General features: G+C 34.4%; 44 protein-coding genes and 1 tRNA gene (2 of these 45 running past the window's edge). 22 read left to right on the forward strand and 23 right to left on the reverse strand.

The annotated features are described in order from the left end of the window. Positions 1-803: the beginning of a DNA gyrase subunit A gene (gene gyrA / locus H8R22_RS13810; RefSeq protein WP_187010983.1), read on the reverse strand. Its footprint begins 1,840 nt before the window's first position; only the first 803 of its 2,643 coding nucleotides appear in the window; the start codon lies at positions 801-803; its stop codon lies off the left edge, out of view. Between the two features lie 254 nt (positions 804-1,057). Between gyrA and H8R22_RS13815 the strand changes: the two genes are divergently transcribed. Both H8R22_RS13815 and rimK read left to right on the forward strand, forming a co-directional pair. After that, positions 1,058-3,607 (forward strand): ATP-dependent Clp protease ATP-binding subunit, encoded by a 2,550-nt coding sequence (locus H8R22_RS13815; RefSeq protein WP_187010984.1) that lies wholly within the window; start codon positions 1,058-1,060, stop codon positions 3,605-3,607. Between the two features lie 138 nt (positions 3,608-3,745). Beyond that, positions 3,746-5,119, forward strand: coding sequence for a 30S ribosomal protein S6--L-glutamate ligase (gene rimK / locus H8R22_RS13820; protein ID WP_187010985.1), 1,374 nt, complete (start codon positions 3,746-3,748; stop codon positions 5,117-5,119). 266 nt (positions 5,120-5,385) lie between these two features. On the opposite strand, the gene H8R22_RS13825 is transcribed toward rimK, so the two are convergent. The 3 genes from H8R22_RS13825 to hutH are packed head-to-tail and all read right to left on the reverse strand — an operon-like array spanning position 5,386 to position 8,966. Beyond that, positions 5,386-6,726 carry an inorganic phosphate transporter gene (locus tag H8R22_RS13825; protein ID WP_187010986.1) on the reverse strand — a complete coding sequence of 447 codons (1,341 nt, stop codon included), beginning with the start codon at positions 6,724-6,726 and terminating at the stop codon, positions 5,386-5,388. A 32-nt stretch (positions 6,727-6,758) separates the two neighbouring features. Beyond that, entirely contained in the window at positions 6,759-7,403 is a 645-nt protein-coding gene (locus H8R22_RS13830; protein WP_187010987.1) for a DUF47 domain-containing protein, read from the reverse strand. 48 nt (positions 7,404-7,451) lie between these two features. Then, a complete protein-coding gene (gene hutH / locus H8R22_RS13835; RefSeq protein ID WP_187010988.1) occupies positions 7,452-8,966 on the reverse strand; it encodes a histidine ammonia-lyase in 1,515 nt (504 codons plus the stop codon). 622 nt (positions 8,967-9,588) lie between these two features. Here hutH and thrA point away from each other — a divergent pair. The 10 genes from thrA to H8R22_RS13885 all read left to right on the forward strand — a co-directional run bounded on the left by thrA (position 9,589) and on the right by H8R22_RS13885 (position 24,356). Continuing rightward, the gene (thrA, locus tag H8R22_RS13840) at positions 9,589-12,036 is read left to right on the forward strand and encodes a bifunctional aspartate kinase/homoserine dehydrogenase I (protein ID WP_187010989.1); all 2,448 of its coding nucleotides are present in this window, start codon (positions 9,589-9,591) and stop codon (positions 12,034-12,036) included. A gap of 99 nt (positions 12,037-12,135) precedes the next feature. Next, the gene (locus H8R22_RS13845) at positions 12,136-13,056 is read left to right on the forward strand and encodes a homoserine kinase (RefSeq protein WP_187010990.1); all 921 of its coding nucleotides are present in this window, start codon (positions 12,136-12,138) and stop codon (positions 13,054-13,056) included. A gap of 69 nt (positions 13,057-13,125) precedes the next feature. Next, positions 13,126-14,415 carry a threonine synthase gene (thrC, locus tag H8R22_RS13850; protein WP_187010991.1) on the forward strand — a complete coding sequence of 430 codons (1,290 nt, stop codon included), beginning with the start codon at positions 13,126-13,128 and terminating at the stop codon, positions 14,413-14,415. A 454-nt stretch (positions 14,416-14,869) separates the two neighbouring features. Then, a complete protein-coding gene (locus H8R22_RS13855; RefSeq protein ID WP_187010992.1) occupies positions 14,870-16,411 on the forward strand; it encodes a P-loop ATPase, Sll1717 family in 1,542 nt (513 codons plus the stop codon). A 186-nt stretch (positions 16,412-16,597) separates the two neighbouring features. After that, positions 16,598-19,021: a hypothetical protein gene (locus H8R22_RS13860; protein WP_187010993.1), complete on the forward strand. Its 2,424-nt coding sequence runs from the start codon at positions 16,598-16,600 to the stop codon at positions 19,019-19,021. Between the two features lie 160 nt (positions 19,022-19,181). Then, on the forward strand, positions 19,182-20,273 hold the full coding sequence (locus H8R22_RS13865; RefSeq protein WP_187010994.1) for a ligand-binding sensor domain-containing protein: 1,092 nt from the start codon (positions 19,182-19,184) through the stop codon (positions 20,271-20,273). Between the two features lie 151 nt (positions 20,274-20,424). Beyond that, positions 20,425-21,027: a hypothetical protein gene (locus H8R22_RS13870; protein WP_187010995.1), complete on the forward strand. Its 603-nt coding sequence runs from the start codon at positions 20,425-20,427 to the stop codon at positions 21,025-21,027. A gap of 437 nt (positions 21,028-21,464) precedes the next feature. Next, positions 21,465-22,385, forward strand: a complete 921-nt coding sequence (locus H8R22_RS13875) for a mechanosensitive ion channel family protein (protein WP_317171767.1) — start codon at positions 21,465-21,467, stop codon at positions 22,383-22,385. A 32-nt stretch (positions 22,386-22,417) separates the two neighbouring features. After that, positions 22,418-23,902 (forward strand): FAD-dependent oxidoreductase, encoded by a 1,485-nt coding sequence (locus tag H8R22_RS13880; RefSeq protein ID WP_187010996.1) that lies wholly within the window; start codon positions 22,418-22,420, stop codon positions 23,900-23,902. Positions 23,903-23,999: 97 nt separating this feature from the next. Continuing rightward, positions 24,000-24,356: a cupin domain-containing protein gene (locus H8R22_RS13885; protein WP_187010997.1), complete on the forward strand. Its 357-nt coding sequence runs from the start codon at positions 24,000-24,002 to the stop codon at positions 24,354-24,356. A 92-nt stretch (positions 24,357-24,448) separates the two neighbouring features. Here H8R22_RS13885 and H8R22_RS13890 read toward each other — a convergent pair whose 3' ends face one another. Next, positions 24,449-25,756, reverse strand: a complete 1,308-nt coding sequence (locus H8R22_RS13890; RefSeq protein WP_187010998.1) for a M28 family peptidase — start codon at positions 25,754-25,756, stop codon at positions 24,449-24,451. Positions 25,757-25,966: 210 nt separating this feature from the next. After that, on the reverse strand, positions 25,967-27,250 hold the full coding sequence (rocD, locus tag H8R22_RS13895; RefSeq protein ID WP_187010999.1) for an ornithine--oxo-acid transaminase: 1,284 nt from the start codon (positions 27,248-27,250) through the stop codon (positions 25,967-25,969). 224 nt (positions 27,251-27,474) lie between these two features. On the opposite strand from rocD, the gene H8R22_RS13900 reads away from it, so the two are divergent. From H8R22_RS13900 to H8R22_RS13915, 4 genes are all read left to right on the forward strand, one after another. Beyond that, positions 27,475-27,930, forward strand: a complete 456-nt coding sequence (locus H8R22_RS13900) for an Lrp/AsnC family transcriptional regulator (RefSeq protein WP_187011000.1) — start codon at positions 27,475-27,477, stop codon at positions 27,928-27,930. A gap of 21 nt (positions 27,931-27,951) precedes the next feature. Next, positions 27,952-30,153, forward strand: coding sequence for a penicillin acylase family protein (locus H8R22_RS13905; protein ID WP_187011001.1), 2,202 nt, complete (start codon positions 27,952-27,954; stop codon positions 30,151-30,153). Between the two features lie 116 nt (positions 30,154-30,269). Then, positions 30,270-31,043 (forward strand): dienelactone hydrolase family protein, encoded by a 774-nt coding sequence (locus tag H8R22_RS13910; protein ID WP_187011002.1) that lies wholly within the window; start codon positions 30,270-30,272, stop codon positions 31,041-31,043. 31 nt (positions 31,044-31,074) lie between these two features. Further along, positions 31,075-32,091 (forward strand): M28 family metallopeptidase, encoded by a 1,017-nt coding sequence (locus tag H8R22_RS13915; protein ID WP_187011003.1) that lies wholly within the window; start codon positions 31,075-31,077, stop codon positions 32,089-32,091. Between the two features lie 101 nt (positions 32,092-32,192). On the opposite strand, the gene H8R22_RS13920 is transcribed toward H8R22_RS13915, so the two are convergent. The 5 genes from H8R22_RS13920 to H8R22_RS13940 form a co-directional block, all read right to left on the reverse strand. Further along, entirely contained in the window at positions 32,193-32,522 is a 330-nt protein-coding gene (locus H8R22_RS13920) for a YegP family protein (protein ID WP_187011004.1), read from the reverse strand. Between the two features lie 184 nt (positions 32,523-32,706). Beyond that, positions 32,707-32,782: transfer RNA gene (locus tag H8R22_RS13925), tRNA-His, on the reverse strand. Positions 32,783-32,856: 74 nt separating this feature from the next. Further along, the gene (gene bshB1 / locus H8R22_RS13930; RefSeq protein WP_187011005.1) at positions 32,857-33,573 is read right to left on the reverse strand and encodes a bacillithiol biosynthesis deacetylase BshB1; all 717 of its coding nucleotides are present in this window, start codon (positions 33,571-33,573) and stop codon (positions 32,857-32,859) included. A 117-nt stretch (positions 33,574-33,690) separates the two neighbouring features. Beyond that, the gene (locus H8R22_RS13935) at positions 33,691-34,749 is read right to left on the reverse strand and encodes an isochorismate synthase (RefSeq protein ID WP_187011006.1); all 1,059 of its coding nucleotides are present in this window, start codon (positions 34,747-34,749) and stop codon (positions 33,691-33,693) included. A gap of 5 nt (positions 34,750-34,754) precedes the next feature. Then, entirely contained in the window at positions 34,755-35,186 is a 432-nt protein-coding gene (locus H8R22_RS13940) for a PaaI family thioesterase (RefSeq protein WP_187011007.1), read from the reverse strand. 201 nt (positions 35,187-35,387) lie between these two features. On the opposite strand from H8R22_RS13940, the gene H8R22_RS13945 reads away from it, so the two are divergent. Then, positions 35,388-36,902 carry a hypothetical protein gene (locus tag H8R22_RS13945; protein WP_187011008.1) on the forward strand — a complete coding sequence of 505 codons (1,515 nt, stop codon included), beginning with the start codon at positions 35,388-35,390 and terminating at the stop codon, positions 36,900-36,902. A gap of 216 nt (positions 36,903-37,118) precedes the next feature. Beyond that, the gene (gene purL / locus H8R22_RS13950) at positions 37,119-40,808 is read left to right on the forward strand and encodes a phosphoribosylformylglycinamidine synthase (RefSeq protein WP_187011009.1); all 3,690 of its coding nucleotides are present in this window, start codon (positions 37,119-37,121) and stop codon (positions 40,806-40,808) included. A 91-nt stretch (positions 40,809-40,899) separates the two neighbouring features. Here purL and H8R22_RS13955 read toward each other — a convergent pair whose 3' ends face one another. The 3 genes from H8R22_RS13955 to aroC all read right to left on the reverse strand — a co-directional run bounded on the left by H8R22_RS13955 (position 40,900) and on the right by aroC (position 44,105). Next, entirely contained in the window at positions 40,900-41,391 is a 492-nt protein-coding gene (locus tag H8R22_RS13955; protein WP_222616931.1) for a DUF4920 domain-containing protein, read from the reverse strand. A gap of 278 nt (positions 41,392-41,669) precedes the next feature. Continuing rightward, the gene (locus H8R22_RS13960) at positions 41,670-42,944 is read right to left on the reverse strand and encodes a dicarboxylate/amino acid:cation symporter (protein ID WP_187011010.1); all 1,275 of its coding nucleotides are present in this window, start codon (positions 42,942-42,944) and stop codon (positions 41,670-41,672) included. Between the two features lie 102 nt (positions 42,945-43,046). After that, on the reverse strand, positions 43,047-44,105 hold the full coding sequence (gene aroC / locus H8R22_RS13965; RefSeq protein ID WP_187011011.1) for a chorismate synthase: 1,059 nt from the start codon (positions 44,103-44,105) through the stop codon (positions 43,047-43,049). 183 nt (positions 44,106-44,288) lie between these two features. Here aroC and H8R22_RS13970 point away from each other — a divergent pair, with 183 nt between their 5' ends. Next, positions 44,289-45,113 (forward strand): UDP-2,3-diacylglucosamine diphosphatase, encoded by an 825-nt coding sequence (locus H8R22_RS13970; RefSeq protein WP_187011012.1) that lies wholly within the window; start codon positions 44,289-44,291, stop codon positions 45,111-45,113. 121 nt (positions 45,114-45,234) lie between these two features. Continuing rightward, complete coding sequence (locus H8R22_RS13975; RefSeq protein ID WP_187011013.1) at positions 45,235-45,738, forward strand: hypothetical protein; 504 nt, start codon at positions 45,235-45,237, stop codon at positions 45,736-45,738. Positions 45,739-45,784: 46 nt separating this feature from the next. On the opposite strand, the gene H8R22_RS13980 is transcribed toward H8R22_RS13975, so the two are convergent. The 8 genes from H8R22_RS13980 to H8R22_RS14015 form a co-directional block, all read right to left on the reverse strand. Further along, the gene (locus H8R22_RS13980; protein ID WP_187011014.1) at positions 45,785-46,213 is read right to left on the reverse strand and encodes a protease complex subunit PrcB family protein; all 429 of its coding nucleotides are present in this window, start codon (positions 46,211-46,213) and stop codon (positions 45,785-45,787) included. Between the two features lie 31 nt (positions 46,214-46,244). Continuing rightward, on the reverse strand, positions 46,245-47,378 hold the full coding sequence (bshA, locus tag H8R22_RS13985) for an N-acetyl-alpha-D-glucosaminyl L-malate synthase BshA (protein WP_187011015.1): 1,134 nt from the start codon (positions 47,376-47,378) through the stop codon (positions 46,245-46,247). A 144-nt stretch (positions 47,379-47,522) separates the two neighbouring features. Beyond that, on the reverse strand, positions 47,523-48,005 hold the full coding sequence (locus tag H8R22_RS13990) for an ABC transporter ATPase (protein WP_187011016.1): 483 nt from the start codon (positions 48,003-48,005) through the stop codon (positions 47,523-47,525). Positions 48,006-48,095: 90 nt separating this feature from the next. Then, on the reverse strand, positions 48,096-48,887 hold the full coding sequence (locus tag H8R22_RS13995) for a (Fe-S)-binding protein (RefSeq protein WP_187011017.1): 792 nt from the start codon (positions 48,885-48,887) through the stop codon (positions 48,096-48,098). A 67-nt stretch (positions 48,888-48,954) separates the two neighbouring features. After that, on the reverse strand, positions 48,955-50,292 hold the full coding sequence (locus H8R22_RS14000) for a (Fe-S)-binding protein (protein ID WP_187011018.1): 1,338 nt from the start codon (positions 50,290-50,292) through the stop codon (positions 48,955-48,957). A 5-nt stretch (positions 50,293-50,297) separates the two neighbouring features. Beyond that, positions 50,298-51,263 (reverse strand): MlaD family protein, encoded by a 966-nt coding sequence (locus H8R22_RS14005; RefSeq protein ID WP_187011019.1) that lies wholly within the window; start codon positions 51,261-51,263, stop codon positions 50,298-50,300. Positions 51,264-51,313: 50 nt separating this feature from the next. Then, on the reverse strand, positions 51,314-52,432 hold the full coding sequence (locus H8R22_RS14010; protein WP_187011152.1) for an N-acetylmuramoyl-L-alanine amidase family protein: 1,119 nt from the start codon (positions 52,430-52,432) through the stop codon (positions 51,314-51,316). Between the two features lie 111 nt (positions 52,433-52,543). Then, positions 52,544-53,611: an N-acetylmuramoyl-L-alanine amidase family protein gene (locus tag H8R22_RS14015; RefSeq protein WP_187011020.1), complete on the reverse strand. Its 1,068-nt coding sequence runs from the start codon at positions 53,609-53,611 to the stop codon at positions 52,544-52,546. 79 nt (positions 53,612-53,690) lie between these two features. Here H8R22_RS14015 and H8R22_RS14020 point away from each other — a divergent pair, with 79 nt between their 5' ends. Then, positions 53,691-56,438, forward strand: a complete 2,748-nt coding sequence (locus H8R22_RS14020; protein WP_187011021.1) for a putative LPS assembly protein LptD — start codon at positions 53,691-53,693, stop codon at positions 56,436-56,438. Between the two features lie 57 nt (positions 56,439-56,495). After that, positions 56,496-56,876: a RidA family protein gene (locus H8R22_RS14025; RefSeq protein WP_187011022.1), complete on the forward strand. Its 381-nt coding sequence runs from the start codon at positions 56,496-56,498 to the stop codon at positions 56,874-56,876. 76 nt (positions 56,877-56,952) lie between these two features. Here the strand turns inward: H8R22_RS14025 and H8R22_RS14030 are convergent, their stop codons facing one another. Next, positions 56,953-57,671, reverse strand: partial view of an N-acetylglucosamine kinase gene (locus H8R22_RS14030; protein WP_187011023.1) — the 3' portion only. The gene runs 133 nt beyond the window's last position; 719 of the gene's 852 nt are visible here — the last part of the coding sequence; its start codon lies beyond the right edge, outside the window; it ends in the stop codon at positions 56,953-56,955.

Consider the following 57,671-nt stretch of genomic DNA (forward strand, 5'->3'; position numbering starts at 1 on the left):
GCTTTGTTAACTTGGTAAGGAATCTCACTAACGATGATGCTTTCTCTTCCTTCAACCTCTTCAAAACCTACTTTGGCACGCATTACTACTCTACCTCTACCCGTCTTGAAAGCTTCACGAACACCCTCGTAACCATATATAACTCCTCCCGTAGGGAAATCCGGTGCTTTAATATGTGTAATTAGCTCATCGATCTCAATATCATTGTTATCCATATACGCTAACGTACCATTAACAACCTCAGTTAAATTGTGAGGTGGCATATTAGTAGCCATACCTACTGCAATTCCTGTAGCTCCGTTGATAAGCAATGTTGGAACTCTAGTTGGCATTACCTTTGGCTCATACAGCGTATCGTCAAAGTTCAACTGAAAATCAACCGTTTCTTTTTCAATATCTGCCATAATTTCTTCCGAAATCTTACGCATTCTTGCTTCCGTATAACGCATTGCTGCTGGACTATCTCCATCAACAGATCCAAAGTTACCTTGTCCATCCACTAATAAATAACGCATGCTCCACTCTTGAGCCATACGAACCATTGCGTCATAAACAGAGATATCACCGTGTGGGTGGTACTTTCCTAAAACTTCACCGACAATTCTCGCCGATTTTTTATGGGCTTTATTTGAAAAAACTCCTAAATCATACATTCCGTAAAGAACTCTTCGATGCACTGGTTTCAAACCATCTCTAACATCTGGAAGCGCTCTTGATACAATTACTGACATCGAATAATCAATGTAAGCTGATTTCATTTCATCTTCTATGTTAATAGGAATTAACTTTTCTCCTTCAGACATAAGTTGTTATATTAAAAAATTATATTAGTTTCAAAACGTGCCAATATACGCTTTTTTGAAATTTCTTTAGATATTTAGTACCACTAATTTCAATGATTTATTAACAAAGAAATAACGGCTTTGTTTACTAAAAATCTCTTTTTATAACGTACTTTAATCTTTTTTTTATTCACTTAGCTGACAGCCCGACTTAAGGAACGGTTTTTGTTTTTAAGTAAGTAATTCACTAAATTTACGAATACTAAATATATATTATGGATGATAATTTTTCACCAAGAGTAAAAGACGTTATAACCTACAGTAAAGAAGAAGCTTTACGACTAGGTCATGATTTTATAGGAACAGAACACTTGATGTTAGGCATACTTAGAGATGGAAATGGTAAAGCGATTCAGATTTTAAACAACCTTGCTGTTGACTTAGAACATTTACGTAGAAAAGTAGAAATACTAAGCCCTGCAATACCCGGAATCGACACTAACCTAGAGAAAAAAAACCTGCACTTAACCCGACAAGCAGAAAGAGCTTTAAAAACTACTTTTCTGGAAGCCAAGGTTTTTCAAAGCTCTTCTGTTAGTACTGCTCACCTATTATTGTGCATTTTAAGAAACGAGAACGACCCTACAACCAAGCTACTTAATAAACTTAAAATAGATTATGACTTAGCTAAAGAACAATATTTAAATATGACACCAAGCGAAGAAGAATTCTTGGAAAATTTACCAAGAGCAACAGACTCCTATAATGACGACCTCGGACAAGATGACAGTCTAAAAGAAGGTTCCTTTAATAATCCTGCTAGCAAAACTAATAAAAAATCTAAAACACCAGTTCTAGATAATTTTGGACGTGATCTTACTGAAATGGCTGAAGAAGGAAAACTCGATCCTGTAGTAGGGCGCGAAAAAGAAATTGAGCGTGTATGTCAGATTTTGAGTAGACGCAAGAAAAACAATCCGCTACTAATCGGTGAGCCGGGAGTGGGAAAATCAGCTATAGCCGAAGGTTTAGCACTACGAATTATTCAAAAGAAAGTATCACGCATTTTATTTAATAAGCGTGTAGTTACTCTTGATTTAGCTAGCTTAGTTGCAGGCACGAAGTACAGAGGACAGTTTGAGGAACGCATGAAAGCAGTGATGAACGAACTAGAGAAAAATGATGACATCATCCTTTTCATTGACGAAATCCACACTATTGTTGGTGCTGGAGGAGCAACAGGTTCATTAGATGCCTCTAATATGTTTAAACCTGCTTTAGCAAGAGGAGAGATACAATGTATAGGAGCTACAACATTAGATGAATACAGACAATATATTGAGAAAGATGGAGCTCTAGAAAGACGTTTCCAAAAAATTATTGTTGAACCGACTTCAGTAGAGGAAACAATAACTATATTGAATAACATCAAAAACAAATACGAGGATCACCACAATGTTATTTATTCACAAGAAGCTATTGAAGCTTGTGTTAAGCTGACTGATCGTTATATGTCTGAACGTTTTTTACCGGACAAAGCAATTGATGCTTTAGACGAAGCTGGTTCTCGTGTTCATATTACAAACATTGAGGTTCCTAAAAAAATTCTAGATCTAGAACGTCAATTAGAGGAAATTCGTGAGCTTAAAAATGTTGTTGTTAAAAAACAAAAATATGAAGAGGCTGCAAAACTTCGTGATGATGAAAAACGTATTGAAAAAGACCTAGCTATTGCACAAGAGCAATGGGAGGAAGATGCTAAAAACAATCGTATTGAAGTTACTGAAGATAATGTAGCTGATGTTGTATCGATGATGACTGGAATTCCAGTTAATAGAGTCGCGCAAACAGAAAGCAATAAATTAGCACACTTACCGGAGCTTATTGAAAGTAAAGTTATAGGTCAAAAGGAAGCGGTTCTAAAGATTGCTAGATCTATACAACGTAACCGAGCAGGACTGAAAGATCCTAACAGACCAATTGGTTCCTTTATTTTCTTAGGTCAAACAGGAGTTGGAAAAACCCAGCTCGCAAAAGTCTTAGCAAAAGAATTATTTGACTCTGAAGATGCGTTGGTTCGTATTGACATGAGTGAATACATGGAGAAATTTGCAATCTCAAGATTAGTTGGTGCGCCTCCAGGATATGTAGGTTATGAAGAAGGTGGACAATTAACTGAAAAAGTACGTAGAAAACCGTATTGTGTGGTTCTTCTAGATGAAATAGAAAAAGCACATCCTGATGTTTTCAACATGCTTTTACAGGTACTGGATGATGGTTTCTTGACTGATAGTTTAGGACGAAAAATCGATTTTAAAAATACGATCATCATCATGACTTCTAATGTAGGAGCGAGACAATTAAAAGATTTTGGTCAAGGAGTTGGTTTTGGTACTGCTGCTAAAGTGGCTCAAGCTGATGATAATTCGAAAAGCGTAATCGAAAATGCTTTAAAGAAAACATTTGCACCAGAATTCTTAAATAGAATTGATGATGTAATCGTATTCAATTCTTTAGAAAAACATGATATCGATTTAATAATCGAAATTGAGTTAGAGAAATTATACAAGCGTGTATCAGAATTAGGATACCAGCTTAAACTTTCAGACAAAGCAAAAGCGTACATCGCTGATAAAGGTTTCGATAAGCAATTTGGCGCAAGACCGCTAAAAAGAGCCATTCAGAAATATGTTGAAGATGCATTAGCAGAAGAAATAATTACTTCTAAAATAAGTATGGGAGACGAAATATTTATGGACATTGAAGAGGGTGCGCAAGAACTTACAGTAAAAGTTCAAAAAGCGGACCAAGCGACAAATCAGTAAATTATAAGCATCTAATACTAAATATAAACCCGTTACGTTTTTATAACATAACGGGTTTATTCTTTTTAGAAACTAAAGATTTTCTAAAAACAAATCTCTACATTTGAACTTTATAATCACATTAAAAATAATTACAATATGTCTCAAGACAAAGTCATCTTAGGTAGTGAAGAATGGTGTTCGTTTCCCGAATTAGGAATCCCTACAATCAAAGCCCGTGTAGATTCTGGAGCCAAAACATCCGCTTTACATGCCATCAATATCGCTCCATTTATTAAAAATGATAGTAATTGGGTGAAATTTGACATAAACCCGATACAAAACAATTTAAAGACAATCATTCATTGTGAAGCGCCTCTTGTTGATAAACGTATTGTAAAAAGTTCTAGTGGCTTTAGAGAACAACGATATGTTATTCAAACTAGTTTAAAAATTGGAGACTCCAATTGGCCAATTGAGATGACTTTGACCAATCGTGACTCCATGGGTTTCAGGATGCTACTGGGAAGAGAAGCAATGAGCGGTCGTGTTTTAGTAGATCCTGAGAAACAATACTTACTAGGACAACCAACGTCAGAAAGTTTAAAAGAACTGTATCAAAACTCTGAAAAAGCACCTACAGGACTACGTATTGGAGTTCTTGCTAGTAATCCCGAACTATATAGTAATAAACGCATCATGGAAGCCGGAGAAATGCGTGGTCATGAAATGCACTTTTTGAACATCAAAGAATGCTACATGAGACTGGATGCAGAAACTCCCGAGATACATTACAGAGGCGGAATAATACTAAATCAATTTGACGCTATCATTCCAAGAATTCGTCCAAGTATTACTTTTTACGGCTGTGCTCTTACGCGTCAGTTTGAGGCTTTAAAAGTTTACTGCTTGAACTCTGCAGCAGCAATAACACAATCTAGAGATAAATTATATTCACTACAATTGCTTTTACATAGTGGCGTAGGAATACCTACAACAGGCTTTGCAAATTCACCTTTAGACACCAATGACTTGATCAAAATGGTTGGTGGACCACCATTAATTGTAAAATTATTAGAAGGAACGCAAGGTAAAGGTGTAGTTTTAGCGGAAACAAAAAAAGCGGCTGAAAGTGTTATTAACGCGTTCAAAAGTTTAAATGCTAACATATTAGTACAAGAGTTCATTAAAGAAGCTAACGGTAAAGATTTACGCCTGTTTGTTATTGATGGCAAAGTCGTTGCCACTATACAGCGTGAAGCGATGCCCGGTGAGTTTAGAGCTAATATCCATTTAGGTGGTACTGCATCTATAATCAAACCTACTGCTGAGGAAAAACGAATTGCTATCAAAGCAGCAAAAGCGATGGATTTAAGAGTTGCTGGTGTCGACATCATTCGTTCCTCAAAAGGACCTTTACTTTTAGAAGTAAACTCTTCTCCGGGATTAGAAGGAATTGAAGGAGCGACAAACAAAGATATAGCAGGCGAAATGATTAAAGCCATTGAGAAAAATTTCAGGTCAAAAGTTTAAAAAGTAGTTACAAAACAAAATCAATTACCATTTACAAAATTCAGTATTATGAGCACTGTAAATGGTATAATTTTAAATAGATTAAACTTGGACCCTATTTGCTTAACTATTCATTTTGACTTTGATTGTTCCTTATAAACTTAAAGCAACTAAAAATTAGTTCTCACAATAGCTAAAAGAACAATAAAAATATTTTAAGAAATAGCTCTTAATAGCAAAAGCCACTCTAGTTTGAGTGGCTTTTTATATTTTTTACATGTAGAAACTTAAATAAAGAAACTTAAAATGTAGTAAATCAATGCTGCTAGTAAAGCCGAGATAGGAATAGTAAGCACCCAAGCCCACAACAAGCTAACCGTAACTCCCCATCGTACTGCAGATACTCTTTTTGTCAAACCAACTCCAATGATAGAACCAGTTATAGTGTGTGTTGTACTCACAGGGATTTTTAAATGCTCCGTAAAATACAAAGTCAAAGCTCCAGCTGTTTCAGCCGCAACACCTTCAAATGAAGTTACCTTTGTTATTTTAGAACCCATTGTTTTTACAATTTTCCAACCACCACTTAGAGTTCCCGCTGCAATGGCAGAATAACATGCTAAAGGAATCCAACCTGGCATTCTAAATGCACCACTTTCGGATGGTAAAACAACATCTAACCAAGCGTCCATCTGGATACCTGGATTAGCGTTAATATAAACAGCAACTGCTGCTGCTATTATACCCATTACTTTTTGAGAATCATTACCCCCATGACCTAAACTAAAAGCAGCTGAAGACAATAACTGCATTTTCTTCAAAGCTCCATCAGCCTGTTGCAAGTTCAAGCTGCTAAATATCAAACAGAATAAACTAACTGTCAGAATAATAAAAGCAACAAGAAACCATTTGATATTGTGCGGTTCAAATGCTACACTCCAAAAAACCGAGTTACCAAAGCGTGGTGCCTTACCTCCTTTAATAATTTCCTCATAAGGAATCATTTGCACGTAAACGAACCAAACTGTAGCGATCATTAAACCAATTGTAAACAATTTAGGGTAAATACTTTTACGTGAAGCATTTAGCAACCATATAGAAATAAGGTAGGAAGCCAAAGCTCCCATTAATGGTGCTAAAACAATAAAGGCAATAATTATAAGAACTCCTGATGGCATACCTCCATCTTTACTTGCTTTATACCAACTTACGATATCGTACCAGTAATGCGTTGCTCCATCAGCACCTATATAACCTGAAAAACCGTGTGCTGCAATTGAATGTGCAATAGCTGCACCAGCAAAACCACCAATTAGAGTGTGTGACGAACTGGAAGGAATACCTAACCACCACGTTAATAAATTCCAGCAAATAGCTGCAATTACACCCGCCAAAATAACAACAAGTGTTATCTCCATCGTATTTGCTGTTTTGGCTACTGTATCAGCAACACCAAAACCAAATACCCAATAGGCTAAAAAATTAAAAAAAGCAGCCCATAGCACCGCTTGAAAAGGCGTTAACACTTTTGTAGCAACAACTGTAGCAATAGCATTTGCAGCATCATGAAAGCCATTAATGTAATCAAAAATTAAGGCTAATACTATAATAATTATAAGTAGCGTCATAAACTAGAACTTCAGAATGAAATAAATTAAATTTAAGAATGTTTTACAGAAATCGATTCAAGAATACTAGCAACACTTTTACATTTGTCTGTAGCTGATTCTAAAACAGATAAAACTTCTTTATATTTAATAATATTTTTAGCATCTGTTTCATTTTCAAAAATTTCAAAAACTGCCTTATTGTATACGTTATCTGATTTATTTTCTAGCTTATTAATTCTAGCACATGATTCCTTGATAACTTTCATGTTCTTTAAATTGCTCAATTCCTTCACAGCCAATTCTATATTTTGACAAGCTTCAAGGTTAATTTCAGTCAATTTACGAATTGATTTTGTGATTTTATCAACCTGATACAAACGCATGATACTAGATGCACCGTGTAAACGATCTGCAACGTTATCAATTGAAGTGATTAAAGAGTGTATGTCCTCTCTGTCAAATGGAGTGATAAAATTTCTACTCAATTCAAGATTGGTCTGACGTGTAATGTCCTCACCTCTTTGTTCAAGAGTATCTATCTTAGAAAACAACACTTCTCTTTCCTTTAATGGAAGATTCACAGCTTCATGTAAATTTGAAGCTAATTCAATTAAATTACTTGATGCCTCTTCGAAAAGTGGAAAAAATTTCTTGTCCTTAGGAACTAAAAACTGGAATAAACTATTTAATGACATTTTATCTATTTTAAGGTTACAAAATTACTTCAATAATGATTAATAATGTTAAGCCATTGTTAACAAATCCTCCTCGATGATAAAACTATTCAAAAACGTGATTGATTTCGCTATATCATAATGTAACACTCTATCTTCCTGTACGAAAGGGACTATGTCTCGATACGCTTTTATGAACATTTCTATAAAAGCACTCGATTCAAGAGGTCTTCTGTATTGGATAGCTTGAGACGCAGTCATCAATTCAATGGCAAGAATACGTTCTAAATTATCTACGACACGCAAAGCTTTTGTAGCCGCATTCGCTCCCATACTAACGTGATCCTCTTGACCGTTACTCGAAACGATACTATCAATGCTAGCAGGATTTGCCAACTGTTTGTTTTGGCTCGCAATACTAGCTGCGGTGTATTGCGGAATCATTAATCCCGAATTCAGTCCGGGATTATCTACTAAAAAAGCAGGTAGATTACGCGAACCCGAAATCAATTGGTAGGTCCGTCTTTCTGAAATACTTCCTAATTCTGCCAAGGCAATCGCCATAAAATCTAACGCTAGCGCTAATGGTTGACCGTGAAAATTACCTCCTGAAATAATTTCGTCACTATCGATAAAAATATTAGGGTTATCCGTAACAGAATTAATTTCGGTCTTAAAAACTTTTTGTCCATACTCTAAAGCGTCTTTGGATGCACCATGAACTTGAGGAACACACCTAAAAGAATAGGGATCTTGTACATGAATCTTTTCTTGTTTAATGATTTGGCTTCCCTCCAAAAATGATTTTACACGCTTAGCAGTTATAATTTGGCCTTTATGAGGTCGTATAAAATGTATTGATTCGCTAAATGGTTCTATCCTGCCATCAAAAGCCTCTAATGAAACACTAGCAATTAAATCAGCAAAATAGGATAACTTATTTGCTTTTATGGTTATATAAGTACCATAAGCGCTCATAAATTGTGTGCCATTTAAGAGCGCTAATCCCTCTTTAGATTTCAACACTATGGGTTGCCATCCAAATTGCTGCATGACCACTTCAGTACTAACTTTCTTTCCTTCAAAATAAACTTCTCCCTCCCCTAATAAAGGTAATGATAAATGTGCCAATGGTGCCAAATCTCCAGAAGCCCCAAGTGAACCTTGAGTGTATATTACAGGTAAGACGTCATTATTGTATAAATCAATTAATCTTTCTACGGTTTGCAATTGAATTCCGGAATGTCCATAACTTAGAGATTGAATTTTGAGCAGTAACATTAATTTCACAATTTCTAGTGGTACTTCTTCACCAGTTCCGCAAGAATGTGATTTCACGAGATTCTCTTGTAGTTTAGACAAATTATCATTTGAAATCTTAACATTGCATAAAGAACCAAATCCTGTGTTGATTCCGTAAATAGGCTCTAGATGGGAAGCCATTTTAGTATCCAAATAATCACGACATTTTTGAATATTTACTTTAGCTTCCTCTGAAAGCGCTAAAGTTTTACCTTTATCAATAATTTCTTGAAGTATAGCTATCGAAAGTATTTCTGTACTTATATAATGTGTATTATCCATCTTATTTTCATTTTTGTATGCCAAATTTGATTAAATCAATATTAATAAACAACATATATCATCAATAATTGAGAAATAGACCTTCTGCTTAAACTCTAATTAGGTCAAAATAAAACCCAAACCTATTACATGACTAACGCCTATTACTAAGAAATAGCTATTCTGATACTATTAAAGTGGGCATTTAGCGATAATTGCAAAGAAAACCGACACCTAATTCCTTAAATAAAAGAGCAATCAGGTTAAATCACAAAAATTAATTCAGTTTTAAATAACAATAGTCCCTTTAAAACAGCTTTAAAATATCAAATCCTAAACCACATAACAATTAACTACTAAATATTAAAGTATTCGCAAAACGGTCAAATGGTTTTTTGAATTTTATAAAAAGCCGTATTTTTGTTGACAACAATGATAAACAATAGCGCAACATATCAATCTTCGATTACAACTCAACTTTGGGTTGGCACTGCTATGACGTTTACATTCTCTACTACAACTACAACCCCGTAGGGGTATACACTTTTACATATAACCGTATTATATCGTTATTTCTTTCGAGAGATAAAATTCTTGGGTGAATAATAAACATTCGCTTTTTTTCAAAATCAAAATGCACAACATGAAAGTATTAAAATTTGGTGGAACATCTGTAGCCAATGCCACAAATATAAAATTAGTCTTAGACATCGTTCAAAATCAAGCAAAGCAAAATCAATTAGTCGTAGTCGTTTCTGCACTAAGCAAAGTGACCGATTTATTGCAAACCGCTGCTGCGAAGGCGGCTTCTGGTGATGAAACGTATAAAACTATTGTGATCGAAATCGAAAAAAAGCATTTAGACACCATTAAAGAATTTATTCCCGTTAGCGAGCAAAGTGGCTTATTGAGTCATATTAAAAGAATCATAAACCACCTTGAAACACTCTTAGACGGCTGTTTCCTTCTTGGCGAACTCTCTCCTAGAACAGCAGATACAATTTTGAGTTTTGGCGAACTACTATCTTCTTATATTATTGCCGAAGCTTTGAAACAAAAAGTATCTAACACCGGTTATAAAGACAGTAGAGAATTAATCAAGACCAACAGCAACTTTGGTAAAGCTGCCGTAAATTTTGACGTGACAAATAATCTAATTGCTGAGTATTATAAATCGATTGCAAACCAAGTAACAATTATGCCTGGTTTTATTGCATCGTCACAAGAAGGGATTACAACTACATTAGGTCGTGGTGGATCTGATTATACTGCTGCCATTTTAGCGGGCGCATTAGACGTAGCTGAATTAGAAATTTGGACAGATGTAAACGGAATGTTCACTGCCAATCCACGTATTGTAAAACAAGCACAACCTATTGCTGCGATTTCGTATCATGAAGCAATGGAGTTGTCGCACTTTGGTGCCAAAGTTTTGTACCCACCAACAATTCAACCCGTTCTACAAAAAAACATTCCAATTCTGATTAAAAACACTTTTGAACCAGAAGCCGAAGGTACTTTTATTTCGAATAAAGCTGTTGCAAATGGAAATCCGGTAAAAGGAATCAGTCACATCGACAACATCTCTTTGATTACACTAGAAGGGCCAGGAATGATTGGGGTTTTAGGATCTTCAAAACGATTATTCGAAACACTATCTCAAGCCAATGTCAATGTTATTTTTATAACTCAAGCTTCATCAGAACATTCTATTTGTATCGGAATCTTGAATTCAGATGCTAATACGGCCGAAGAAGCAGTTAACAAAGCATTCGAAATTGAAATTTCCCAAAATAAAGTAGCTCCTTGCATCGTCGAAAGAGACCTTTGCATCATAGCTTTAGTGGGCGAAAACATGAAAAACCACCAAGGATTAAGTGGAAAAATGTTTAGCACTTTGGGTAAAAATAATGTCAATATTCGCGCTATTGCTCAAGGAGCTTCTGAAAGAAATATCTCGGCAGTAATTAATGAAAAAGATGTAAAAAAAGCATTAAATACGCTACACGAACGCTTTTTTGAAGACAACACAAAACAACTCAACTTGTTTGTAATGGGGGTTGGAAACGTAGGTGAAAAATTTATCGAACAAATAAAACAACAAAAGGAATTTCTACAGGAAAACCTCAAAATAAACCTTAGAGTCATTGCGGTAGCCAATTCTAGAAAAATGCTTTTTGACGAAGAAGGTATTGATTTAAAATCATGGCAAGCTAGCCTAGATCAAGGACAAAAATCCGATCAACAAGGCTTTATCCAGCAAGTAAAATATTTGAATTTACGAAACAGTATTTTTGTAGACATTACTGCAAATGAAAGCGTGTCGCAAACCTACGCCACATATCTTCGCGAGAGCGTAGCTGTAGTAACTTGCAACAAAATCGCTTGTTCATCGGCTTTTGATAATTACAAAAATTTAAAGAGTTTATCACGCAGATACAATGCCCCTTTCTTATTCGAAACAAACGTGGGAGCGGGATTACCTATCATAGATACCGTAAAAAACTTAGTAGCTTCGGGCGACAAAGTGAATAAAATTCAAGCTGTTTTATCGGGAAGCTTGAACTTTATTTTCAATAATTTTGATTCAAACAACACTTTCCATGATGTAGTAAAAGAAGCTGGTGTACAAGGGTTTACAGAACCGGATCCGAAAATTGACTTGAGCGGAATAGATGTTGCTCGAAAAATTCTGATTTTAATTCGCGAAAGCGGCTACCAAATGGAAATCGAAGACATTGCAAACGAATCCTTCTTGCCTGCCGAATGTATGGCCACTACAAACAACGACGACTTTTTTAAATCGCTAACACAATACGCAAGCCATTTTGAAGGAATTTTGGCGGAAGCCTATGCCAAAGACAGTCGCTTGAAATTTGTAGCACAATTTGAGGATGGAAAAGCAAGCGTAGGTTTGCAATTCATCCCAAAAGACCATCCCTTTTACAACTTAGAAGGTAAAGACAATATTGTCTTATTTTATACGGATCGCTACATAGACCAACCTCTTTTAATCAAAGGTGCTGGTGCCGGAGCAGCAGTTACCGCATCAGGGATTTTTGCCGATGTAATTAGAATAGGAAACATTTAATTTAGTAACAAAGTCGAATGTCATAAAATCCGAAAGATTTCAACGAAATTTTAAGACAATATATTCGACTTTATGACTTTAGACTTTAAGACTCACAACATGAACGAAATAAAAATATTCTGCCCTGCTACTATTGCTAACCTATCTTGTGGATTTGATGTCCTAGGATTGTGTTTGGACAATGTGGGTGACGAAATGATTATTAAGAAATCAGATCAAAAAGGAATTCGCATCACTAAAATAATTGGCGCCGATTTACCGCTCGAAACGGAAAAAAATGTCGCGGGTGTTGCTGCTTTGGCAATGCTAGCAGCACTGAATTCAAATGCGGGATTTGAAATCGAAATCTACAAAAAAATCAAAGCCGGGAGCGGTATTGGTAGTAGCGCCGCTAGTTCGGCAGGAGCGGTTTTTGGAATCAACGAATTGCTAGGTCGTCCTTTTGAAGTCAAAGATTTGGTACAATTTGCCATGCAAGGCGAAAAACTAGCTTGCGGAAACGCCCATGCTGATAATGTGGCTCCTGCCCTTTTGGGTGGTTTTACGCTGGTACGCAGTTATGCACCGCTAGATATTATCAAAATCGAAAGTCCGTCAGAGTTGTATGCAACTGTGGTGCATCCTCAAATTGAGTTAAAAACATCGGATGCTCGCTCGGTATTAAAGCAAACGGTTTCCTTAAAAAGCGCCATTATGCAATGGGGAAATGTAGGTGGCTTAATCGCTGGTTTGTACACAAAGGATTACGACTTAATTGGTCGCTCTTTGCATGACGAAATCGTAGAACCTTTGCGCAGCGTATTAATTCCAGGATTTGATTTAATCAAACAAACGGCTTTAGAAAACGGCGCTTTAGGTTCAGGGATCTCTGGTTCAGGACCTTCAGTTTTTGCTTTAAGCAAAGGCGAAGCAACCGCTACTAAAATTGCCAAAGCCATGAGCGAAGTGTACGATAAAATGCAGATGCCATACGAAATTCATGTTTCAAAAGTAAGTCCTGATGGTGTCAAAATACTTTAATACAACTTCTCCCAAGGGAAATAATAAAAATATAATGAGATTGCTTCGTGCCTCGCAATGACTATAACAATGAAATACTACAGTTTAAACCATAACGCCCCAAATGTTTCTTTTCAAGAAGCCGTAATTCAAGGATTAGCTAGCGATAAAGGATTGTATTTTCCAGAATCGATCACGCCCTTGCCGCAAGCCTTTTTTGATGGAATAGAAGATTTATCCAATGAAGAAATTGCCTTTCAAGCCATCCGTCAGTTTGTAGGTGATGAAATTCCAGAACCCAAACTAAAAGAAATTATTGCTGATACCCTATGTTTTGATTTTCCGGTGGTCGAAGTCGAAAGCGGAATCTATTCTCTTGAATTATTCCATGGACCTACTATGGCGTTCAAGGATGTGGGAGCGCGCTTTATGTCGCGTTGCTTGGGGTATTTTAACAAAGACAAAAAAGACAGTAAAAATACCGTTCTTGTAGCGACCTCTGGAGATACAGGTGGCGCCGTTGCTAGCGGTTTCCTTGGTGTCAATGGTGTGGAAGTCATTATCTTGTACCCATCGGGCAAAGTGAGCGACATTCAGGAGCGACAATTAACTACGCTCGGGCAAAACATCAAAGCGCTAGAAGTAGATGGCATGTTTGATGATTGCCAAGACATGGTCAAAAAAGCATTTTTAGATGAGAACTTGAAACACCATAATTTGACATCGGCTAATTCTATCAATATAGCACGCTGGTTGCCGCAAATGTTTTACTTTTTCTTTGCCTACAAAACCTTAAAAAAGCAAAACAAACCCCTAGTTTTCTCTTGCCCCTCTGGGAATTTCGGAAATATTTGCGCAGGAATTATCGCCAAAAAAATGGGCTTGCCTGTGGAGCATTTCGTTGCTTCTACCAATGTGAATGACACCGTGCCTCGCTTTTTAGAAAACGGAATCTACGACCCAAAACCATCCAAAGCCACAATATCAAACGCGATGGATGTGGGGAATCCAAGTAATTTTATTCGTATTCAGGAAATGTACAACAATGATTTGGAGCAATTCAATACAGACTTTTCGTCGTTTACTTTTACTGATGATGAAACGATTGCAGCCATGAAATCCATTTATGCCGCTAACGGGTATATTGCCGAACCGCATGGCGCTGTGGGCTATCTAGGATTGAAAAAAGAATTAGCAAACCATCCCAACGCAATTGGTATTTTCTTAGAAACTGCTCACCCAATCAAGTTTTTAGACACGGTGGAACCGACATTAAATGTAAAATTACCGATCCCCACACAAATTGAAAGCGTGTTAGGAAAAGAAAAGATACGCACCAAAATCAAGACCTATGAAGACTTTAAAGCGTTTTTAGGCTAAGACGTACAGCTTATGAAATACAGAAACCGATTGGAAATACTTTTCAGTCGGTTTTTTTTATGTTTTGGGCATGCCCCTACCTCCACTCCGTTGCAGTAGCGTCGCGCTGTGCATTGCAATCTCCCAATAAAAATTGGGAGGATTTCCACTGCCATCCCTCATGCGAGAAAAATAGTTAATTGACTAATTCGTAGATTTACTTTCCTGTTTTAAAAAATACTGCCAAACTCTCCTATGTAAGAAAAAATGCTATATTTGTAAGAGGTGGTTGAAGTATGAATTAAGAAACAACTTTAAATCATAATAAGTCTCAAACTATAAATAGTAGTTTTTTGTGATGATTTAATGTAGTTAGCAGTAAATTTCGCGTAAAGTGGACAAAATCTAAAACTGCAATAATTTTGTCCAAAAAAATATAATTAATTACAATTTAACTAAATTTAAAAAAAAAATCATGTCTTTTTTTAAAAAATTATCTTCTCCTGAAACGCCAGCAAATGGTACAACAAAAAATTTTTTTATTGGTACACCAGAAGCAGAAGGTGAATTAACTGGGAACTCTAAAATGAAATTAGGAGAAATTTTCGGGGATTACTTAAATGTATTTCCAGAACTAGAAACGGAGAAATTTATAGTAACTGGTCGTAAAGGTGCAGGGAAATCTGCGATCGCAGAATATATAAATTTTACTGCCGGAAATGATGCTAATGTTTTTTGTGATTTTATAAAAACAAGAGATTTTGATTCGCAAAAAATTGTGCAAATTGGAAAAGAAAATGGCTTAATAATTGAAGAAAAGCTTTTGTTCGAATGGCTTATACTAACGAAATTAACTAAGTTGATTGTTTCAGATCAATCAAAAATAAAAAGTCAAGAATCAAAAGATTTACGACAATTTTTAGAGAGGAATAGTGGATTAATTGATATAAGAAACTATGAAATATCTGAAATTATAAAAAATAAAGAATTACAAGTAAATATTGAATATTTTAAGAGAGCGTTTACTTCACTTTTTAAGAGAAGTACAAATATAAAAGAACATAAAGCTCCTTTTTATAAAATATTGCCCCATTTAAATGAAGTTGTAATTAAATTACTTAAAGAGAATGTCTCTGAAAACGAATATGTCTTAATTTTTGATGATTTAGATATTGGTTTTAAGGAAAATAACGAACATAGTATTGAAACTGTAACAAATATTTTACGAGTTGCAAAAGACTATAATATTGATTTCTTTGGGAAAAATGATTTAAAAGCTAAAGTCATAATCTTATTGCGTGACGATATTAAAAGAATCATTGTCAAATATAATGCTGATACAGCAAAATTGTTTTCGTCTTATGAAATTCCTCTAACTTGGTATGAGCATGAAAAATTCAAAACAAATGAAAACGCAGTTGGGCTAAAACAACTAATTAATAAAAGAATTGAGATTAATTTTGAAAAAGAAAATGTAGAATATTCAAAGAATGATCCTTGGTCAACTTTAATTAAAACTGATTATCAATACAATGGAAGTAGTTTTAAGTATGTAATAGAATATACTTTTTTTAAACCACGAGATTTAATTTTATTTTTTAAAGCACTTCCTCAACATGCATTTAAAATTCCATTAAGTTTTAATGATATCCAAAAATTATTATATTCATACATTGAAGAGCAAATGCACGAAGTAAGAAATGAATTATCTTCAACTTTTACCCCAGAGGACATAACCAAGATTTTTATTGCACTTAAAAATTTAAAATACCGACAACCTTTAGAAATGAATGATTTACTAGAGGAATTCATAGAAATTGACTTAGAATATGATCCCATGATGACACTTTTACATCTGTTTAATTACTCCTTAATTGGTAACATTGAAAATATTGAAAACGGACAAACTATGATTTACTTTAAGCATAGAGAAAAAAGAGAAGAGCCTTTAAAAATAAATTTTGAAAGTAATTTCATTTATCATAAAATTCTCGAAGTATACCTTAAGAAAATGTAAATATCTCGTTGTCATACCTAAATAAAAATAAACCATCAATAGTAATTTAGCAAAAGTGCAGTTTTAGTAGACTTACCGTTTCGTAAAAAACACTATTTCCACTTAAAATAGGCGTCAACAATAACAAAGCCACGTAAAATCACTAGCAATTAAATCCTTGCATTAAAACTGTAGATAAACCATAAAATGAAGTATAAAAAAATAAGAGAAGAAGAGCTTAAAAATAAAGTTGGTGCTGACTGGTTTAAGCAATTTGACACAACCGAAATTCTTGGTAATATTGATTTTACCGTTTTTCCAAAGCAAGATAGTTTATTCGGCAGAGCACCTCTTTTATGGGCAGAAGCGAAAACAGGGAATTTCGATATTGCAACTATGTTTGTTCAATTAGTTCTCACAATTGGGAAAGCAAGAACTTTCGATAAGACTTTACCTCCAGCTTTTTTAGGAGCTTTTGACTTCAAAAAAATTGCCTTTCTTGATTATATAAATATTCAAGATATTTTTTATCTCAATGATTTTAATTGGAACGTTACTCCAAGTAATCACGAAACAAAAGAGTTTAAGTTAATTAAAGAACGCGTAGAAGGAATATTAAAAACTAAAACGTATGTTTTTGATTATGAAAAAGATGAAAAAATACTCAATACTTTTATCAAAAATAATGTAGCTAAAGCTACAACAAAAAGTAAAATTAAAATTGACAAAAACAATTTCATCCCTATTTATTTACGTTGGATAGAAATTGTTAAACCTATCATTGATGTTAATTGGGATGATTTAAAAAAAGCAAATATTTTTGATAATGATTTTTATTTGGCGGACATTTTTGTTGACGACAAAGACACCCAAAATATTGATGATGATTTCACCATAAGAGATAATTTATTTGTTGTTTTTCAAAATCAAGGCTATAAAATAGCCAAAGAAAACATTAGCCAAATGTTTGACGCAACTATAAACATCAGAAATAAAGATGCTTATTTGCAATTCTGGAAACTCTACAAGAGACCGCCCATTAAAGAGTTTCAAGATTATATTATTGAACGTAGAGATTTACTTGCTCCACAAGATATTAGAGAGCGAAAAGGAGCTTTTTTCACTCCTAGAATTTGGGTAGAACTATCGCAAAAATACTTAGGGGATTATTTGGGCGAAAACTGGCAGGATGATTATTATATATGGGATTGTGCTGCGGGAACTGGTAATCTTTTAGCAGGTTTATCTAATAGATATAATATTTACGCAAGTACATTAGATCAAGCAGATATAAATGTCATGCACGAGCGTATTGACCACGGGGCTAATTTATTAAAAAATCACGTTTTTCAATTTGATTTTTTAAATGATGATTTCTCCAAATTGCCACAAAGTTTGCAAGAGATTATTAATGATAAAAAAAAACGACAGAAACTGATTATTTATATCAATCCGCCATATGCGGAAGCTCCTAGTAGAAATTTTAATAAAGACGCCAAAACAGGAGTTGAACAATCATATGTAAACAAAAAATACTCAACATTACTTGGACAAGGAAATAGAGAGTTATTTGCACAATTTTTAATTAGGATTAACAAAGAATTAAGTGGTTGTATTGTAGGCGAATTTTCAAAGTTGAAAATTCTACAAGGAAGACATTTTTCTGATTTTAGAATAAATTATAAAGCAAAATTAGTAAAAATGTTTGTCGTTCCAGCAGAAACATTTGATAATGTAAAAGGCAAATTCCCTATTGGATTTATGATTTGGGATTCTTCCATAGATGTTTCATTTGATAGCATATGCACAGATGTTTATAGTAAGAGAGGTGATTTTTTATTCCAAAAGGAAATTATTGCATATGAAAATTCAGAATTTATCAATGAATGGATAAAACCATTTAGAGCGCATACAAATGATGAAAATTTATTAGGTAAGTTCCCTTTTATGGGTAACGATTTCCAACAGCAAAATATAATTCAAATAAATCATATTGATATGATTTACAATAAAGCTGCCGGTCAATTTTTAATAAATGCGGAAAATTTAATTAAAGCTTCTGTCTATTTTGCAGTAAGAAAGAGTATCCCGGCTACCTGGCTTAATGATAGAGATCAGTTTTTAAAGCCCAATAGTTTATGGGAAACTGATTTTGAGTTTCAAAATGATTGTTTGACTTACACACTTTTTAGTAATAACATTAAAAGCGAGTACGGTACTAACCATTGGATACCATTTACAGAGCAAGAAGTAAATGCCCAGAATAGATTTGAAAGTAATTTTATGACCGACTTTATTAACGGTAAAATAAAAGCCGAAAACGAAACTAATCTATTTGGTACAAAAGAAAATCAAATCAAAAAAAGAGAGTTTACAGAAGAAGCTAAAGAAGTTTTTGAGGCAGGTAGAGAATTATGGAAATACTATCACAGCCAACCAAACGTAAATGTAAACGCAAGTATGTATGACATCAGAGAGTATTTTCAAGGCAGAAACGAAAAAGGTAGAATGAATTCAAAAAGCGACGATGTAAAATACACGGAATTAATTAGTGAGTTGCGGCTTATGCTTAACTTTTTAGCTGACAAAATAAAACCGAAAATATATGAATACGAATTTTTAAAAGAGTAATTACTAGTTTTAGTCATTTTGAATTAGCTGGAATTTAGTGCAATTGCCGTTTCGCAAGACCTTTTCGTTAATCCGAAAATTGAGTGATTGCTAACTTTTTATGATCTCAAAGTGGCAAACCATTGTGCATCATTTTTGACGAAACGTAAAAAAAACAACTATGATTAAATATAAGAAAATCAAAGCGAACTATTTAATACTTATTTTATCATTTTTATTTAATTCGTGTGCTGGACAAATTGCAGAATCAATACAAGTTAAAATTACAAAAATTCATAAAGATAGTATTACACTTAAGGCAGAATCACAGCCAGAGTATAGAAATAGCGTAAATGATAAAGATTACCAAGGAAATCAAATAAGTGGAGTTGTAAGAACTGTTTTTCAAGACAGCAAAGGAAATTTTTGGTTTGGCACTCAATCTGGTCTTGCTCGTTATGATAAGAATGGACTTGTTTATTTTGTACTAAAAGATTACCGCAGACAAAAAGTAACAGTTCATGTCATAATTGAAGATAAAATTGGAAATATCTGGATAGGTTATGATCGTGGAATTGCAAAATTTGACGGTAACTATTTTACAATGTATTACGAAAAAGATGAAAAGAAAATAGGCGGCCTTTGGAGTATGACCATGGATAAAAAGGGAATGCTTTGGATTGGAACCACTCAAGGTGTTTATACATTTGATGGCGAAAAATTCTCGCCGTTTGAAATTCCTGAAGGTAAGATAAATCCCGATGTAGGAGTTAGTACAACCAAAATGGTTCATTCAATTATTGAAGACAGTAAAGGTCAGATGTGGTTTGCAACTAACGGAGGAGTACATATTTATGATGGAACTACTTTAAAAAACATTTCTGAAAAAGATGGGCTTCAATCTAATTTTGTAGGTCAAATAATTGAAAGTAAAGATGGGAATGTTTGGATTTCGACCTCCAAAGGGCTTTTTAAATATGATGGAAATACTGTTATAAATGTTACTGACAATTTATTAAACCAAAATGAAGGAATTGGTTCCATTTTAGAAGATAAAAAGGGTACACTTTGGTTTAATGCAAACAAACGTGATATCTATAGGTACAGTAATAAAGTATTCACAAAAATTGAAAGTAAAGAAGGTGAATTTAAGCCTTTCCCATTTACTATATATCAAGATAAACAAGAACGTATTTGGTTTGTTGGTCTTAAAGGTGCTTATCGATTAGAGAATAATGTGTTTATAAATGTAAACAGAAATGGACCTTGGTAAAATTTAAAACGAACGCACAACAGCCGTTTCTCACAATTACGAATTTTCTGATGAATTGACGTTTACGTTTCGCAAGAAATTTTATCTTTAACGGAAAGCTGAACATCATAAAATCAAATCTTTACAATAGTAAAACATCTAAACAAAAGATATGAAAAACACAATACTACTATTCTTGATTTTAATTTCGATTACTTCTTTTTCTCAAAAGTCTGCAGATTATATAAAATTTGTAGAGCAAATTAAAAAAGAAGCAAAAATTGACAGCAATGATAAAACAGTTTATAAGTTGCTGGATGATTTTTACGATCAGGCGTTACAATCTGACAAAGGAGAACTAAATCCAGACATTTCACAAAGAATTGAAAAGCTTTATGCTGATACTAAGGCAAAAAACATGCACCTATTGACCTTGTTTTTGACGTATCAAAACCATATCAGTGAAACGGCAGCAGCTGGCAAACAAGCAGATTCTAATTTTCAAATTAATTTAATAACAGATCTAGAAAGTGAACTGAAAACTGCATTTGGCAATGTGCCTTTGATTGTTATAATTTATAAAGCAGAAGCTTTACAAGCTAATAATCAAAGTAAAGAATCTGCAGAATTGATATCAGAAAATCTTGTGAAGTATCCTAGTTCTATTCCGCTAAAAGTTTACAACTACGAAAACACAAAAGATGTAAAAATAAAGCAGGATTTAATTAAGAATCATTCCACTCATTGGATGGTGCAACAATTTGAAATAAAATAAAATTGCCTACAACTACTACTTTTTCATTGCGTTAAAAAAAAAACGACACGAAAAACACCTCCTCTTTATGAAACAGTCGCAATCTAGGTGAAAGTTTCGGGTGAGGGATAGCAGCAAGCTACCGAAGTAGCGCGTATAGCCCGACAGCAGTGTAGCAAGGGGCTGTATCGCTACAAACAAAAGTTAGCCCCTTGCTGTACTACTGGCACCCCACAAAAAGACACATACTTTTGAAGCACATATTTTAGATTTGGCTTCCTCTAATCGCATGTAGAAGCTGTGTGCATTCCATTTCTTTATTCGTTAACTTGGTATTACATTTGCCTAACGCAAGTCTGTTTTACTAGACCATTGCACTGCCGAATTATTTTACCGGTGCTGCACTTTGTAAACACGGCAATGATTTACTATATTAGTCGTACATAAAAATAATAGACGTGGAACAAAAATTAAATATCGAGATGAATATAAATAAAATAACAGACTTAATTACCGACAAAGTGTATGGTTGGGGAGAAGCGATAATCAAACTTTTACCTAATATTGTTATGGCTGCTGTTGTAATGGCATTAGGTTTATATATTGCCAAATACATTCGTAGTCTAAGCGTAAAGTTAACCAGTAAAATTTCTAAGAACCACACACTTAACAATTTATTTAGTACTATAATTTACTTTTCCTTCATTGGTATTGTTCTCTTTACAGTACTAAGCATATTAAATCTAGACAAAGCTGTTACCTCTATATTAGCGGGTGCGGGAATTTTAGGACTGGCACTAGCATTCGCTTTTCAAGATATTGCAGCTAACTTTATGTCGGGTATTTTTATCTCGTTTAGAAAACCGTTGAAAGTGGGTGATATCGTCCAGATTAAAGATTATATGGGAAAAGTTAGAGAGATTAACCTGAGAGATACTTTAATAGAAACCTTTCAAGGAAAAACGGTTATTATTCCAAACAAAGAGGTTTTTCAAAATCCCATTGAAAATTATACCATCTTACGTAAAAGACGTTTTGATTTGAGTGTGGGTGTATCCTACGGTGATGACTTAGAGAAAGTACGACAAATTACGATAGATGCCGTGAGTGGTATCGAAGAACTATCAAAGGAAGATCCACTTAACGTTTTCTTTGTTGAATTTGGTGACAGTTCAGTAAATTTATCGGTTAGAATGTGGATTGGTTCAACAGAGCAGTCTATCTACAATAAAGTGGGTAGCGAAGCTATTATCAGAATTAAAAAAGCGTATGACGCTAATGATATCATGATTCCGTTTCCAATTAGAACACTTGATTTTGGAATTAAAGGAGGAACTACTTTAAATGAAATGCCAATAAACATTGCTACCAAAGAATAATTACTTGCGATCTATAAGCGATTGTGTACAACATGCCTACACTATTAAATGAGAAAAAATTGAAAGAGGATACTATTGCACCACTGATATGGGTAAGTTGTGAAGCGTGTCAAGGCCTGGGTACAAAAAGACGAAAACCTTCTAAAAAAGAGCAAAGCCGTTATCAATTTGAATTAGAGCAATACAACCAAACCAATAGCATTGAATGCGCTCCCAGTAAACCTACTGGAAGTCTTGCTACCTGCACAACATGTTTGGGTACGGGTTTACTACTTTCAGAAAAACACTTAATACCCGATACTAAGAAATGCCCTCATGTAGCGATTATTGGCGGAGGAATTGGAGGTGCTGCCTTGGCTGTTGCTTGTTTGCATCGAGGAATTCCGTACACACTTTATGAACGCGATCTTAATTTTGAAGCACGCTCACAAGGCTATGGTCTCACTCTTCAACAAGCTAGCACAGCGATCAAAGGACTTGGGATTACACATTTAGATAAAGGGATAGTTTCTACTAAACATATTGTACACGCTACTGATGGATCCATTTTAGGAGAATGGGGTATGCGAAAATGGATGCCCTCTGCTGTTGCAAAAAAATCTAAGAAAACGAATATTCATATTGCCAGACAGTCTTTGCGCTCCGCAATTTTAGATGAATTGGGTAGTCTCAATAGGGTTCAATGGGGCCATCAACTTACCAGTTTTAGAAAAATGGATAGTGGAAAAATGGAATTAACTTTTGAAGTCGATGGTAATATAAAAATTGTAACTACTGACATAATTGTTGGAGCTGATGGAATTCGCAGCACGGTTAGAAACATACTTCTTGGAGGTAAGAGTTACCCCTTACGTTTTTTAGATTGTATTGTAATTCTTGGCATTTGCCCATTGCAGTCCTTGACTCATTTACATAGTCCTTTGTTAGACTCAGCGACTGTTTTTCAAACTGCTAATGGTACAGAACGCATATATGTAATGCCTTTTGATAAAGAATCCGTAATGTGGCAGCTTAGTTTCCCAATGACTGAGGAAGAAGCTAAAAAATTAAGTTCATTAGGTCCTCAATTTCTAAAAGAAGAAGCCATCCGTAGAACTAATTGGCACACTCCTATTCCGCAAATTATAGCAAATACGGCAGTAGAGCAAATTTCTGGTTATCCTGCTTATGATCGTGAAATTTTATCACAACAATCTATGGCAGCGGCTGGACAAGTGACGCTCATAGGAGATGCAGCGCACCCCATGAGTCCCTTTAAAGGTCAAGGTGCTAATCAAGCATTACTGGATGCGTTAGCACTAGCACGTACAATTACACAAGGATGTAAATCGCATATAAACTGGAAAGAAATAGGCATTCGAGAAAGTGTTTTGACTACTTTTGAAAAAGAAATGTTGAGACGCACTGCCGTTAAAGTAAAAGATTCTGCCACTGCTGCTCAAATACTACATTCTGACAACGTACTACAAGAAGGTAATTCGCCAAGAGGAAAATCATTAAATAGAAAAGAGAAGTAGTACTAAGATTAGTTTTGTATTGCAATAATTAAGTTAGAACCTACTCTTTTTGACTACTTAAAAACAAAATAGTATTAAATTAAAATAGCCTAGCCCAATGAATGTAAAAGAAATTTTAGAAACAGTAACAACCTATTTTTCACCAAAAATAATTGGAGAAGTAAACGATCAATATATTAAAGTAGCTAAAATAAAAGGACAAGATTTACCTTGGCACAATCACGAGAATGAAGATGAATTGTTCTATATCGTGTCCGGTAGCTTACTAATGGAAGTAGAACATCAAGAGCCACTTACCATGAATGAAGGAGATTTTTATGTGGTAAAAAAAGGAATTAATCATCGGGTTTCAGCAGAAGAAGAATGCTCTATAATGCTCATAGAATCCAAAACAACAGAACATACTGGAAAAGTAAAATCAGCCATTACCAAGACGATTGAAGATCAAAAGTAGTAGCCTCTTGATTTTCAATATAGAGAAAGAACTAAAAGTTAAAAAAGGCTTCATTTTTAATCTAAAATGAAGCCTTTTTTTGGTGCATTACTTTATTTGCGAAGCTGAGCAGTATCTACTCTTGAAGGAGTGTCTTTACCACTTATAATGCTTGAAGAACTAATGGCAATAGCTTTTATAATTTCGGTCATATTGACCATATCTAGCGTTTCTATTTCGTCACTAGCTTTGTGATAATTAGGCTCATTGTCCATCTTTGATGTAGAGATAGTATGTGCTGGAACCCCTAACCTTGCTAAGGTAGCATTGTCAGAACGGTAAAATAATTGCTGCTCTGGATATGGATCTGGGTAAAATTTGAAAGCAGAACCTTCAAGATTTTTTTGTAAAATGGCACCCATAGATGATTTTTCAAAACCAGTGATGTACGCGGAGTTATTTCCCCACTTAGAATCGGTTCCAATCATTTCTAAATTAAACATAGCCACAACCTCATCAGGGTTTAATTGTTTAGAAAAGTGCTGAGAACCATACCCACCTATTTCTTCTGCTACAAAGGCTGTAAAAATTATAGAGCGCTCATTGTTATTCAATTTTTTGAAGTAATCAGCTAGTACTATCACAGCGGTAGTTCCTGCAGCATCATCATTAGCACCATTATAAATTGAATCAGTGCTATTGCTCTTTTCTAACTCTTTAGGCGTCACCATTCCTAAATGGTCATAGTGGCCTGAAAATATAACGTACTCATTTGGCTTCGACTTTCCTTTTAAAACGCCCACAACATTATTCAATGCTTTTTTTACCACGGTATTATTCCCTTCAACGGTAAAAGTAGTTGCATCAGTAACTCCAAAAACAAAAACTATCGTGTTTTTTCCAGGATTAGCAGCCATTTGATTCATGTGCAGTAGGTTGGGAATAGCACTTTTGAAAGAGGCATCCACTAAGACAAGCAAGTTTTTATCAGAACGATAATATTCATAAAACTTTGGTCCAAATTTATCTCCAGCATTTATTTTCTTTACTTCCATATCAGTACCGTTAGTAAATGAAAACTCAGGTTGATAGGAGAAAGAAACAACATCGCTAGCATTGATTACTTTACCGTCTATAGTAGCAGTAGCTGTTTTTCGTTGCGACTCAGTCATGAAAAATGCTTGCTTGTAATCTTTTGCACCATTGAAAGTTTGCAGACCAATTTTTTTGAACTCCAATTCAATAAAAGACGAAGCCTTATCGATTCCTGGAGTAAAAGCTCTTCTACCTTCCATATTGTCTGCTGCAAGTATCTTCTCGACTTCAGTTACCTTTTTAACATTGATAATTTTATCAATAGATTGCGCTTGTATCGCAAAATTACTACAGAGCGCGAGTACACTCCAAACAATTTTTTTCATAGAATATAGGTTTTGATAATGTTAAAAAACAATTATTAGAGTACAAAAACTGAATTGTGTTACGCCAAAATTGAATTAATTTTTAAGCAAGTATAAGATAAATAATTAATTACTAATAAAAATTAGCTTTCAATTATGAATTTTAAAGACATAAAAAATCCCAAAATCATAAAACTGATTTTGGGATTATAAAAATGTGTTGTCCATTTACTATTTAAAGTCATTCAAAGCCTTTTCAATTATAGCTAAACACTCCTTAATTTGATCTTCTGTTATTACTAAAGGCGGTGCAAATCGAATTTTATTTCCATGAGTAGGTTTAGCTAGTAGTCCATAATCTCTAAACTTCAAACAAATTTGCCACGCTAGGTCTGACTCTTCATCACAATCTATCACAATCGCGTTCAATAGCCCCTTACCTCTTACTAATTTAATCAAGGAATTTTTAGCAGCAATAGCCTTTAAACCATCACGCAATATAATCCCTAAACGCTCGGCATTTACAGATAAATTCTCTTCTTTTATAACTTCTAGCGCTGCAATAGCAACAGCAGCAGCAACAGGATTTCCACCAAAAGTTGAACCATGTTGTCCAGGCTTGATCACGTTCATTATTGCATTATTGGCTAAAACTGCAGATACTGGGTACACACCGCCAGAAATAGCTTTTCCTAATATTAGGATATCAGGCTTTACCTCGGGTGTGTTTTCACATCCATTTGTACAAGAACAGTTTCCACATGTGGCTAATAATCTTCCTGTGCGAGCAATACCTGTTTGCACTTCATCAGCAATAAATAATACGTTGTGAGCAGAACATAAGGCTTTGGCTTTCGCCAAATAACCTTCACTAGGCACATATACTCCAGCTTCACCTTGGATAGGCTCTACAAGAAAACCAGCGATATTGGGAGTTGATTTCAACGCCGCTTCTAAAGCATCCGTATCATCATAGGGTATTTTAATAAATCCTTCTGTAAAAGGGCCAAAACTCTTACGAGCAGTTTCATCATTAGAGAAGGAAATTATAGTAGTCGTTCTACCATGAAAATTATTTTCACAAACAATAATTTGCGCTTGATTTTCAGGGATTCCTTTAACCTCATACGACCATTTTCTACATAATTTTATGGCAGTTTCTACTGCTTCTGCCCCTGTGTTCATTGGCAAAACCTTGTCAAAACCGAAATAATTAGTCACATATTCTTCAAAAACACCTAATTGGTCATTATGAAACGCACGAGAAGTCAACGTTAATGTTTGTGCTTGTTTTATCATTGCACCAACAATTTTTGGGTGACAATGACCTTGGTTTACCGCTGAATAAGCAGATAAAAAGTCAAAATATTTTTTTCCGTCTACATCCCAAACAAATACACCTTCTCCTTTTTCTAAAACTACCGGTAAGGGGTGATAATTATGAGCTCCATATTTATTTTCTTTTTCGATTAGCTCTTGTGACTTTAAAGAGAGAGTAACATTTGATTCTTGCATGACTATATTTTTAAACATTAATAGTACAAAAATATAAATATTTATTAATTTAACCATTAAATTACTAGTATTTGACTTAAAAACAAAAGCAAAAAGTCAATAAATAAAAATAACAAACCATGAAAAGTCAAATTAATTAATATTTAAGTAAAACTATAACTCAAATAATAAAAATAACACTTACTTTTATCTAAACATTACTTATAACCCGCAAAAAAGATATAATGAGTGCTATTTTAGATGAATTTGATATCAAAATTATTAAAGAATTAGAAAAAGATGGTCGCGTTCCTTATTCTGGAATAGCTAGCAATTTGAAAATATCGAATACTATGGTGCATCAACGCATCAATAGATTATTGGAGCAAGGGGTAATCACTGGAATAAAGCCTATTATCAATGAAAAGAAAATTGGCTACGATTGGGGTTCATTCACTGGGATAAGTTTAAACAAAGACGAGGATTCTTCTCGAATTATAGAGGAACTAAAAAAAATACCTGAAGTAACCGAATGCTATTACATTACCGGTTCCTATACTTTATACATTAAAATTATCGCTCGGAATCACGAGCACATGCGAAAGCTTCTTTACGAAAAAATAGATGTTATACCAGGAATTGCAAAGACTGATTCGATGATTGAATTAGGCTGTGCTTTTAAGAGAAATGTGTCCTTATAAAAACTTATAATCAAAAACCAGATGAAAAAGTATTCACTACAACTACAAATTGTATTATTATTTGTCGGCTTCAGTTTCCAAGCAGTAAGCCAAAAAACAGATTCCAAAGAAATCAAACGACTAGAGAAACTAGCGCAAGAGGTAACAATTATTCGGGATAATTGGGGAATTCCTCATATTTATGGAAAAACAGATGCCGATGCTGTTTTTGGGCTGCTCTATGCACAATGTGAAGATGATTTTAAGCGCGTCGAGCTTAATTATATTGAGAAACTGGGTCGTTTAGCCGAAATTAAGGGCCAAGGTGTTTTATACAATGATTTAGAAATACGATTGTTGATTGATGATGCTGACGCGAAAGCAGACTATAAAAAAGCCGCTCCATGGCTTAAAAAATTACTAGATAGTTATGCGGATGGAATCAATTTTTACTTGTACAAACATCCTGAGGTGAAACCTGCACTCTTAACGCATTTTGAGCCTTGGTACCCACTACTTTGGACTGACGGAAGTATTGGCGCGATTAGTACTGCGGGGTTGACTACAGGGGAGCTTAAAACTTTTTATTCTGGCAACAGTGATAAAGTAGCTTATGTAGCCCGCGAAACTGAAGTGCAAACAGGATCGAATGGTTTTGCTTTGGCTCCCGCCAAAACGGCTTCGGGAAATTCAATTTTGTACATCAACCCGCACACAACTTTCTACTTTAGACCCGAAGTTCAAGTTCACAGTGAAGAAGGATTGAACGTTTATGGAGCTGTTACTTGGGGGCAGTTTTTCATTTACCAAGGTTTTAATGATTATTGTGGTTGGATGCATACCTCTTCAAACGTAGATGTAGCAGATATGTATGCCGAAAAAATTGTTCGAAAGAAAGAAAAACTATTTTATGAATATGATTCTAAATTATTGCCTGTTAGTGAAAAAAGCATCACAATTAATTACCTTGAAAACGGGAAACTAATTCCTAAAACTTTTAAAACCTATGCCACCATTCACGGACCCATTATGGCACAAAGAGACGGAAAATGGATTAGTCTAAAATCTAACAACCGCTCTATGGATGGCCTAGTTCAAAGTTGGGTTCGAACCAAATCAAAAGGGCTAGAGGATTATAAAAAAGCGATGGATCTAAAAGCAAACACATCTAATAATACCGTATTTGCAGATAGTAAAGGAAATATCGCCTATTGGCACGGAAACTTTCTTCCAGTACGAGATCTTAAGCTAGACTGGTCAAAAGTAATGGATGGAACAACATCTGCTACACAATGGAAAGGCCTGCATGAGGTTTCAGAATCAGTACACCTATACAACCCAAACAATGGCTGGTTGCAAAACTGTAACTCAACCCCTTTTTCGGTTTCTGGTACTGATAGTCCTAAAAAAAATGATTTCCCTTTTTACATGGCTCCAGATGGCGAAAGTTTTAGAGGCTTGAATGCTGTTCGATTATTAAGCAAAGGCCAAAAATATACCTTAGATAAAATCATTGCAGATGGATACGATACTAAGTTATCTATTTTTGAAGTTTTGATTCCTGCCTTACTTAAAAGTTTTGATCAAGAGGTTGCAAATGGTAATACTCAATATTCAAATCTAAAAGAACCTATTGCTATTTTAAGAGAATGGAATTATTACGCTGCAGAAAATTCAGTAGCTACCACTTTAGCCAATGAATGGGCTTTTAAATTGAATTCTATTTTAAGAAAAACCTACACTAACGAAGGAGAGAGTGACCAAGTAGAAAACACAATTGCATTTGCTAAAAATGCAAAACCTACGGAGCTTTTGCCACAACTACAGGAGGTTATAAAAGAGTTAAATACAAAATTTGGTAGTTGGCAAATTCCTTGGGGATCCATAAATCGCTTTCAAAGACAATCAGGCGAAATTGATTTAGCTTATAATGATAATGCTTCTAGTTTACCAATAGCATATGCTTCGTCTTTATGGGGTAGCTTACCCGCTTTTAAAAGCAATTATCAAGACAACACCATAAAAAGATACGGTAGCAGCGGAAACAGCTTTGTTTGTGCAGTTGAGTTTGGTCCTAAAATTAAGGCCAAATCATTACTTGCAGGAGGAAATAGTGGAAATCCTTCCTCTAAACATTTTAACGATCAATCAGTAATGTACCAAAATGGGCAGTTTAAAGATGTGTTATTTTATAAAGAAGATGTTTTAAAAAATGCGGAACGTAATTATCATCCAGGAGAATAAAACGTAATTTTTATTCCTTAAATAATTCATAAATAAGTACGCTAAACAAGATTCATTTAAAAATAATATTCATTAATAACCATTTATTTCTGATATTTACATAAAATTATTTACCAATGAAAAACATAAAATACTTACTTATTGGATTTCTTATTTATTCCAGTACTACAATGGCACAATTAAAAGCAGTTGTTTATAAAGATGGAGCACAAGTCCTACATGGTTTCGCGATCGCTCCTACTAAAAAAAGCTCTCAAAAACCAGGGATATTGATACTTCCTGCATGGAAAGGAATTGACAAAGCATCAAAAGACATTGCTACAGACTTATCTAAACTAGGTTATTACTCTTTTGTCGCTGATATTTATGGAGAAGGCAACTATCCCAAAGATAATGCAGAGGCTGGCAAAAAATCTGGTTTTTATAAAACGAACTATAAAGAATACCAAAAAAGAATTTCGTTAGCATTAGAGCAATTAGTAAAGGCTGGAGCGAATCCAGACAATATTGTTGTAATAGGATATTGCTTTGGTGGGACTGGTGCTCTTGAGGCTGCTCGAGGCCAATTGAACGTAAAAGGAGTCGTTTCTTTTCATGGTGGTTTAGGAAAAGATAAAGCAAGAGCCAACGAGCCATTTACCGCTAAAGTATTGGTGTGCCATGGAGCGGATGACTTTTTTGAATCTGTTGAAGTGCTAACCGCTTTTCAACAAGAAATGAGAGACTCAAAAGCAGACTGGCAAATGATATACTACGCTGATGCTGTACATGGTTTCACAAATCCAGAATATGGCAATGACAAATCTACCGGAGTTGCCTACAATGCTACAGCAGCCAAACGCTCTTTTGAGCACTTGAAACTTTTTCTAAATGAAGTTTTAAAAAAATAAATTAATTCAAAAACAACCATAAATTACTTTAATGAAAAAATTATTAGGCCTTTTAGTATTTACCGCAGCCGTATCGTGCTCTGGTACAAAAGCAGTGGTAACTGTAGACAATTCTGACCCTACAAAATACATGAATAGCATTACAGCAGATGAACTTAAAACACATCTATATATTGTAGCTTCAGACGAAATGGAAGGAAGAGAAACTGGATCAGCTGGTCAAAAAAAAGCAGGTGAGTACCTAATCAACCAATATAAAAAAGAAGGCGTAAGCTATCCCAAATTAGCAACAAGCTTTTACCAAGCTGTTCCTGCTGAATTTTTGAATAAAAAAGGAAGAGAAAAACTTAATGACTCAGAGAATATCTGGGCTTACATCGAAGGTTCAGAAAAACCAGATGAAGTATTAGTAATTTCAGCACATTACGATCACGTTGGTGTAAAAAATGGAAATGTATATAACGGAGCTGATGATGATGGATCTGGGACGGTTGCGTTATTAGAAATTGCACAAGCATTTCAAAAAGCAAAAAAAGAAGGACACGGGCCTAAAAGATCAATTCTTTTCCTTCACGTAACTGGAGAGGAACACGGATTACTTGGTTCAAAATATTATTCTGAAAATCCTTTGTTTACTGTTGCAAACACGATTACAAACATCAATATCGACATGATAGGGCGCCGTGATAAGGAACATGCTGACACTAATAACTATGTTTATTTGATTGGTGCTGATCGTTTGTCAACTGATTTAAATACAATCTGTATGGAAGCTAATGATAAGTATATTCAAATGGATTTAGATTTGAAATATAACGATCCAAAGGATCCTAATCATTTTTATGAGCGTTCTGATCATTACAATTTTGCTAAATTTGGTATTCCAGCTGTGTTTCTTTTTAATGGGGTTCATGCTGACTACCATCAAAAATCAGATACTCCAGATAAAATTGAATATGATGCTTTAGCAAAAAGAGCGAAATTAGCCTTTACTATTGCTTGGGAGCTTGCCAATAGAGATAATAGACCTATAGTAGACAAAAAATAATTGTTTACCATTTAAAAAAAGAGCTTTGAATCACTTCAAAGCTCTTTTTTTATGCGACTAGATTTCGGAATTACTTTAATTTTATAAGTTAAAATTATTCCTTACAGTTCTTCTTTACTTTCTGCTTCGGGTGCATTTTTCTTAACAGACTCTATTCCGTTGTCACGTGAAGCTACTGACTCATACATTTCGCTACTACCAATAATCTGTCCGTTAGTAGCCTTTAAATTAAAATATGGTTTCCCACTTTTAGATTCTAGTTTATCAAAACGAGCCTCTACTTGTGAATTTTTCTTGACAGACTCGATACCATTTATGCAAGCCGCTTTTGTTGTATAACCTTCACTTGCCAGGATAACTTGCCCGTTTCCTGCTTTTAATACAAATTGAAATTCTTCATTCTTTCTTTTGGTGATCAAAAAAGTTCCCATAATTAGTTGTAATTTTAGGTTGTTTAGTATAATTAGATTTAAGTAATTTGATAGCTAACTACTCATTATATCACTAAATTACGATTATTTTTGTAATGACCAAGAAATAACTACAACTAGAATTAATAAATTGAAGTTATATAAACAAAAAAAGCCTCTCATTTCTGAGAGGCTTTTGCTTTCTGGGTGGAAGACGGGGCTCGAACCCGCGACCCTCGGTACCACAAACCGATGCTCTAACCAACTGAGCTACAACCACCATTTGCTTAGCGGTGGCAAAGATACAACATAAGTTTAGTTCTCCAAATATTTTTTTAAAAAAAAATCAGCAATTTTACTTCAAATCTCCTAAGCTATTGACTGCCAAATATCTTTCTACGGTAAAACCTTCAGCATGCTCTACTCCCACTAACCGCCCTAGGTCTCTTGAACGATAATTTAAACTTTCTAAGAAGTTTTTTGACGAAATAGGTGACTCAGGCTCCTTGGATGATGGGTCATAAAATTGGGAGCTGTAAGCTAAAATTGATGCAATCTTCTTTTCAGTAAAGCCTGTTATATCTACAACAAAGTCCGGTGTAGAATTTTTCCATTGGATGTAATGATACACTAACTTTGGTCGCCATGCCTGTTGTGGCACTCCATCTAATTCTGTTGCTATTCTTGTCAGACCAGACAAAAAACAAGCATCAGAAACTAATTTACTTCCTTTACCATGATCGATATGGCGATCATCAACAGCATTACACAAAACGATTTCAGGCTGGTATTTGCGTAACATTTTAATGATCTCTAATTGATGTTTTTCGTCATTTACAAAAAAACCATCACGCATCTCTAAATTTTCGCGAACCTTAACTCCTAATATTTTAGCTGCGGCATTCGCTTCCTGGTCTCTGATTTCAGCCGAACCACGCGTACCAAGCTCCCCTCTTGTTAAATCGACAATTCCTACCGTCTTTCCAAGTGAAATTTCTTTTAAAATTGTTCCTGAACAACCTAACTCTACATCATCAGGATGTGCTCCAAAAGCTACTATATCTAGTTTCATTTTATTTAGTTTAAATAATGTGGTGTTACAAAAATCTGCAAACAGTAAACACTTCAATTATATCTTTATTTCTTTTTAACTTTGTTTTATTTCAAGAGTTCTAATTTAACAGAAAAGTCACAAAACGCGCTTCATTGTTAGTGACTTATTAACGCTTTCCTCCCATTCTTTCGTAGGATCACTATCTTTAGTTATTCCGCATCCAATGTAAATATTTGCCTTATTTCCTTCTATCTCCATGCTACGCAAATTTACAAATAAATCAGAGCTTAATGTTCCATTTATCCCTTTTTGATTGAGTTCACCTAAGAAGCCGGTATAATATTTTCTATCGTATTGTTCCTGATTGAGAATAAAAGCTTTCGATTCTTCTTTAGGAAAACCGCAAACAGCTGGAGTAGGATGCAAAAGCTGCACTATTTCTTTTAAATTAGTTCCCTCATTAAAAACTGCAGTTATGTTCGATTTAATATGCCATATCATCCCTGCTTTGACGCTGTATGGAGAACTTACTTTTAAACCAGAAACTTTATTATTTAACTTAGCTACGATGTAATCCGTAACAAATTGCTGCTCTTCTTGTTCTTTTTTTTGCCAGATTACTTCTGGACTTCCATGATCTTTTTGTGTTCCTGCTAAAGCTATCGTTTCAAATTCAGAATCAGTAGATTTTACTAATTGCTCTGGAGTTGCCCCCAACCACGTGCCTACTTTTGGGTGATAATAGCAATAAACAAAGGCGGTAGGATACAATGCAATTAATTTTTGAAAGGTAGTCAACAAATCGAAATCTGTTAATGCAACCGTTTCTTTACGAGACAACACTACTTTCTTCATTTTATTTTCTTTAATAGCCTTAATTCCTGAGGCAACTAAATTTTCAAAAACTACTTTAGATCTTAAATCTGAAGTAAATGAAGTACAGTCAATAGCGGCTTTACTAAAAGATTTTCGATCAAGTACAACTCTTTCCGAATTAGCTTCCGGAATAAGATGCGTTAACTTTCCGTCAAATGAAGCAAAAACAAATCCGCTTTCGGTAAAGTCGTTAACATCGTATAAAGTGTCATTTTGCTGTAAAAGACCACAAACAATAGCGCTATTTGGCTTACAATAAAGTACAAAAGGAAGATGTTGATCAATTTGATTTTCGATACTACTACTATTTCCTTCCATTGTATTTATTGTCTTTTTCTTTTAGGCAAAATCATATTTGTCAATTTACAAATTGAAATCAAATTGTCATTCTCATCAGTTATTTTTATTTCCCATAAATGAATACTTTTTCCTTGATGAACGATTCGAGCGGTAGCGGTGACTACCCCATTGCGCTTTGCCTTTACATGGTTTGCCGAAATTTCAATTCCACGCACTTCGCTCACTTCGGTATTTACATATAAAAAAGAGGCCGCACTACCAACACTTTCTGCCAAAGCGACTGATGCGCCGCCGTGCAAAAGTCCAGCAGGTTGATGAACACTTGGGTTTACAGGCATTCTTGCAACAAGAAATCCCTCGCCAGCATCTATGTATTCTATGTTTAAAGTTTGCATTAGGGTATTCTTAGAAACCTCATTACAATAATTCAATATTTTTTCTTTGTCGAATGTCATCTTTTTGATTTTGAAAACGTAAATTTAAGAAAAACAGCATAGAGTAAAGAGTAAAACAGTTGTTATTAAATTGCCAAAATAATTCCACAAACCGATAATCGCAAAAATCATGGCGTCAAAATCCTGATAAATAAATGTACTACCCTTTAATTCTTGGCGATACAATATAGTTTTTACTTATTTTTACAAAAAACAAAAGCAATGCGCTATTTCTCTATTTTACTATTTTTTGGTTTAACGATTGCTTTAGGCTCTTGTCGAGCCGATTTTGAAACCGTACCGAGCACGGGAGATTTAGAATTTTCTAGAGACACCATATACTTGGACACTGTCTTTTCAAATATTGGCTCAAGTACTTACCGAATGAAGGTGTACAACAGGTCTAAAAAAGACATTACTATTCCGTCCATTCAATTAGGCAAAGGCTTAAGTTCAAAGTACCGCTTGTCTGTAGATGGGATGCAGGGAAATTCAGGTAAACTATTTAGCAATGTAGAACTTCTAGCTAAGGACAGCCTTTACATTTTTATTGAAACAACTGCTAATATTGATGATGCAAACCCAACAGATCTTTTATACACCGATCAAATTAAATTTGATAGCGGTACCAATTTACAAACTGTTGAGCTAGTGACGCTAATTCAAGATGCAGTATTTCTATACCCCAAAAGGTTTGCCGATGGCACAACAGAAAGTCTACCCATCAATCAAGAAAAAATTTATGGATTTTATTTAGACGAGAATGATCCTATTAATGGCAATGAACTTCGTTTTACAAACAGAAAGCCTTACGTAATTTATGGTTATGCCGCAGTTCCCTCAGGAAAAGTGGCCCGTTTTGATGCAGGTTCTAGAGTTTACTTTCATGCTAACTCTGGATTAATTGTTAGTAATACTGCCTCCTTACAAATTAATGGTACTGCCTCTACCACATCAAGTCAAGAGAATGAGGTTATTTTTGAAGGAGATAGACTTGAGTCATTGTATGATAATGTTCCTGGGCAATGGGGTACAATATGGTTAACCGATGGAAGCACAAACAATAGCATTAATCACCTTACTACTAAAAATGCAACAATTGGTTTATTAATCCAAAATAATGATGGGACGACTGTCTCTCTGAAAAACACCCAAATTTACAATAGTGCGAATTATGGTATTTTGGCGCAAACTGCACATATTGTTGGTGAAAACATTGTTGTAAATACGGCAGGGCAAGCAACTTTAGCCTGCAGTTATGGTGGGAATTATAAATTTACGCATTCCACTTTTAACAACAATTGGAATAGTTCTACCCAAGTAGCTTTGGCTATTGACAACTTTATTACGGGTGCAATTCCAGAAACCAAGAACCTCGACGAAGCCACTTTCAATAATTGCATTATCTACGGAAACAACAGCAATGAACTTTCATTGAGTAGTAAAACAACAGCAAGATTTAATTACCAGTTTAATAACTGTTTAATAAAATTTGAAGGATCAACCACAAATCCTTTGTATCAATTTACATCAGATGCTACTCACTATTCGAATATAATTTTGAATCAAAATCCAAAATTTTTAAATAGTACTATAAATAAACTGAATATTGACGCTACGTCTAGCGCTTTCGCAAAAGGGAATTCCTTGTATTTAATTCCGCTTGACATATTAGGAAATACAAGAACCACACCGCCAGATTTAGGAGCGTATCAAAACAAACCGTTTACTAAGTAATCTAAGTCTCTTACATAAATAAGTAGAAAACGAAGCACTTATTTGATTATTCGTAATCTAGAAATTAATAAAAAAAAACTAATTTCATCTACTGTCTATACAATAATAAGTAATAGCATACCAAAGCCAAAACCTTCAAAAAAAGACTATTTTAACATTTGTTGTTACTGTTTTTTTAAACTAAATTTGCTTCGCAATACAACAAACTACACAACAATGATCCATTTCTTTGAAAACCAAAGCAAAACTGTTTTTGCCGTACAAACGCAAAACATATCGAGCGCAGCCGAGCTTTCGGCTGAAGACATTTCAAAATTAAATTGGCTTTTTGCCGACTCTCATAAAATAGAAAAATCCGTATTGACGGATTTTTTTGTTGGACCACGTGCCACGATGGTTACTCCTTGGAGCACTAATGCCGTAGAGATTACTCAGAACATGGGTATATCTGGTATTATTAGAATCGAGGAATTTCAACCTGCTACAGTTGATAATACTGATTTCGACCCAATGCTTTCACAAAAGTACGAAGGGTTAAACCAAGATATTTTTACTATAAACATTGCGCCAGAAGCCATTTTAGATATTGATGATATTGCTGCCTATAATGCTAAAGAAGGTTTGTCGTTAAGCCAAGATGAAGTACAGTATTTAGATAACCTAGCGACCAAATTAGGAAGAAAATTAACTGATTCTGAAATATTTGGTTTTTCACAAGCAAACTCAGAACATTGTCGTCACAAAATTTTCAATGGGAAATTCATAATTGATGGAGAGGAAAAAGAATCTTCTTTATTTAAAATGATCAAAAAGACGTCTCAGGAAAATCCAAATGATATTGTATCGGCTTATAAGGATAATGTAGCTTTTGTAAAAGGACCGCGAGTAGAGCAATTTGCTCCTAAAAGTGCAGATAAGCCAGACTTTTATGAAGTTAAAGAATTTGATTCGGTTATCTCCTTGAAAGCAGAAACACATAATTTCCCCACGACTGTAGAGCCTTTTAATGGAGCAGCAACAGGATCAGGAGGAGAAATTAGAGATCGTTTAGCTGGTGGACAAGGCTCATTACCTCTTGCAGGTACCGCAGTATATATGACCTCTTACTCACGTCTAGAAGGATCAGCAGATTCTACTCAAAGCGAACGTGGATGGGAGAATGGGATGACCGAAAGAAAATGGTTGTATCAAACTCCTATGGATATCTTAATTAAAGCCTCTAATGGAGCTTCTGATTTTGGAAACAAATTTGGACAGCCTCTTATTACAGGATCCATATTAACTTTTGAACATGAGGAAGATGCACGCAAATTAGGATTCGATAAAGTAATCATGCAAGCGGGTGGAATTGGTTACGGAAAATTGGATCAAGCCATAAAAAAAACGCCACAAACAGGAGATAAAATTGTTATCCTAGGTGGTGAGAATTATAGAATAGGAATGGGTGGAGCAGCAGTTTCGTCTGCAGATACAGGTGCTTTCAGTTCAGGTATTGAGTTGAATGCTATACAACGTTCGAACCCAGAAATGCAGAAACGTGCAGCTAATGCTATACGTGGATTAGTCGAAAGTGATTCAAACCCAATTGTATCCATTCACGATCATGGAGCTGGCGGGCATTTAAACTGTCTTTCTGAACTAGTGGAAGACACTGGAGGATTGATTGATTTAGATAAACTACCTGTGGGAGATCCTACACTTTCAGCTAAGGAAATAATCGGTAACGAGTCTCAAGAAAGAATGGGATTGGTAATTGGTAAAAAAGACATTGATACCTTACAACGTATTGCTGACAGAGAACGTTCTCCAATGTATCAAGTAGGTGACGTTACAGGCGATCATCGATTTACATTCGAATCTAAAACTACAGGTGATAAACCAATGGATTTTGCATTAGAAGACTTTTTTGGAAGTTCTCCAAAAGTGGTTATGACTGACAAAACGATCGATAGAAAATACACCGAATTACAATACGATAAAAAGAACATATCAACTTATCTTCAGGATGTTTTACAACTAGAGGCAGTTGCCTGTAAAGATTGGTTAACAAATAAAGTCGACCGTTGTGTAGGCGGAAAAGTTGCCAAACAACAAAATGCAGGACCATTACAATTACCTTTAAATAATTGTGGTGTAATGGCCTTAGATTACAATGGTAAAGAAGGTGTTGCTACCTCGATTGGACATTCTCCTATTGCAGCATTGATAGATCCTGTAGCTGGAAGTAGAACAGCAATCGCCGAGGCGTTATCGAATATCGTTTGGGCACCTATCAAAAATGGTTTAGACGGAATTTCATTATCTGCTAACTGGATGTGGGCTTGTAAAAACGAAGGTGAAGATGCCCGCTTGTATGCTGCAGTAGAAAGTTGTTCTAACTTTGCAATAGAATTAGGAGTGAATATTCCAACAGGAAAAGATTCTCTTTCTATGAAACAAAAATACCCTAATGAAGAAGTAATTGCTCCCGGAACAGTTATTATATCAGCGGGAGGAAATTGTATCGATATTCAAAAAGTAGTTGAACCGGTACTACAAAAAGATGGTGGATCAATTTACTATATTAATTTATCGCAAGACGAATTTAAATTAGGTGGATCATCCTTTGCTCAAACGCTCAATAAGATTGGACAAGGCGCACCTACCATAAAAGATGCTGCCTTCTTCAAGAGAGCTTTTAATACGATTCAAGAATTAATTTTAGACAATAACATTCTAGCTGGCCATGATATAGGAAGTGGTGGTTTAATCACTACTCTATTAGAAATGTGTTTTGCTGATACTAATTTAGGGGCTAAAATAGACTTCTCTGTTTTTGAAGAAAAAGACATTGTTAAGTATTTATTTGCTGAAAACATTGGTTTAGTTTTCCAAGCTAAAGATGATATAAAATTAGAAAGTACGTTAAATGCAAACGATGTTTCCTTTTATAAAATCGGAACGGTTACTAATGATGCGAAACTAAGTTTTAGTTCTTGCAATTTGGATATTGCTACTTATCGAGATATATGGTTTAAAACCTCATTCTTATTAGACCAAAAACAATCTAAAAATGGAACAGCGCAAGCCCGTTTTGACAATTACAAAAATCAAGCATTACAATATACTTTCCCAAAGCATTTCACAGGGAAAAAACCTAAAATTTCTAGCGAATTTACAAAGCCTAAAGCTGCCATTATTCGTGAAAAAGGAAGTAACTCAGAACGCGAAATGGCAAATGCTATGTATTTAGCTGGATTTGACGTAAAAGACGTTCACATGACCGACTTGATTTCTGGTCGTGAGACATTAGAAGACATTCAGTTTATTGGTGCTGTTGGAGGTTTTTCTAACTCGGATGTATTAGGTTCTGCTAAAGGTTGGGCAGGAGCTTTTAAATACAATGAAAAAGCAAATACCGCCTTGAAAAACTTCTTTAAAAGAGAGGACACTTTATCTGTAGGAATTTGCAATGGTTGCCAATTGTTTATGGAGTTAGAAGTAATTAATCCAGAGCATGAAGTACACGGAAAAATGCTTCATAATAACAGTAACAAGCACGAAAGTATTTTTACATCGGTTACGGTGCAAGAAAACCAATCAGTGATGTTATCCTCATTAGCCGGAAGTACTTTGGGTGTATGGGTTTCGCATGGAGAGGGAAAATTTAACTTGCCTATGGGTGAGGAAAATTACAATATCGTTGCTAAATATGGCTACGAGGAATATCCTGCAAATCCTAATGGATCAGACTTTAACACAGCCATGTTATGTGACAGGACGGGACGCCATTTAGTAATGATGCCGCATATTGAGCGTTCTACTTTTCAATGGAACTGGGCACATTATCCAAAGGATCGTGATGATGAAGTTTCACCTTGGCATGAGGCTTTTGTAAATGCCAGATTATGGATTGAGAAAAAATAATTTCTTATTTATTATACCGAAAAGCGCTCCCGAAAAGGAGCGCTTTTTTTATTGAAATGTATAAAGATTAAAAACCTTTAGAACCTATGATTTATTTTTGAATTAAAACCCCATCTGCCATCAACGAGTACTTTGTTTTTGGAGCTACAATACTGTCAATTGCTGCTTGTGATTTGCCGCCATCCTTAGCGTAATGCTTTAAATCGGCAACAGACTCTACACTTATGTAAGCTTTACCACTAATGATTACATCTTCGTTTTTAGAATCGGTAGGAACAAAAAAAGCGTAATCTTTAAATTTTACAAATACTTCTTTGTCTTCTGGTAAGTCTAAGTTCATCCAGCAGCCCTTTTCCTTACAAACAGCTTTAATTTTTGACTTGAATTTTACAGCAACAGTATCTCCTTGAGACAACTTCTCGTAGGTAGCTAAAATATCTTCTTCAGAAAGTGCTTTATCTACAGAAATGCTATCACCAAAGCTAGCATAAGCTACATCCGACTTCATTTCTTGCTTTTTTTCTTCCTTTTTACAACTAGCTAGAGCTAGGATCGAGCATACAATCACGACGGTTTTCTTCATTATTTTGTGTTTTAGTTAGTATTTGATTGATCCAAAAATAGGTATAAATTTAAAAAATAGCTAAAAAAATAAAGTCAAGAATTTATTAGCTACGTTTACTTTTCAAATGTAATTGTAATTATTTTTTTCGGAGATCAGCAATATAGAAAGAACTTTGCTAGCTTCTAATACCACTTAAAGATTCTATTACGCCTCTTTTTAAAATAGTAATGTCTGGTACTAAAAAAACCTCTTTTAAAAAAGTTAAAAGAGGTTTTTTTTATATTTAAAAAGGTAAATTATTCAGCAGCTTCAATCTCCTTATCACCTTCCCATTGCCCAACTACTGAAGTTGCAAGTGCATTACCTAATACATTAGTAGCACTTCTAAACATATCGCAAAAATGATCAATAGGCAATATTAACGCAATCCCTTCTATTGGAATATCAAACATACCACAAGTAGCAGCAACAACCACCAAACTTGCTCTCGGAACACCTGCAATTCCTTTACTGGTTAACATCAATACGAGTAACATAGTTAATTGTGTTCCCAAATCTAATTCAATACCATAAGCTTGAGCAATAAAAATACTTGCAAAAGTCATGTACATCATACTTCCATCTAAATTAAAGGAGTATCCCAACGGTAACATGAATGAAACTATTTTGTCTTTAACTCCAAAACGCTCTAATTCTTCTGTTAGTTTTGGAAAAACAGCTTCACTACTTGTCGTTCCAAATGCAATAATTAAAGGGCTTACGATTCTTTTTAATAAAACAGTCATTCTGCTCTTTAAAAATAGATATCCAACAGCGATTAAAAACACCCATAATGTTGCAATTCCAATCAGAAATGATCCGAAAAATTTAAAATATGTAATTGCTAATTCTTGAAAATCTCTTACCGCAAATACTCCAGCTATAGCACCAAATACACCGATAGGAGCAAAATTCATAACATAGTTTACCATTTTTAGGATGATATGTGATGACTTGTCCAATGCGTTAATAACAGGTTTCACATAATCTCCAATTGAGGCAGCTGCTAATCCAAAAAAGATAGAAAACACCACAATTTGCAAAATCTCATTGGTTGACATTGCTTCAAAAATACTTTTAGGAACGATATGCTCAATAAAATTATTAAAGTTGATATTTTGTGTTTTGTCAGCAACTTCAGAAACCGAATTAACATCTACATCTAATAAATTAAGACCAACACCTGGCTCTAATAAGTTAACATAGAACAAACCAATTAAAAGTGAAATAAGAGAAGCGGTAAAAAACCATCCTAGCGCCTTACCTCCAATACGCCCTACCGCACTTACATTCCCTAATTTAGCTATCCCAACAACCAAAGTGGTGAACACTAGAGGTGAAATAATCATTTGAACCAAACGAATAAAGACGGTTGCTAAAATTTTAATTTTATTACTGAACTCTAGCGCAGCAGCTTCAGAGATTGTATTATGAAGAACGATACCTAATGCAGCTCCCAAAATCATAGCGATTAGAATTTGCGTTGTTAGATTGGATAAAATTGATGGTTTTTTTGTTTCTGTAGAATTCATTTATTTCATATTAGTTGTTTGGAAATATTCCAAAAAATTTACCGACATGCCAATTTTTTATAAGAAGATGGCTTTACCCTTTATCGATTTTCTTAAAAAGATTTAATAGGTCTTATTTATTAAATAAAAATCAGCTAGCACAATAGCTGCCATTGCTTCCACTATTGGCACTGCTCTGGGAACCACACAAGGATCATGACGCCCTTTTCCAGTCATTTCTGTGATATTTCCCTTATTATCTAACGATTCTTGTTTTTGCATGATGGTAGCAACCGGTTTGAAGGCTACATTAAAGTATACATCCATCCCGTTACTAATGCCTCCTTGAATACCACCAGAAAGATTTGTTCTAGTTGATCCATCACAGTTGTACAAATCATTATGCTCACTGCCTTTCATCTTTGATCCCTCAAAGCCACTACCGTACTCAAAACCTTTTACCGCATTTATAGAAAGCATCGCCTTTCCTAATTCTGCATGTAATTTATCGAATACTGGTTCTCCAAGGCCAACAGGTACATTTTGAATAACACAAGTAACAACACCACCAACAGTATCTCCTTGTTTTCTAATTTCTCTAATATATTCTTCCATTACCACTGCCATTTCTGGATCAGGACAACGCACAGGATTATTTTCGATATGTGAAAAATCCAAGTCTTGATACGGCTTATCTACTGTTAAATGCCCAACTGCAGAAACATAAGCACTAATTTTTATGTCAGGAAGTATTTGTTTAGCGATAGCACCAGCAACCACTCTACTTGCTGTCTCTCTTGCAGAGCTACGCCCCCCACCACGATAATCTCTAAAACCATATTTTTGATCATAAACATAATCAGCATGACTAGGCCTATAATTATCCTTTATATGAGAGTAATCGTCTGATTTTTGATTGGTATTAGGAATAATAAATCCTATGGGAGTTCCAGTAGTTTTTCCTTCAAATAAGCCTGATAAAAACTGCACTGCGTCTGGTTCTTTTCGTTGAGTAACTATAGCCGATTGGCCTGGTTTTCTTCTAGACATTTCTAGTTCAATAGCCTCTAAATCTAATACTATCCCCGCAGGACAACCATCTATAATTCCACCTAATGCTTCTCCGTGGGATTCTCCAAAAGTGGTGATTTTATATAATGTTCCGTAGCTATTTCCCGCCATTATTTTTAGTTTTAAACAAATGTACTATTTTAGTTGAAAGTTCAAAAGTTAATAGTTTAATTGTTTATAAAACAATTAACAATTTAGGACAAAAAAGATATTTTACATTCTTTTTCTTAACTTTTAAATGCTTTTCAATTAACAATGTTGTTATTAATTTGTAAAACTTCAAATTACATCACATTGAAAAAAAGAAAAGTCGAATTAGTAGTCCTTTCAGATGTGCATCTAGGAACATATGGGAGTCATGCAGAGGAACTTCATAATTATCTCTCTTCCATAAAGCCACAAACTCTTGTTCTTAATGGAGACATCATTGATATATGGCAGTTTAGAAAATCCTACTTCCCTAAAGAGCATTTAAAAGTAATTCAGAAAATAATAAGTCTTGCTGCCAAAGGCACAAAAGTGCATTACATTACCGGAAATCATGACGAAATGTTGCGGAAATTTAGCGATACTGCCATGGGTAATATTTCCTTAGTCGATAAACTAATACTGGAGTTAGACGGGAAAACAGCATGGATTTTTCATGGAGATGTATTTGATGCTAGCGTCAATCATGCCAAATGGATTGCGAAGTTAGGTGGAAAGGGGTACGACTATCTAATTCTATGCAATCGTTTAGTTAATTGGTGCCTAAAAAAACTAGGCAAAGAACCTTACTCCTTTTCAAAAAAAATAAAAGCTAGCGTAAAGAAGGCCGTGAAGCACATTTCAGATTTTGAAAAGACAGCAACTGCACTAGCTATCGAAAACAAATATGACTACGTAATCTGTGGACATATACATGAACCTAAAATAATTGTAAAAGAAACTGCAAAAGGGAAAACCACGTACTTGAACTCTGGAGATTGGGTAGAAAACCTTACTGCTCTTGAATACAACAAGAAAAGATGGAAACTCTATAATTATGAGGAAACCAATTATCAGGAAGACGAAAACCTTTTTGAAATGGAAGATCAACTCAGCAAACAACTACTTGCTTCTATCTTGATAAGTAGATAAAAGAAGCTTCCATACTTTTTAGATAGAAAAAAGAAGTAATATGACAATTGTATAACATTTCGGGAGAATAATATAATTGAATACACGCATCTACCCACTATCTTTGTTCAAAAATCAGTATATGAAAAAAATTATTTTATCTGCTATTATGTTAGTAGGATTAGCATTTAGCGCACAGGCACAAGATATTTCAAAAAATGCATTAGGTCTACGTTTAGGAGACAGTGGAGGTTTTGGAACAGAAATCACGTATCAAAGAGGTTTAGGAGACAACAACCGACTTGAATTAGATTTAGGTTGGAGAAACAGAAAAAACTTCAATAATAATAGCTATGACGATAATGCTATCAAATTAGCAGCTTTATACCAATGGGTATGGAATATTGATGGTGGCTTCAATTGGTACGCAGGAGTTGGTGGTGGTGTAGGAAACTATAGTTATGACAACAATAACAATAGTTTTAATGAAACTTTTGCTTTTGCAGCTGGTGATATTGGATTAGAATACAACTTTGATATCCCTTTATTGATCTCTATCGATTTCAGACCTGAATTTGGTGGTAATGGTTATTACAAAAACAATTATGGTTCTGATATTGCATTGGGAGTTAAATACCAATTCTAATCACAACTAATTTATAAAAAATGCCGCTAGAATTAGCGGCATTTTTTTATTGAATAATAATCTCTTTTTTAGAATTTATTTTAACCACGCAAAAGGGATAAGTAATTGCTTGAGTAACCATTGCTCCTTCTTTAGGTACGGTTTCCTTTACTTTAATAACAATATTTTTATCAGTCTCTACAACAGATTCAATACCTATAGAATAACCTCCCGTAGATTTCTCTCCCATATTCAAGATCACAAAATTTGAATTTTGTACATCATTCACACTTATCTTTTTATTTAAAGTTTCGTCATTTTGCAGCATTTTGATTTCATTGGGCTCAGACAAAATTTCAAAAAAACGAATGTTTCCACCACCATCTGCTTGCTGCGTGAGCACTTCGTACAAACCTTTTTTTTCTGGTACCGCTACTTTCGATGCACCACACGAAAACAATGCAAAACTTAACGCCGTGATAATAATTTTTTTCATTAAAAGATTGAATTTCGTTACTAGAATATCACTACGAGTGCTTCTTGATTGCCTTCTTGTATAACTCGATATATAAAGGTAATATGTTTTTGATATCAAACTTTTTAGCGACCATCAATGAATTCTCTTTGAATTGGGCAAGAACAGTTTCGTCTTCAAGAATCTTTATGGCGTGATTTGCCATCTCTTCTATGTTACCAACATCTGATAAGTAACCTGAAACTCCTTCAAAATTCACCTCCGGCAAGCCACCCGAATTACTTGATATAACTGGTACTCCCCAAGCCATAGCTTCAAGAGCTGCTAAACCAAAACTCTCTGTTTCTGAAGGCAACAAAAACAAATCAGAATAACTTAAAATTTTATCAATTTCATTGCTGTTTCCAAAAAAGATAACTTTATCTGAGATACCTAATTCTTGACATAAAACCTCTGCTTTTTCCTTTTCAGGACCATCACCTACCATCATTAATTTAGCTGGTATCGTTTGCTGAATTTTGTGAAATATTCTAATTACATCAGGGATTCTTTTGACCTTTCGGAAGTTACTAATATGCGTAATAATTTTCTCTTCCTTTTTAGCCATTACAGAACGGTGACATGCAATTGATGGGTCTTGTCTATTTTTATCTAACTCAATAAAATTAGGAATAACATGTATGTCTTTCTTGATATTTAGCAACTTATAGGTATCGTCTTTCAAACTTTGAGACACTGAGGTTACTATATCCGATTTATTAATACTAAAACTAACTGCAGGCTTATAAAAGGGATGATTACCTACTAATGTAATATCCGTTCCGTGCAGCGTCGTTACCATTGGTATTTTGATGCCTTCACTTTTTAGCATTTGCTTAGCCATATAACCCGCATAAGCGTGAGGTATCGCATAATGAACATGTAAAATTTCGATTTTATATAGCTTCACCATATCAACTAATTTACTAGACAGTGCTAGTTCGTAGGGTTGATAATGGAATAAAGGATATTCAGGAACGTTTACCTCGTGGTAATGCACATTAGCATTTAGTAAAGCCAAACGAACCGGTTGACTATAAGTAATAAAGTGTATTTCATGACCTTGACGAGCTAACTCTAATCCTAACTCTGTCGCCACGACACCACTCCCTCCAAATGTTGGGTAACAAACTATAGCAATTTTCATTTATGTAATTTATTGGAACGAATTTAAAAAAAAGACACGAACTTAAATATTTTGCGCAACTATAGTCCAGCTCAACTAATCAAAGAAAAAAGACAAATCGAACGATAATTGCTATGTCAATACTATTTTCTAAAGCAAAAAAAATTAGAAAAAACGACTGTGCCAACTATCTATTGCTGGAACCTCCCAAGATTCGTTATACTCTTGTACATTGTTGATCAAGTTATTAAAAACAATAGTATTTTCAGTAACTGCTTTATCTTTTACCATTTTCTTGAAATCAATCAATGGTTTATGTGCAATATGCTCTCCTAACTTAAACGTTACATTCATCTTATCAAGCAAGTCAACAGTGTATTTTTTTTCAAGGCTTTGAATAAATTCAACAGAAGAATCTATCGAACAACCCGTTGCAGCCTGAACCTCTTGATTTACTGCAATGATAATAAAACGATTGTATTTTAATTGATACGAAGATTCTAGACTAGTTCCATGTGCAGCCCAGCCTTCAAGAAAAGATTGTAATGCTATTTCTATTTCAGAGAATTCGGCATCCGAAAACTTTCTATTGGATTGATAAATCCAAATTCTTGAATCTTCAGGTAAATTTTCAAATGGTACGTACATGATTATGATTTTATTTTAGGTACAATTTGCACCTGTAAACTATTAAAAAAATTAGGGAATACAGCGAGGTATTCCCTAATTATACATTTTTTATAAATCTTGAGCGTTAGCTATCAATTCAGCAATATCCATGACCTGAACTTCGCCTTCCTTTTCTTTATTTTTTATACCATCTGTCATCATGGTATTACAAAAAGGACATCCTGCTGCAATGATATCCGGTTGCACTTCTAAAGCATCCTCTGTTCTCAACACATTAACCTCTTTATCACCTGGTTCGGCATCTTTGAACATTTGGGCACCTCCAGCTCCACAACATAAACCGTTAGCTTTAGACCGTTTCATTTCAACTAGCTCTACATCTAATTTTTCGATCAATTCTCTTGGAGCTTCGTAAATTTTATTTGCTCTTCCTAAATAACAAGGATCATGAAAAGTGATTTTTTTTCCTTTAAACTGTCCTCCCTCTATAGTTAATCTACCATCATCTAACAATGATTTCAAGAACTCTGTATGATGCACTACTTCGTATTGTCCGCCCAATTCTGGATATTCATTTTTTAAAGTATTAAAACAATGCGGACAAGCCGTCACAATTTTTTTGGCTTCATAAGCATTAAGCACCTCAATATTCATCATCGCTTGCATTTGAAACAAGAACTCGTTTCCTGCTCTTTTAGCAGGATCACCAGTACAACTTTCTTCGGTACCTAGTACAGCGAAAGAAACATTAGCACGATTCAAAATACGTACGAAAGCTTTTGTTATTTTCTTAGCTCTATCATCAAAACTTCCTGCACAACCTACCCAAAATAATACCTCAGGTTGTTTCCCTTGAGCTAACATCTCTGCCATAGTAGGCACAATTAAACTTTCTGACATTGTTTTAATTTTTATTCGGTTATCGCCTTTCAGCTATTTTTTTTTTCGAAATTCTATTAGATGACTATTAATTTTCGTCTTTCCAATTTAATCTATCTTGTTGATTGTATTGCCATGGTGCACCATTGTTTTCAACATTAGACATCATAGCATTTACGGGCATTGGTGCAGCACTTTGCTCCATTACTAGATAACGACGCATGTCCATGATTATGGAAAGTGGACTGATATTAACAGGACACTCTTCAACGCAAGCATTACAAGAAGTACACGCCCATAATTCTTCAGTCGTAATGTAATCGTTTAATAACGTTTTGTTATCTGGTATAAAAATACCTTTATTAGCATCTATGTTTCTACCTACTTCTTCTAAACGATCTCTAGTATCCATCATAATTTTACGAGGAGATAGTTTTTTACCAGTTTGATTTGCAGGACATGATGATGTACATCTACCACATTCCGTGCAAGTGTATGCATTTAGCAGCTGCACCCAATTTAAATCTTGAACATCACTTGCTCCAAATTTAGCTGGCACTTCACCCTCTGCGGCTGGAGGAGCGGCTGCAAATGGATCTGCATTAGGATCCATCATCATTTTTACTTCCTTAGTAACTGCTTCTAAATTATCAAACTTACCTAACGGATTTAAATCAGCAAAATAAGTATTTGGGAAAGCTAACAGAATGTGTAAATGCTTAGAAAAATAAAGATAATTCATGAAAATTAAAATACCTACAATGTGCATCCACCAGAAAGCCTCCGTAAGCAATAGTACTAATTCATTTGACATTCCGTTAAAAATTGGCTCTATAAACTGACTCACAGGAAAAGAACCCGCTTTAATGAAGTGCGAAAAACCACCAGAGACATTTTGCAAGTGCAAGTCAGACGCATTCATTAGTAAAAACAAAGTCATTAACACTACTTCAAAATATAAAATATAATTAGCATCATTTTTAGGAAAACCTTTTAAGTCTTTATTAATGAAACGTTTTAATTTAATTACATTTCTTCTAATCCAAAACACAGCAACAGCGAATAAGACAAGAACGGCTAATATCTCGAATGAAGCGATCAAGACATTATAAGTTGTTCCTAAGAAAGCAAAAACTCTATGCGTTCCAAAAAGACCATCGATTATAATTTCGAGCAGTTCAATGTTGATAATTATAAATCCAACATAAACAATAATATGCATGATTCCGGCAACTGGGCGTTTTACCATTTTTGATTGCCCTAAAGCAATCATGGCCATGTTTTTCCATCGCTCACTTGGGTTATCTTTTCTATCAACCTCAATTCCAAGGTTAATATTTCTGATAATTTTTCTAATGTTAATAAAGAAAAAACCAAAACCAATTGCTAGTACAATGGCAAATAATACATTATCTAAGTAGCTCATAATTGCTAATTTTTGTTGTTTTGAATGGTATCAGTAGGCGGCCCAACATATGGCTTATTTTTCTTTCCAAATAGGGAGATATTGACATATCTAGTAGGATACAGTCTTACATCTTGTAACAAAAGCTCCAATTCCTTAGAGGTTTTTTCTAGGTTTGAGTACAAAGCATCATCATTTAACAATTTACCCATAGTCCCTTTACCTGATTCCAAACCTTTCATGATACCATTCACTTTTGCAATAGTAGCATTCAAGTCCTTCACGGTTTTTCCTAAATCAGCTTTTTTAATCGAATCCGATATTTGTGCAAAGTCTCGTGAAACTTTATTAAAGTTGGTTACAACTCCTTTAATTTGTGTTTTATTTTCATCTAAAATAACGTTCATGTTAGTAGATGCTTTACGAAATTGGGTCATTGTTATACTTAACTCAGACAAACTAACCTTCAAATCATCTTGCGTCTTTTTGTCAAGAACAGCATTGATTCCCGTAATCAAAACATCAGCATTAGTCATTATTTTCTCTAACTTATCTTGAATAGGTCCTAATTTATTTCCTATTGACTCTGTCAAGCCTAAACGAACACTACTTTGTAATAATTGCCCATCTTCTGCTAATACCTTATCTTGAAAATTAGGTTCTATAGCTATTTGTTTTCCACCAATGAAACCAGGTTCGTACAGTGTTGCAGCACTAGATTTAGATATAGGAAAATCTGTTTTGACTTGCATCTCTACCATTAATCTACCTGTATTTTGATTAATTGAAATGACAGTAACTTTACCAATCACTAAACCATTTAATGTTACGGGAGCTGATTTACCTAAACCTTCCACAGATTCATATTCAGCGTAAAAAGTTTGATAAGTACTAAAAAGCTCTCTTCCTTTTAAAAAACTGTACCCCCAAATAAAAAGTAATATGGATGCAACTACAAGTATTGCTGTTTTAATTTCTCGTGTTATTTTCAAAATATATGATTGTTTATTGCAAATTTAATAATAAAAAACTAGATTTTCATCTATTTAATAGCGTCTTGGATACTGATTTTTTTGCCTTCCTTAATTGCAATCAAGTAAGCAGAATCATACCCTTTTTGGCGAGCTTCTTTGAGCAACACCTTAGCTTCTTCATAATCAGAAGTTTCGCCGTAGTAATACTTGTAGACACCACTGCTAAAATCTGAAGAAATGCTACGTAGCCCTTTAAAATTTTGAGATTGTAAGGCAACTTTTTTTCCACTAGCAGCTATTTGCACTTTAAATAGTATAGAATCACTTGATGTCTTTGACGTTTGTTTATTGTTTCCAATAGGAGCAACTGGTTTTGTTTCTAAAGGAACAGTTGAGTCTTTTGACTCTCTATAAGAAGTTTTAGCAGAAGAAGGTATCCCTTCACTGCCGTAATATTCATTTTTATAACTAATAATTGCATTTGAAATCGCCTTTGCTATTTCGTTTTGCCCTGCCTCTGAATCTAATATATTACCCTCAGTATAATTAGATATAAAACCCATTTCAATTAAAACACGTGGCATGTATGCTTTATGTAAAACCATGTAAGGTGCTTGTTTAACTCCTCCTCCTCTAATTTTTTTACCAAGTGATTCAAATTGATCCTCCACTTTACTTGCTAAAGATATACTATTGTCAAGGTATTCCTCTTGCATCAGTGTGAAACCAATCATAGTTTCAGGCGAATTTGGATCAAATCCTTCGTACTTTGTTTTGTAATCTTTCTCCAAGGTAATTACCGAGTTTTCCTTTTTGGCAGCCTCTAAATTGGAAGCGATTTTTGTCATACCCATTACATAGGTCTCTGTCCCACTAGCAGCCGTATTTTTATTTGCATTACAATGAATGGACACAAAAATAGTAGCATTAGCTCGATTAGCAATGTTGGCTCTTTCGACCAAATCGATAAAAACGTCTGTTTTTCTGGTATAAATAACATCTATTTTAGAATTAGCTTCTAAAATCCTTCCCACCTTCAAAACAACAGCTAAAGCAATGTTTTTCTCAACATGACCACGATAGGATGCACCAAAATCATGACCACCATGACCCGCATCCAAGGCAACTTTAAAATTATTTTGCGCATGAATTATTGAACCCGTAAAAAAACAGATTAAAATAATTATCGTTGAAAAGTCATTATTGCTACTTGTTAATTTCAAAATTTATTTTTTTTTGTTTAGAGTTAAACTTTTCGTTTTCTTTTAATTGATATTAAAAAACAAAATAAGATACAATTAGTTGGGCATAATAATAAACGCATCAGTAAAACCTACGTTTTGAGCTTGTACTTGCAAAGCCTTAGCTTCTTCCAAACTGGCCGTTTCTCCGTATGTGTACTTATAAAGCTCACCTGCAAAGGTACTTTTTACATTAGCTAAACCATTAAAATTTGAAGATATTAAAGGAATGCTTTTGGTACTAACTAACAATTGTACTTTATACATGGTATCCGAAACCGGATTAACAGCTGCGCCAGCCAAGGCAGCATTTATGGCTGCATCGCTACCTCCATTGTTAACAAAAGTATTTGATCCAAAGTATTTTTTTCTGTATTCTATGATAGAATTGGCAATTTGCTGTGCCATTTGATCTTGACCTTCCTCTGAATTTAAATATTCTCCTTCTTCTCTATTGGATAAAAAACCAAGTTCAATCAGTACACTAGGCATGTATGCAGCATCCAAGACCCATAGCGGTTGTTGTTTAATACCTCGTGAATTTCTATTTAAATTATTGGTAAAATTATTCTGAATTTCATTAGCTAAAATAATACTATTATTTAGGTTTTCCTCCTGTAAAATAGTCAAACCGATAAGAGATTCGGGCTTATTAGGATCGAAACCTTGGTAAGTATCTTTAAAATTATCTTCCAGTAAAATTACAGAGTTCTCCTTTTTAGCCACTTCAAGATTCATATCACTCCGAGACAAACCCATTACAAATGTTTCTGTGCCATAGGGCGTAAAACTTTTAACAGAATTACAGTGAATGGATACAAATAAATGAGCATTTGCTTTGTTTGCCACTTTCGGTCTATTTACCAATTCAATAAAAACATCGGTGGTTCTTGTATAAATAACTTTAAAATTAGATTGCTTTTCTAAAAAGGATCCTACTTTTAAAGTGGTTTTTAAAGCGATATCTTTCTCTGAAAAACCGTGATACGAATTCCCTGGATCTTTACCACCATGACCTGCATCAAGTATTATGGTAAAATTTTGATTATCCTGACCTACCATCAATGATGTATTAAATAGTATCAAAGCAGTTAGCAGAAAAAGATTATAAAAATTGAATTTCATATGTAAGCGTTAATTTTAATGGAAGGTTAGTACTTAGTTTTTTTATTTGACTATTTTTGCCACAAAATAATCTGTAAGTTTGACACTTCAAAAAACAAGCCATAATTTTACAAAAATAGCATTTAAACCTTTGCAGACAAACTTATTTAATATCGTTTTATTATCAATTTTCCTCTCAATAGGTTGTAATACCCTATACGCTCAAGAACTTCGATCAACTCAAAAACCCGCAACTGGTCTCAAACAAGTAGATTCAGTGAAAATCATAAACAAAGACGTAACGCTAAAAGCACTTGACTCCATACCCAGTTTAGATACTATCAAAAAAAGTATCAAACCTAAAAAAGCTATTTTAGATGGAAAAGTACGATACAAGGCTGCTCAATATGCCAAAATAGACCAGAAGAATAAGCTAATCACTCTTTATGACCAAGCTGAGCTGTACTATCAAGACATTGAATTAAAAGCAGGTAAAATTGTTTTAGATTACGAAAAAAACGAAGTTTACGCAGGACGCTTAAAAGATTCGACTGGAAAATTCACACAATACCCTAATTTTAAACAAGGAGCTAATGTTGTAGAACCGGATTCAATTCGGTTTAATTTTAAAACTAAAAAAGCTTTAATTTACAATTCTAGATCTGACCAAGGTGAGTTTAAAATCAAGGCTGCAATAACCAAAAAAGAAAACGACTCTGTGTATTTCCTAAAGGGAGCACGTTTCACTACATCTAAAGATATAGAAAATCCTGAATATTACTTTCAGACAAATAAAGTCAAGTTCATTCCTGGCAAAAAGGTGGTTACTGGCTTCACTAATATGGTAATTGCTGATGTCCCAACGCCTATTGCGTTGCCTTTTGCTTATTTTCCAATGAATAAGGAAACGAGCGTGTCTGGACTGATCTTACCAAGTTACAACGACTCTAACGCAAGAGGATTTTCGCTCCAAAACGGGGGATACTATTTTGCCTTGAGTGATAATTATGATTTAACCGTTTTAGGTGATTATTATACTAACGGTAGTTACGGAATGCGCTTTGAATCCTCGTATGCTAAAAAATATAACTTCTCTGGAAATGTAAACTTGAGATTTGAAAATCTGATTACCAGTGAAAGAGGATTTCCTGATTATGCTAAGCAGAAAATCTACAATATTCAATGGTCGCACACGCGTGATGCTAAAGCGAATCCTAATTCTACCTTCTCAGCATCTGTCAACTTAGGAAGTAGTAAGTATTTCCAGCAATCAATCAACCTTGCAAACATAGGATCCAACTTAAACAATACATTAAGTTCATCAATCTCGTACTCCAAAACTTTTAATACTATTCCTCAGGTAAGAATGTCCCTAGCGGCTACGCACTCCCAAAACACACAAACAGAGATTATTAACATGACACTACCAACTTTACAATTAAGTGTAGACAGAGTTTATCCATTCGTTGGAAAAGATGGTGTAAAAAAGGGATTTATTAAGAATTTGAACTTGCAATACAACTTAAACGCTCGAAACGAAATTACGACCACGGACTCTTTATTTTTTAAGCCCCAGATGTTTAGAGATGCTAGATTAGGAGCGCAACACAGTATTCCTATTAGCACCAACTTTAAGATTTTCAAATATTTTAGTGCTTCTACTAGTGCTAATTATAATGAAGTATGGACTGCAAAAACAATAGAACGTAGCTACGATGTTGACCAAAGTGCAGTTGTAGATAAAGATATTAATGGATTTGATGCTTATAGAACCTACTCGTTTTCTTCTAGTTTAGGTACAACAATCTATGGTACTTTTAATTTTGGAAAAGATAAAAAGGTACAATCTATAAGACATGTGATGCGTCCTAATCTATCTTATTCCTATACTCCAAGCTTTGAAAAATATTATGATACTTATGCATCTGATGCTACAGGTACAATTATTCAAGATTACAGTAGGTTTGAAAATGCACTTTTTGGCTCACCTGGAAAAAGCAACTCTAACATTTTAGGATTCGATTTAAGTAATACTTTTGAAGCAAAAGTTAGAGATAGCGATAGCACTAAAGTGGAGCCTAAAAAAATCATGTTGCTTAATAACTTAAATCTATCAACAAGTTATAATCTTGATGCAGATGGAGTTACAAGTCTAGCACTTGCGCCTGTAAGAGTGAGTGGTGGTACAAATTTGTTTGAAAATAAAATGAATGTCAATTTTGGAGCAACATTAGATCCTTATGCAATTGATAATAGTGGTACAAGAATAAATACTTTTAACATTAATAACGGTGGTAGTCTTTTACGAATGACCAGTGCTAATTTAACTCTAAATTATTCTATATCCAGTAGCACAAAAGATAAAAAAAGTAAAGATAAAAATTCACAAACTACCCGAAATGGAGGGCGTGAGGATGATTTATTTGGTACCAATATAAATTTAAATGACAATCGACAGAGTCAATTTGATGGTAGTGAGGAAGAAGGAACAGATGTAATATCTGAATTTTTTAGATCTAAGTTGCCTTGGGATATGACCTTTGCTTACTCACTAACTTATGGTAACGATAAAAGACAAAGCGAAATTACTGGTAACTCAATTATGATCTCCGCTAATGCTACTTTGACTCCAAAATGGAAAGCTGGAATATCAACGGGTTATGATTTTGTACAAAATGGAGTGACTTTCACACAATTGCGTTTTGAACGTGATCTTTTAAGTTGGAGAATGGATTTTAATTGGACACCATTTGGAACAAATGCAAATTGGGGATTCTTTATTGGGATCAAATCTGGTATTCTTAGCGACCTTAAGTTTGACAAAAGAAGTACAAATACAACACGATAATACTATACAAGGTTTCGTTACACTACAACAAACCACTCACTCATAATACAATTAATAATGAAAAAAGTAATTTATACAGAAAAAGCTCCTGCTCCTATCGGGCCTTACAGTCAAGCTATTTTAAAAGGTGACACTCTTTATACTTCCGGTCAAATTGCTATTGATCCTAACACAGGTTTACTTGTTACTGATACTATAGAGTCTGAAACAAAACAAGTAATGGAAAACATGAAAGCAGTTCTTGATGCGGCTGATCTAACATTTGACAATGTTGTAAAAGCAACTATTTTCATTATGGATATGAATGACTTCGCAAAAATCAACGCTATTTACGCTAGCTATTTTGACGAACAAACAGCACCTGCTAGAGAAACGGTACAAGTTGCTTGCTTGCCAAAGAATGTCAACGTAGAGATATCGATGATCGCAATACGCTAAGATCTATAAGACAAATAAAAAACCCAAATTCATACGTATTGAATTTGGGCTTTTTTATACTATAAATAGATACTTACTACTTATTTGCTACATGATAGGCAATTAACCCATCAATTGGTCTTCGCAAGACAGTTCCTAACTGTAATCCGTACTTATCGAACGTTTCTTGAAGCTCCTCTTTTAAATAGAAAGCAATAGAGCCTACAAAATGTACAGGCACCTCCTTACAATTATCGAATTGCTTGATATAATTTTTCACAAAGCTTTTCATTCCTTTTAGAATGATTTTGCGACATAATTCATGATCTTTATGCTGAATTAAAAATTTAGCAAAAGTTGCAAGATAAGCATTAGGATTTGCTTCTTTATATAACTTGTTTTTTATAAAATCAGGCTCTAAATTATATTCTTTCTCTAAAGCCAATGCTAAATCTTTCGGCATTTTATTGAAATAATACTTTCTGATAATCTCTTTACCTAGTACATTTCCACTACAATCATCCATAACGATATAGCCTAGTGATGCCACTTTTTGATGCAAATCTTTACCATCAAAATAGCTACAATTAGATCCAGTACCTAAGATCGATACTATCGCTTTTTCACCTTTAGGGGTTGTCGCATAAACTGCTGCATACGTATCTTCTTCAACTGAAATGATTCCGTTTTTAAAATAATCTTGAAAAGCTCGAGATAAGTTTTTTTTCATTTTATCTGTTCCACAGCCTGCACCGTAAAAAAACAAATGTGTAACCTCATTCTTGTTTTGTAAAATATCAAAACGATCATTTAAAC

The sequence above is a fragment of the Flavobacterium kayseriense genome (genome assembly GCF_014305095.1).
Lineage (GTDB): Bacteria > Bacteroidota > Bacteroidia > Flavobacteriales > Flavobacteriaceae > Flavobacterium > Flavobacterium kayseriense.

Excerpts from the sequence above, each read along its gene's own strand:
- H8R22_RS13815 (WP_187010984.1), top strand. The coding sequence starts at position 1,058 with ATGGATGATAATTTTTCACCAAGAGTAAAAGACGTTATAACCTACAGT.
- rimK (WP_187010985.1), top strand. The coding sequence starts at position 3,746 with ATGTCTCAAGACAAAGTCATCTTAGGTAGTGAAGAATGGTGTTCGTTT.
- H8R22_RS13825 (WP_187010986.1), bottom strand. The coding sequence starts at position 6,726 with ATGACGCTACTTATAATTATTATAGTATTAGCCTTAATTTTTGATTAC.
- H8R22_RS13830 (WP_187010987.1), bottom strand. The coding sequence starts at position 7,403 with ATGTCATTAAATAGTTTATTCCAGTTTTTAGTTCCTAAGGACAAGAAA.
- hutH (WP_187010988.1), bottom strand. The coding sequence starts at position 8,966 with ATGGATAATACACATTATATAAGTACAGAAATACTTTCGATAGCTATA.
- thrA (WP_187010989.1), top strand. The coding sequence starts at position 9,589 with ATGAAAGTATTAAAATTTGGTGGAACATCTGTAGCCAATGCCACAAAT.
- H8R22_RS13845 (WP_187010990.1), top strand. The coding sequence starts at position 12,136 with ATGAACGAAATAAAAATATTCTGCCCTGCTACTATTGCTAACCTATCT.
- thrC (WP_187010991.1), top strand. The coding sequence starts at position 13,126 with ATGAAATACTACAGTTTAAACCATAACGCCCCAAATGTTTCTTTTCAA.
- H8R22_RS13855 (WP_187010992.1), top strand. The coding sequence starts at position 14,870 with ATGTCTTTTTTTAAAAAATTATCTTCTCCTGAAACGCCAGCAAATGGT.
- H8R22_RS13860 (WP_187010993.1), top strand. The coding sequence starts at position 16,598 with ATGAAGTATAAAAAAATAAGAGAAGAAGAGCTTAAAAATAAAGTTGGT.
- H8R22_RS13865 (WP_187010994.1), top strand. The coding sequence starts at position 19,182 with ATGATTAAATATAAGAAAATCAAAGCGAACTATTTAATACTTATTTTA.
- H8R22_RS13870 (WP_187010995.1), top strand. The coding sequence starts at position 20,425 with ATGAAAAACACAATACTACTATTCTTGATTTTAATTTCGATTACTTCT.
- H8R22_RS13880 (WP_187010996.1), top strand. The coding sequence starts at position 22,418 with ATGCCTACACTATTAAATGAGAAAAAATTGAAAGAGGATACTATTGCA.
- H8R22_RS13885 (WP_187010997.1), top strand. The coding sequence starts at position 24,000 with ATGAATGTAAAAGAAATTTTAGAAACAGTAACAACCTATTTTTCACCA.
- H8R22_RS13890 (WP_187010998.1), bottom strand. The coding sequence starts at position 25,756 with ATGAAAAAAATTGTTTGGAGTGTACTCGCGCTCTGTAGTAATTTTGCG.
- rocD (WP_187010999.1), bottom strand. The coding sequence starts at position 27,250 with ATGCAAGAATCAAATGTTACTCTCTCTTTAAAGTCACAAGAGCTAATC.
- H8R22_RS13900 (WP_187011000.1), top strand. The coding sequence starts at position 27,475 with ATGAGTGCTATTTTAGATGAATTTGATATCAAAATTATTAAAGAATTA.
- H8R22_RS13905 (WP_187011001.1), top strand. The coding sequence starts at position 27,952 with ATGAAAAAGTATTCACTACAACTACAAATTGTATTATTATTTGTCGGC.
- H8R22_RS13910 (WP_187011002.1), top strand. The coding sequence starts at position 30,270 with ATGAAAAACATAAAATACTTACTTATTGGATTTCTTATTTATTCCAGT.
- H8R22_RS13915 (WP_187011003.1), top strand. The coding sequence starts at position 31,075 with ATGAAAAAATTATTAGGCCTTTTAGTATTTACCGCAGCCGTATCGTGC.
- H8R22_RS13920 (WP_187011004.1), bottom strand. The coding sequence starts at position 32,522 with ATGGGAACTTTTTTGATCACCAAAAGAAAGAATGAAGAATTTCAATTT.
- bshB1 (WP_187011005.1), bottom strand. The coding sequence starts at position 33,573 with ATGAAACTAGATATAGTAGCTTTTGGAGCACATCCTGATGATGTAGAG.
- H8R22_RS13935 (WP_187011006.1), bottom strand. The coding sequence starts at position 34,749 with ATGGAAGGAAATAGTAGTAGTATCGAAAATCAAATTGATCAACATCTT.
- H8R22_RS13940 (WP_187011007.1), bottom strand. The coding sequence starts at position 35,186 with ATGACATTCGACAAAGAAAAAATATTGAATTATTGTAATGAGGTTTCT.
- H8R22_RS13945 (WP_187011008.1), top strand. The coding sequence starts at position 35,388 with ATGCGCTATTTCTCTATTTTACTATTTTTTGGTTTAACGATTGCTTTA.
- purL (WP_187011009.1), top strand. The coding sequence starts at position 37,119 with ATGATCCATTTCTTTGAAAACCAAAGCAAAACTGTTTTTGCCGTACAA.
- H8R22_RS13955 (WP_222616931.1), bottom strand. The coding sequence starts at position 41,391 with ATGAAGAAAACCGTCGTGATTGTATGCTCGATCCTAGCTCTAGCTAGT.
- H8R22_RS13960 (WP_187011010.1), bottom strand. The coding sequence starts at position 42,944 with ATGAATTCTACAGAAACAAAAAAACCATCAATTTTATCCAATCTAACA.
- aroC (WP_187011011.1), bottom strand. The coding sequence starts at position 44,105 with ATGGCGGGAAATAGCTACGGAACATTATATAAAATCACCACTTTTGGA.
- H8R22_RS13975 (WP_187011013.1), top strand. The coding sequence starts at position 45,235 with ATGAAAAAAATTATTTTATCTGCTATTATGTTAGTAGGATTAGCATTT.
- H8R22_RS13980 (WP_187011014.1), bottom strand. The coding sequence starts at position 46,213 with ATGAAAAAAATTATTATCACGGCGTTAAGTTTTGCATTGTTTTCGTGT.
- bshA (WP_187011015.1), bottom strand. The coding sequence starts at position 47,378 with ATGAAAATTGCTATAGTTTGTTACCCAACATTTGGAGGGAGTGGTGTC.
- H8R22_RS13990 (WP_187011016.1), bottom strand. The coding sequence starts at position 48,005 with ATGTACGTACCATTTGAAAATTTACCTGAAGATTCAAGAATTTGGATT.
- H8R22_RS13995 (WP_187011017.1), bottom strand. The coding sequence starts at position 48,887 with ATGTCAGAAAGTTTAATTGTGCCTACTATGGCAGAGATGTTAGCTCAA.
- H8R22_RS14000 (WP_187011018.1), bottom strand. The coding sequence starts at position 50,292 with ATGAGCTACTTAGATAATGTATTATTTGCCATTGTACTAGCAATTGGT.
- H8R22_RS14015 (WP_187011020.1), bottom strand. The coding sequence starts at position 53,611 with ATGAAATTCAATTTTTATAATCTTTTTCTGCTAACTGCTTTGATACTA.
- H8R22_RS14025 (WP_187011022.1), top strand. The coding sequence starts at position 56,496 with ATGAAAAAAGTAATTTATACAGAAAAAGCTCCTGCTCCTATCGGGCCT.